Here is a 48069-nt window from a genome sequence, read left to right on the forward strand (position 1 = left end):
TCAGAGCGCGGCGTCGAGCGCAGGCATGACGTCGAAAAGGTCGCCAACGATCCCATAGTCGGCCACCTGGAATATGGGCGCATCCGGATCCTTGTTGATCGCCACAATCATCTTCGAGTCCTTCATGCCCGCCAGATGCTGGATGGCACCGGAGATCCCCACGGCGATATACAGATCAGGCGCCACCACCTTGCCGGTCTGACCCACCTGATAATCGTTGGGCACAAAGCCGGCGTCGACCGCAGCGCGGGATGCACCCACGGCCGCGCCCAGTTTGGCGGCAACCGCATCCAGCAGGGCAAAGTTCTCGCCGTTGCCCATGCCGCGGCCACCGGAAATCACGATGCGCGCCGTGGCCAGCTCAGGCCCTTCGGACTTGGCTTCGGTACGGCTGACAAATCGAGCCTGCGCCTGGGCGGACTGAGCATCGATCGCCAGACATTCGGCGCTGCCGCCGGTAACCGCTACTGCTTCGAACTTGGTGCTGCGTACCGTGATCACCTTGATGGCGTCATGGCTGCGCACGGTGGCCAGGGCGTTACCGGCATAGATCGGACGCTCAAAGGTGTTGGCATCAATCACGCCGCTGATATCGGAGATCTGCGGTACATCCAGCAGCGCAGCGACGCGGGGCAACAGGTTTTTGGCGAAGGTCGTGGTGGATCCCAGCACATGGGTGTAGCCTTCGGCACAGCGCTGCACAAGCGGCGCCATATCTTCAGCCAGGGGCTGAGCGAAGAGTTCACAATCGGCGCTCAGCACACGGCGCACACCAGGAATAGCGGCAGCCGCCTGAGTCACTGCCGCACAGTTGCCCCCCAGAACAAGAATATCGATGTCGCCACCGATCTGCGTGGCGGCGCCCAGAGTATTCAGGGTCGAGGATGCGATGCTGCTGTTGTCGTGATCTGCGATTACAAGAATGGTCATGGTGCGTCTCCTTAAGCGATCGCTGCGGCGTGTTTGAGTTTTTCCACCAGTTCGGCTGCGGTAGCCACAATGACGCCACCCGCGGCACGTACCGGGGGTTCAACGACCCCGACCAGTTCCAGCCGGGGTGCCAGGTCGACCCCCAGGGACTCGGCCGTGATGCTCTCCAGCGGCTTTTTCTTGGCCTTCATGATGGCCGGCAGGGAGGCGAAGCGCGGCTCGTTCAGACGCAGGTCAGCGGTAACTATCGCCGGCAGGTTCAGTGCCACTGTCTCCAGACCACCGTCCACTTCACGGGTGACTTCAATCTGTTCGCCAGTCACGCTCAGGCCCGAGGCAAAGGTACCCTGGGGCCACCCCAGCAGCGCTGCCAGCATCTGGCCGGTCTGGTTACAGTCATCATCAATGGCCTGCTTGCCCAGTATTACCAGACCTGCGTTCTCTTTCTCAGCCAGTGCCTTGAGCGTTTTTGCCACCGACAGAGGCTCGGTGGTACCGCCGTGCGGCACCAGGATGGCGCGATCAGCCCCCATTGCGAGCGCCTGGCGCAGGGTGTCCTGGGCCTTTTCCGGGCCTATGGACACCGCGATGACTTCCGTCGCCACACCTTCTTCCTTCAAGCGGACCGCTGCCTCGACAGCGATCTCGTCAAAGGGGTTGATGGCCATCTTGACGTTGTCCAGGTCAACGGCCGAGCCATCTGCCCGCACCCGGACCTTGACGTTGTGATCGAGTACGCGCTTAACACCCACAAGAATCTTCATGGAGTCACCTCTTATAATGTTCAGATCAATACTGTTGCGTTCAGGAAACTGCGCGGCACTTCGGTGCCGCAACTGCTATAGGTCGGCCTGTCAGCACTTGATGCGCTCGTTAGCCGGGTCGTAAAACGGGCGCAGCGATGGTTTGACGACATAACGCTCGCACTCGACTTCGATCTCGAAGGTCACACTGTCGAGCCAGTCCTTGTTGATGCCGGCATCGTGATGCACATAGCCCATGGCCACGGTGGCACCCAGGGTGTGGCAGAACATGCCTGCCGTGGTATGCCCCACCAGCTTTCCATCAGCGAAAATAGGTTCTTCGTGGTAGCACAAAGGCTCCGCATCCTCGAACAGGAAGGCAATGAAGCGCTTGCTCAGCAGGCCTTTCTCCTTCTGCGCCAACAAGGCTTCCTTGCCGATAAAGCCACCGTCCTTGTCGAAGTTGACCGCAAAGCCCAGGCCAGCCTCCAGCGGGGTGTCTTCATCGGTGATGTCGTGACCCCAGTGACGGTAGCCTTTTTCCATGCGCAGCGAGTTCATGCTGTGGTAGCCGTAGGGGCGAATGCCGAATTCCTTGCCCGCTTCAAACACCGCCTCGTATACACTGGGCGCATACTCGGTAGGGATATAGAGCTCCCAGCCCAGCTCGCCCACATAGGTAATGCGCGAAGCCCGTACCATGGCGTAGTGCATGTCGATCTCGCGGGAGGACGCAAACGGGAAAGCTTCGTGGGACAGATCCGCCTGGGTCAGCTTGCTCAGGGTTTCCCGCGAACGCGGCCCCATGACAGTGACAACGGCGTAGGCCGAGGTCATATCGGTAATCACCAGCTGGGCACCCGACTCACGGTTGCGACGCAGCCAGTCCAGGTCACGGTTCTGACAGGCAACGCCGGAAACCACCAGGAATTTATCCTCGCCCAGACGCGTCACAGTCACATCGGCTTCGATACCGCCGCGCTCATTGAGCCACTGGGTGTAGACCATGCTCCCTACACGCACATCCACATTGTTGGCGCAGATACGGTTGAGGTAGGCCAGCGCATCCTTGCCTTCAAGCTGGTACTTGGAGAAGGAGCTCTGATCGATCACGGCAACGCCGTTGCGCACGGCCGCGTGTTCCTGGGCATTGCACTCGAACCAGTTCTGTCGACCGAAGGAGTATTCGTACTCCGGCTTCATGTCATCGATGGCGAACCAGTTGGCACGCTCCCAGCCGTTCTCGACACCAAAGCAGGCGCCCTGGGCTTTCAGCTGCTCGTGCAGTACGGAGCGGCGCACGCCGCGGGCGGTCTTGAACTGCTTGAACGGATAGTGCGTTTCGTACAGCAGCCCCAGGGATTCAGTGGTGCGCTCGTACAGATAGGCCTGAGTGCCCTGGAACGGCATGTTGCGACGAATATCCACGTCCCACAGATCCCGCGGTGCATGGCCCTTGTGAATCCATTCGGCCAGCATCTTGCCGGCACCACCGGCGGACTGAATGCCCACCGAGTTGAAGCCAGCAGCCACAAAGTAGTTTTTCAGTTCCGGCGCCTCGCCCAGGTGGTAACGGTCGTCCGGGGTGAAGGACTCCGGGCCGTTAAAGAAGACCTGCAGCCCGGTGCGCTCCAGTATCGGCAGGCGGTGCATGGCCGATTCGAGGTAGGGTTCCAGGTGATCCAGATCCGGCGGCAGCTCATCGAAGCAGAAACCGTCCGGAATGCCTTCCATGCCCCAGGGCTTGGCACCGGGCTCAAAGGTACCGATCAGCAGCTTGCCGGCGTCCGGCTTGTAGTAGTTGAAGCCATCCATGTCACGCAGCACCGGCAGGCCGGCCTTGAGTTCCGGCATGCTTTCGGTAACAACGTAGTAGTGTTCTGCGGCATGCAAGGGCACATTGACGCCGGCCTTGCGGCCAAACTCCCGCGCCCACATGCCGGCGCAGTTAACGACATATTCGGCGTCTATATCACCCTTGTCGGTTACCACGCCTGTGGCGCGGCCGTCCCGGGTCTTGATATCCAGCACCTGGGTATTTTCGAAGATTCGGGCGCCGCCCAGACGCGCGCCCTTGGCCAGCGCCTGGGTGGTATCCACCGGGCTGGTCATGCCATCCATTGGCAGGTGAATGGCGCCGATCACATCATCGATATTAAGCAGCGGCCAGAGCTCACGCGCCTGCTCCGGATTGATGACATTGCAGGGAAATCCCGCCACCTTGGCCATGGAAGCGCCACGCTTGATCTCGGCCAGACGTTCCTTGTTGGTGGCGATGGTCAGGGAGCCATTGCGAACAAAACCGGTCGCCTGGCCCGTTTCGGCCTCCAAACGCTCATACAGGCTGGCACTGTAGTTCGCCAGCATGGACATGTTGTAGGTCGCACGCAGCGTCGGCACCAGACCCGCCGCATGCCAGGTCGTGCCGCAGGTCAGCGTCTTGCGCTCCAGCAGCACGACATCGCGCATGCCCAGCTGGGTCAGGTGATAGGCCAGGCTGCAGCCAATCACGCCACCACCTACGATGACCACCTGTGCTTGAGTCGGAAATGAGTTGTTCATCGATACTCTCTTTTTCTGAATGACCCGCGCCCCTGAAAGGCGAAGTGACACTGACTGTTCGTTTGGGTGGCATTGACCGCAGCAATCGGAACCATTCCGTAACCACTGTCAGGAAAGAGCACCCTTCCCATCAATCATCTTTTAAATGAGATTATCACAAGGGCAAATATACACAAATGAAATTTACATATTTATTTTCATTTTAGTGAACTTTCTGGATTTGTACGAAAAAGTCACCGAAACCGGACTTGTAGCAGATCCGAAAGCGGCACTGCCGCTGGACGCTGTGCAAAAAAGAGACCCGCCAGGACAGGGTGTCGCAGGCGGGCGCCGTCAAACCCGGGAGCTGCCGGGCAGGATCCAGGGATCCCGTTGAGGCGACAAAGGCACCTTGTTCAAACAGGGCCAGGGAGATACAAAAGGCCCGACAACAGGGTTGCCGGGCGTGAAAGGTTACTGACTAAGAATCAGTCCTCGTAGAAACCGCGCGGACGACGGTTTTTCGGGTCGAAAGCCGGCGCGTCAATCACTCGGGCCGCACAACGTTCACCCAGAATCAAAACCTCGAGCTCGGTACCAGGCACCGTCTGAGCTATCTTGAGATAGGCGAACGCCAGGCTCTTGCCAAGTGTATGGGCGTAGGCACCCGAACTCACCGCACCCACCACCTTGCCATCGGCCAGCACGGGCTCGAAAGTAAAGGCATCGGCATCCCTGGCATCGATTTCCAGGTACGCCAGGCGTACTCCGGTCCCCTCAATGCGCTGGCCCGCCAGGGCATCGCGACCGGTGAAACTGCGCCCTTCGGTCTTGACGAAGAACTCCAGCCCCGCCTCGATAGGCGTGTTTTCGCACGTCAGCTCATGGCCCCACATCGGGTAGGCCTTTTCGAGGCGCAGTGAATCCATGGCCCGCAGACCAAAGTTGCGGATGCCAAACTCACTGCCCGCCTCCATCAGCGCATCGTACAGACCCAGCTGGTACTCGATGGGGTGATGCAGTTCCCAGCCCCGCTCACCGACATAGTTCACCCGCAGCGCCCGCACTGGCGCGCCTGCCACCTCGATATCGCGGGCATTGAGCCACGGGAAGGCCTCGTTACCCAGGTCCGCCGAGGTCAGTTTTGCCAGCAGGTCCCGCGCCCTTGGACCTGCCAGCACCAGGGTGCCGTAGCGGGCAGTCTCATCCTTGAGAGTGACTGAGCCATCAGCCGGCAGGCGACGGCGCAACTCATCCCAGTCATGGGAATGGGCGCCGGCGGCGCTGACCAGATAGAAGCGATCTTCTGCCAGCCGGGTGATGGTGAACTCGGCACGGATACGGCCGGTGTTGGACACCATATAGGTCAGAGCAATGGCACCAACCTTGCCCGGAAGGCGATTGGTCGACAGTTGATCCAGGTAGGCTTCAGCCCCCGGGCCCGAGACTTCAAACTTGGCGAAAGCCGACAGGTCCAGCAGACCCACACTTTCACGTACCGCACGGCACTCCTGGCCCACGGTCTCGAACCAGTTGCCACGGCGGTAGCTCAGGGTATCGGCACCGGTTACGCCTTCAGGGGCAAACCAGTTGGCGCGTTCCCAGCCATAACGGGCGCCAAAGACACCGCCGTTTTCCTTCAGACGGGCATAGGCCGGCGTGGTCTTCGCCGGGCGGCCCGCCGAGCGGTTTTCATACTCGTAGGGGAAGCCATTGGCGTATTCGTGGGCATAGACTTCGCAGGCCTTGGCCACGCTGTAGCGGGCATTGGCGTAGTCGCCAAAGCGACGCGGGTCGAGTTCCCACAGATCAATCTCGGGATGGCCATCCAGAATCCACTGCGACATGAAGTGACCGGCACCACCACCCTGTACGATGCCGAAGTTGAATCCGGTGCATACAAAGTAGTTGTCAATGCCCGCTATCGGGCCGATCAGTGGATGACCATCGGGAGTGTAGGTGATGGGGCCGTTGATGACCGTTTGCACACCCGCCTTTTCGAGCAGCGGCATCTGTTCCATCGCCGTGGCGATAATGTCCTCAAGACGATCCAGCGAAGGCTCGAACAGCTCCTGTCCGAAGTCCGGCGGCACACCGTCGACCCAGCAGGGCAAACCATCGGGCTCGTAGGGCCCAAGGATGAATCCGTCACGCTCCTGACGCAGGTAGTAGGACACATCGGGGTCGCGCACCATGGGCAGTTCGCGACCACAGTCGGCGATTTCCTGCACGCCCTCGGTCACCAGGTACTGATGTTCCATCGAAGCCATCGGCAACTTGTGGCCGATCATCGCCGCCACTTCGTTGGCCCGGAAGCCCGCAGCGTTAACGATGATATCGGCGGTCAGGATGCCCTGGGGCGTTTCGACCTGCCAGACACCCTTGGCATCACGACTGATGGCACTGACCGGACTGTTACGGTGAATCTTTGCACCCAGCTCGCGCGCGCCTTTAGCCATGGCATTGGTCACGCTGGTCGGGTCAATATGACCATCGTCCGGATCCCAGAGACCGCCGACCAGATCGTGGGTCTGCAGGAAAGGATGATATTCCTGCAGCTCTTCAGGCTTGAGCAGCTTGAAGTCCAGGCCGCAGATATCGGCCATGCCGGCAACACGCTGGAACTCCTCAAAACGTTCCTGCGTATGGGCCAGACGCAGCGCGCCGGTTTTGTGATGCCCCACCGCCTGACCGGTTTCGGCCTCCAGCCGCTGATACAGATCGATACTGTACTGCTGCAACCGCATCACGTTAATACTGGTGCTGAAATGCGGCAGGTTGCCTGCAGCATGCCAGGTCGAGCCCGCGGTGAGCTCCGTTCTCTCCACCAGCGCAATGTCCGTACAGCCTCGTTTGGCCAGATGGTAAAGCGTGCTAACGCCTGCAATACCCCCACCTATTACCAGTACCTTTGAGTGCGTTGTCATCTTGATCTTCTCTCCGTCATTCCACTATCAGGTGAAACCGCGTTATTTATTCTGTGTAAGGGCTCAGCCCCTTCCTTTGCCTTTCCAGGGAATCAGCTTCTGTTCCAGCTTGCGCATGCACATATCAATCAGAAATCCGACGACGCCCATCAGAATCACGCCCATAAGCACTATGTCGGTGTTCAGATAACGGCTTGCATTCAATACCATCCAGCCCACGCCTGAGGTTGCCGCCACCATTTCCGCCGCCACCAGAGTGCCCCAGCAGACACCCATCGCTACCCGCATGCCGGTGAATATCTCCGGTAGCGCATTGACCAGGATGACATGACGCAGTACCTGCCAGCGGCTCGCACCGAGGGAATAGGCCGCATGAATTTTCTGGATAGCAACGCTGGCCACGCCTGCACGGGCACTGATGACGATGATCGAGAAAGTGGCCAGGAACAGCAGCAGCACCTTGCCGCCATCGCCAATTCCCATCCAGATAATCACCAGCGGCACATAGGCCAGAGGCGGCACCGGACGGTAAAATTCGATCAGCGGATCCATCCAGCCCTTGATGAACCTGTTCAGCCCCATCCCCAGGCCCACCGGAATGCCGAACAGGCAACCCAGACCAAAGCCCGCCATTACCCGGTACAGGCTGATCCCCAAATGCTCGAACAGATTGAAGCCCTTGTAGCCTTCGGTGGCGATCTGAATAAACTTGTCGAACACAGCCCCTGGGCTTGGCCAGAACAGCGGCGGCACTATCTGCGCCATAGCTACCAGTTGCCAGACGATACCCACGGTCAGCACCGACAGTACGCCGTAAATTGCACCCCCTTCTACCGCCGCCGGATCACCAAAGGTGACGGTCTTGCACTTCGCCAGCCCCTTGTCGGAACCGCGCCAGAACAGCAGCCAGGAACGTGTTTTTCGAACATTGGATTGTGACATCGTTATTTTCCCCGACCCTTAATGCTGTTCTTCCATCGACCAGATCATCTCGAGGATTTCCTCGCGCACGGCGATAAACTCTCGGCTCGACTTGATCTCCCGCGGATCAGCCGACAGACCCGCCGCCGCAAACGGCAGCCGGAACTCCTTCACCACATGGCCAGGCCGAGGCGCCATCACCAGCAGGCGTGAGCCCAGGAAAATGGCTTCCTCCACACTGTGGGTAATGAGGAAGACCATCTTTTGGGTTTCCTGCCACAGCTTGAGGACTAGCGTCTGCATCTTTTCCCGCGTCAGCGCATCAAGCGCACCGAGCGGTTCATCCATCAGGATCACATCAGGGTTATTGGCCAGGCAGCGCGCCAGAGCGACACGCTGCTGCATGCCACCGGAGAGGTTATAGATAGGCGTATCGCGGAACCCCGCCAGGCCCACCAGCTGCAGCAACTCATCTACCGATGCCAGCCGGCTGGTTGCATCAATACCCGCCATACGGGGCCCGAAACTGACGTTCTCGCCCACGGTCAGCCACTCAAACAGGGCACCGTGCTGAAACACCATGCCACGGTCAGGCCCAGGTCCTGCGATTTCGCGGTCATCGATAAACACCCGCCCGGACGTCGGATTCAGAAAGCCGGCAATAATATTGAGCAAGGTGCTCTTGCCGCAGCCCGAAGGCCCCAACACCGTGACGATATCGTCCTGGTTCATTGAAAAGTTGATGTTTTCAAGCGCCCTGACCGGCTGCCCGTCTGCACCCTCATAGGTCATGGTGACGCCTTGTACGCGCAATTCACTCACGAGGCATTCCTTATCTGTCTTTGTGGGTTGCCCGGGTGTTGTGCACTAAAACCACCACACCCAGGCAGATCAGCTATGTGCGTGCGATATCAGCGCACCGCACTCTTGGCGTAAAACTCAGGCTTGATGAAGGGAGCGTAGTCATCCAGCGCCTTGGGCAATTCGCCATTAGCCTGCATGACATCGGCGACACCCTTGATAAAGGTCTCAACATCGCGCCCCATCCAGGCATCGCTGAGTTGCTCGTCACGCAGAGGGAAGCCGAACTTGGACATGATCGAGCGGGTTTGTTCTTCGGAAATGCCCGCCTGGCGGCTGATGGTGCTATAGGACTCGTCGGGATTGGCGGTCACATAATCCGTAGACTTGTCGACCACACTCAGGAAGGCGGAAATTTTTTCTGGGTTCTCGGTGGCGTATTCGCGGTTCACCGCAATAATGTCGAACACCTTGAGGCCCCAGGATGCCTGCTCTTCAGCGCTGACCAGCAAGCTGCCATTTTCCAGCATGCGCGAGAGCGCAGGCTCCCAGCCGCACCCCAGATCAACATCACCCCGGATCATGGCGGCCGCGACATCAGGCGGCGCCATATCGACGACGCGCACAGAAGACAGGTCGACTTCGAGCTTCTCGAATGTTTTCAACATCTTGTAATGAGAAACCGTACCAAAAGGCACGCCTATGACCTTGCCTGCCAGATCCGCGGGCTTGTCGATGCCACTGCCATTACGCACGACACAGTTATCGTTTTCAGAATAGGTCACGGCGATCCCCACCAGATCCAGCGGTGCGCCCTGGGTCACCGCGATGGTGAAGGGAATCACGCCCATGGAGTACGCTATCTGTACATCGCCGGACAACATGGCCGCCGCCATCGCAGCGCCTGTATCAAACTCGCGGAAGTCCACTTCCATACCGAGTTCCTGCTCGAACCAGCCCTTGTCCTGCCCCAGCTGGTGGGTTGTCGGCCAGCCCGGGAAATACGCAACCGTCAGATCGGCGGCTACCGCCTGAGTACCCAGGATACCGACAGCGCCGGACAGCAACAGAGCACTGCCTAACCTGCGACCGATATTTCGCGAAATGCTAAAGCGACGGGTCATGGTGTTTTTCCTCGTTTAAGTATTTTTATCTCTGAGGGTGGGGCGGAAATGAGATCAATCAATAACCGCCACCCAAATGAGATTATCAGCACACAACATCAGTGTAAATGAAATTTACATGCCATATTTTCATCAGAGTAAGTTATATTTCACTATTTTTTACACAACCATATAAATCAGATACTTAGCGGTCAGCTGGGCTGGGCAGCAAAGGAAAAACAAGCTTTGAGAGAAAACAAAAACGCACCATTTCGGATCAAAAATTATCAAAACTGCACAAAAAGATGCGTAGGCAGGCAGCAGGAGTAGGTGTCAGGAGAAAGGTGCGAGGTGCGAGGTGCGAGGTGCGAGGTGCGAGGTGCGAGGATGAAGGGGCTAGGGGCTAGGGGCTAGGGGCTAGGAAAAAGGAGCAAGAAACGGGCATAACTGCGCCGCCTAGGCGAAGCCGGCCTGGTGATTGGTGATTTGGAGCTTGAAGCTGAGAGCTGAGAGCTGAGAGCTTGTCCCTAGCCTGGACGACCGGCTAGTAGTCCACGCCGGTCATCACCCAGAGGATACGGGCTTCGGTTTCGCCGGGATTATAGATCAGATGGGGTTCGTCGCCGGCAATGGAAAAGCTGTCACCGGCTTGCAACAAAAAGGTTCGTTCACCAATGCGCAGCTCCAGCGTGCCGGTTTCGACATAGCCGGCCTCCTCACCCTTGCGTTGCCGCGGCTCCTTGCCGCCACTGGCCTTGGGCGCCAGTCGCGTCATGATCAGCAGCAATTGCCCGCTCAGGCGCGGCGACAGCAACTCTTCCCGCACCCCCAGGCCCGAAAACGTCATAGAACGGCGATGATCACTGCGCACGACAAAATCGCGCTCGTCATCGGATATTTCATCGTTGGACTGGAAGAACCAGCTGACCCGCACACCCAGCACTTCGCTGATCTGCTGCAACACACCTATGGGTAACGAGGAGACACCGCGCTCGACCTGGCTGAGGTAGCCGACCGATTTGTTTACCTGCTCGGCAAGGCTTGTCAGCGTGATCCGCTTGGCCTTGCGCAGGTCGCGGATCTGGCGACCCACTCGCAGGTCATCGGGTTCGTTTTCGCTAACGCTAGAGGGGCTGTTCATGGTCAGTACTGATTCAATATGGCTGTAAACCCCTGAACTCTAACAGAGATCGCTGTCATATTGAAAAAAAATGACCCTTTTTCATTCAAACCCGCATTTTTTAACCACCGATGAAAAGAGTCCATAAAGTCGAACCCGCGGGATGCTGCCATGGACAGGCCCCAGGCCTGCCCTGGATTCAGCACTCGATCACATTCACCGCCAGACCGCCACGGGATGTTTCCTTGTACTTGTCGAGCATATCCCGCCCGGTATCGCGCATGGTTTTGATAACCTTGTCTAGCGACACGAAATGGTTGCCATCACCACGCAGCGCCATGGAAGCGGCATTGATCGCCTTCATGGCGCCCATGGCATTGCGTTCGATGCAGGGCACCTGCACCAGGCCGCCAACGGGATCGCAGGTCAGGCCCAGGTTGTGCTCCATGCCGATTTCAGCGGCGTTTTCCACCTGCTCCGGCGTTGCACCCACAGCTTCGGCAAGACCCGCTGCCGCCATGGCGCAGGCCGAACCCACCTCACCCTGACAGCCCACTTCAGCCCCGGATATGGAGGCATTGGCCTTGAACAGGAAGCCGATGGCGGACGCCGCCAGAAAGAAACGAATCACACCGTCTTCGTCGGCATTGGGGCAGAAATTCATGTAATAGTGCAGCACGGCAGGAATAATGCCCGCAGCGCCATTGGTCGGCGCAGTCACAATGCGCCCGCCCGCCGCGTTCTCCTCGTTCACCGCCAGCGCATAGAGGTTGACCCAGTCCATGGCTCCCAGCGATGGCGTGATCAGATCCATGCGATTACGATTTTTCAGATCGCGATGCCAGGAGGCTGCACGTCGGCGCACCTTCAGGCCGCCGGGCAGAATACCGTCGTTTTTGATACCCTCCCGCACCGTCTCCTGCATCACCCCCCAAAGAGAGAGTATGCCTGTACGAATCTCCGCCTCGGAGCGCCACTGCTTTTCGTTCTCCAGCGTCACCTCGGCAATAGACAGCCCGGTTTCAGCGCAGATCTCCAGCAACCGCTTGGCGGACTTGTAATCATGCAGCAGCGGCGTCGGATCGGCCTGTATCTGGCCCGACTCAACGGTTTCCTCGCCGGCGACAAAGCCGCCGCCCACCGAGTAATACAGCTTCTGGCAGATCGCCTGTCCGGCGGCATCAAAGGCGGTAAATGACATGCCATTGGGATGAAACGGCAGGGATTCATTGCGGTGAAAGATCAGATCCTGCTCCGGACTGAACGCAATACTCTTGCTGCCCAGCAACAGCAAGCACCCGGTCTCAGCGATTTCCTCGGCACGCGGCTTCACGATCAAGGGGTCGACCAGATCCGGCGCATGACCTTCAAGCCCCAGCAATACCGCCGGGCCACTGCCATGCCCCTTGCCAGTGGCGCCCAGGGATCCAAAGAGTTCAGACCGCACCCGGACCACCTGCCCCAGCAAACCGTCGTTGCTCAGCCGCTGCGCAAACATCTGCGCAGCACGCATGGGCCCAACCGTATGCGAGCTCGACGGGCCTATACCGACCTTGAACAGGTCGAACAGACTAATAGCCATAGTTTGATCCCATCTTGTTGTTTTCTTTATAGATATGGAGTTACGGCGCCCGCGAGGCGGCAGGCACCGTGCGGGCCAGGCAGGCCTTCAGCCGTAAACCGGATAGTTGCGGCACAGGCGGGCAACCTTGAAACGCACCTCGGCAATAAGCTCTTCGTTGTTGATATCACCGAGGATATCGCACATCCAGTGGGTCAGCTCACGGCATTGCTCTTCCTTGAAACCACGGGTTGTCACGGCGGGTGAGCCGATGCGCAGGCCCGAGGTCACGAAGGGCGACTGCGGGTCATTCGGCACGGCATTCTTGTTCACCGTAATGTGCGCACGCCCCAGGGCCGCATCCGCGTCCTTGCCCGTCAGACCCTGGCGGATCAGGCTTAACAGGAACAGATGATTGTCGGTACCCTTGGACACCACCTCGTAACCCCGCTCGATGAAGACCGACGCCATGGCACGGGCATTGGCCACAACCTGGCGCTGGTAGTCGGTAAACGACGGCTCCAGCGCTTCCTTGAAGGCCACGGCCTTGGCGGCAATCACATGCATCAGCGGCCCGCCCTGACCACCCGGGAATACCGCCGAGTTGAGTTTCTTCTCCAGCGCTGCGTTGGACCGGGCAAGGATCAAACCGCCACGGGGCCCGCGCAGTGTCTTGTGGGTCGTGGTGGTGACCACATCGGCATAGGGCAGCGGATTGGGATAGAGACCGGCTGCGACCAGACCCGCCACATGGGCCATGTCGACAAACAGCCAGGCGCCGACGCTGTCGGCGATATCGCGAAAGCGCTGCCAGTCCACCACACGGGAGTAGGCCGAGAAGCCGGCGATGATCATGCGCGGGCGGTGCTCATTGGCCTGGCGCTGCACTTCGGCATAGTCGATCTCGCCGGTGGCTTCATCCAGCCCGTATTGCACGGCGTTGTACAGTTTGCCGGAAAAGCTGACCTTGGCACCGTGGGTCAGGTGACCGCCGTGGGCCAGGCTCATGCCCAGAACCGTATCACCGGGTTCCAGCAGCGCCAGAAATACCGCGGCATTCGCCTGGGAGCCGGAATGGGGCTGCACGTTGGCATAATCAGCACCAAACAATTCGCAGGCACGCTCGATGGCCAGACGTTCGACCACATCCACATGCTCGCAGCCGCCGTAGTATCGTTTGCCCGGATAGCCTTCGGCATACTTGTTGGTCAGCTGTGATCCCTGGGCACGCATGACACGCGGGCTGGTGTAGTTCTCGGAAGCGATTAATTCGATATGGTCTTCCTGGCGCTGCGTTTCCGCGTTCATGGCCTGGAAGAGTTCGTCGTCGAACCCTTCGATCGCGTCTTGCATTCTAAACATCTTTTATTTTTCCTTTTTGTTCGAGGCAGACCGCAGCTGGCGGCCTGCCGGGCAACAGGTACACAAGGCCGGCAGCCTCAATAATTTTGCATCATCAGAAACGCATCAACGCCGGCCTGGGCCACGATTTCATCCTGATCCGGCGTGCCGGAACTGCAGCCGATCCCCCCCACGATCTGGTCGCCAACAAACAGCGGCAAGCCGCCTGCCACGATGGAAAACTTGCCCTGGTTGCTGGTGTTGATACCAAAGGCAGGTTTGCCCGGCACACTGATTTCGCCATAGGCCCGTGTCGACTTGCGCGCCGCCGAAGCGGTAAACGACTTGCCCATAGCAATATCAATACTGGTGATGCGCGCATTATCCATGCGCTTGAACAGAATCAGGTTGCCGCCATCATCGGTAATGGCGATATCCATATCGACACCAATTTCACCGGCCTTCTTGAAACAGGCCCGCATAATGCTGTCCGCATCCATCAAGGTTAACTTGGGTACCATGCGCATGCTGTAATCCCCCGCTAGCTGAAAAATTAAGAAGCTGATGCACAAAGCTCAACGACCGTGACGGCATCCAGAGCCTGCTTAAATGCGGCGACGGTGCGGTCGATATCCTGCAGCTTGTCCAGCCCGAACAGGCCTATCCGAAATGTCTTGAAGCCCGCAGGCTCATCACACTGCAGCGGCACACCGGCGGCGATCTGCATACCCTCGCCCGCAAAGGCTCGGCCCGTGTGGATTTCATCGTCATCGGTATAACAGACCACGACACCTGGAGCCTCGAAGCCAGGAGCTGCAACGCTGCGCATGCCACGTTCAGCCAGCACGCTGCGAATACGGTCACCCAGTTCCTGTTGCTGCCCGTGCACCTGCTCAAATCCCAGCGTGCGGGTTTCCAGCATGATGTCCCGGAAACGGTGCAACCCGTCCGTGGGCATGGTGGCGTGATAGGCATGACCACCATTTTCGTAAGCCTGCATGATCTGCAGCCATTTTTTCAGGTCGCAGGCAAAGCTGGAGCTCTGGGTATCGGCGATACGCTCCACCGCCAGGGCGCTGAGCATCACCAGCGCACAGCAGGGAGACGCGCTCCAGCCTTTCTGAGGCGCACTGATCAGTACATCAACGCCGCTCGCCTGCATATCAACCCAAAGGGCACCGGAGGCGATGCAATCGAGCACCAACACGCCACCGACTGAGTGCAGAGCGCGGGCCATGGCGGCGATATAGTCATCGGGCAGAATCATGCCCGAAGAGGTTTCAACATGGGGTGCAAACACAAGATCCGGTTTGGTAACGAGAATGGTCTGCACCACCTGATCAATGGGGGGCGGCGCAAAAGCGGCCTGGTCCGCGTCTTCCACCGGCCGTGCCTTCAGTACCTGCAGATGATCGGTGATGCGGCCTGTTTCCAGGATCTGCGACCAGCGGTAGCTGAACCAGCCATTGCGGATCACCAGGCACTTGCGATCGGTGGCAAACTGCCGCGCCACCGCCTCCATGCCGAAGGTCCCGCTGCCGGGCACAATCGCCACCGCCTCGGCCCGGTACAGTTCTTTCAGGGTGCGGGATATATCGGTCATCACCCCCTGAAACCGTTTGGACATGTGATTCAGGGAGCGGTCGGTATAGACCACCGAGTATTCGAGCAGGCCATCTGGATCTACTGAGTGTAAATTATTGGACATTTTTAATCTCTTATGAAAATATTGTTCTTTTTTTCATATACTGCATCAGAGATTCTCGACTGGCAAGCGGTCCATACGAAATATTTTTGCCCGGGTGGGGAACAGTTGACGGAGGAGTTGCGAGCGCAGAACGGTGCCTGGGCAGCTGGATTTCCAGGAGAATGCGGCCCTTTCAAGGCCGCGAGCGAAAAGCAGAGCCTCTGGAAACGGGGTTCAATACGCAGGTTAAGCGGCGAATACAGAAGGGTTGCAGCTACCGTTCCAATGGGCTGTGGCTCGAAAGCCCGCAGGCGAAAAGGCGGGCTTGTGTACTGCTTCGCCCCGGGAGAGGCGGGTTATCGTGGCGCGGCCGTGCTGCTGCGCACGACCAGCTCGGCTTCGAGTAACCGGGGCTCGATCGGAATGCCATGATCCAGCGCATCCAGAATGGCCAGGGCAATTTCCTGGCCCATCCTGCGCGTCGGCAAGTGAATGGTGGTCAAGGGCGGATTGGTGCAGTCTGCCCATTCCAGGTCATCGAAGCCGATCACCGAGATGTCCGCCGGTACCCTGATTCCGTGCTTGGGCAGCTCAAGCAGGGCGCCGAGCGCCAGAACATCACTGAGACAGAGCAGTGCCGTGGGCCTGTCCCCTGTCTGCGTTGCAATATCACGGCTCACACGGCAGGCATGGGAAATGGATAACGGCATCACGTGGTGGCTGATTTGGCTCTCGTCCAGGCCTCGTTCCCGCAGTGCGGCCATAGCGCCGCTCACGCGCAGCGCCGTACGGTCGTTGTTGGCAGTCTCACCGCTGAGCACGGCGATTTTTCGATGTCCCAGGTCCGTCAGGTACTGTGCCGCCAGATGCCCCAGACGGCTGTTGTCGTAGCCAATCGCAGGCTCGGTCTGGTCAGGGGAATAGATGCTGTTGAACACATAGGGCACGCCTCTTGCCTGTAACAGGTCAATCAGGCGGGCCTGGTGGCTGGCACCGGACAATACCAGCGCCTCGGCTCCCATTTTCAGCAAGCCATCGGCGCGCTGAGCCTCCAGCACCGGATCTCCGCCACAGGCCGCCACCACCATGCTGTACCCCTGGCTGGCCAGACGTTCTTCAAGACTCTGCAGAAAGCGGGCAAAGATGGAATGCTCCAGCGTGGGCACGATAACACCAACGGTAAAGGTCCGGCTGAGCGTCAGGGCCCGGGCCGCACTGTTGGGCACGTAGTTCAATTGCCGGGCGGCGGCGAGCACCTTGTCCCGGGCGCTTTCGGACACCCTTGGCGCCCCGTTGAACACCCGCGATACGGTGGCAACAGAAACACCGGCCAGCTGCGCAACCTGGCGCACGCCCGCATGGGGAGCATTGGAACTCTTCATTTGCCAACCAGTCCTGATATAAAAGTTTCATCGAAACAGGGCTCGATTATGCCACACCGAGCTTGCGCGACGAATAGTAACCGGTTACATTCGAAACAAGTGTAACCGGTTACACACGTTACATTCTTGTTGAAAGTCCCGCTATTGATCGACAAGGAAATCAGGACAATGACTGTTTTAGAAACCCCTGTATGGTCCCCCACCCGCGGCGGCCTGGGATCCCGAAACGCCCTGTACCCCGGATTCCCGGCCCCCTCAGGCAACCAGGCGAGCCGCCTAACACTTGGCGACAGCATTTGCCTCAGGTTACAGGCCGGCGACCTGGTGGCGCTGCGCCTGGAACATTGCAGCAGCCCGCTACTCATCAGCGGTCTGGATATGAACAACAACGCGTCCCTGCCCCAGTTTGCACACTCACTGGAGCCTGCAGAGTCCTCCTGCGGACAGTTCGACAGCCGTGAACTGGAAGATCAGCTCAACGCCATCGACATGCCCCTGCGGGCACTGCGCTTCGTTACGCTCAACCCCGCCGATGCCGGCCAGGCAACAGGACCACTGACCTTCAGAAGCGAACAGGATGTAATGCTGGTTCTGGCCTTGCCAGAAACACCCCACAGCATGGTGGATGGCAGCCGTCACGGCTTCATTGATATCGAGATTGTCGGTGACGCCGCCGCTGAGTTGCCGCTGCCCCCAGTGCTGGGCAGGGTACGGGAAGAGTTTCGTGTTGAACGCGCCAGCGCCCGGGCCTATACCGTCAAGAAGGGCGAATACATTCAGGTGATTGATGTACAAGGACGCCAGTGTTCCGACTTCATGGCCATGGACAGCCAGGCGCTCGCACAGGGTATTGAACGCCATATAGATTCCACCGTGACCCGCACGCTGGCCGCAGGCGCCTACCCGGCCCCCGGCCTGCACGACAAGTTCTTCGATCAGGACATGAACCCCCTGCTGGCGGTTGTGCAGGATACGGTTGGCCGCCACGATACCTTTGCCCTGGCCTGTACCGAATATGGCTATGCCGAGCGCGGGTATCCCGGCCACCTCAACTGCTCCGACAATATCAGTGCCGTCTACAGGGAGTACGGCATAGCACCGCGCAAGGCCTGGCCTGCCATCAACTTCTTTTTCAATTCCTGGATCAACGCACACGAGAACTCGCTCAGGTCCGATGAGGCCTGGTCCAGGCCCGGGGACTATGTCGTGATGCGAGCCCTGACCGACCTGACCTGCGTCACCACAGCCTGCCCCGACGATATCGATCCGATCAATGGCTGGAACCCGACCGATATTCATGTGCGTATCTATCACCCCGATGCCCCTATCCGGCGCGCCGTTGCCTACCGATCCACCGCAGAGGCCAAACCCTACATGAGCCGAGAAACTCCCTTTCATCCCCGCACCAGCCAGTTGACCCGACGCTTTCATTCGGCGCGCAATTACTGGATTCCGCAGGTGTTTGATGCCACCGGCGCCATCGAAGAATACTGGGCCTGTCGCAACGCCGTGACCATTCAGGACATGTCGAACCTGCGCAAGCTGGATATCTGTGGCCCGGATGCCGAGCGACTGCTGCAACTGGCCCTGACACGGGATGCCAGCCGTCTGGCGGTCAACCGCGGCTTCTATGCCCTGGTATGCTCCGCCCAGGGAACCGTCGAGGATGACGGTACCCTGTTTCGCCTGGCCCCCGACCTGTTTCGCTGGTGCTGCGGCTCGGACGAGTCCGCCCGCATACTGGAAGCCCTTGCCCGCGAGCACGACCTCAAGGTCTGGATACGCGACCTGACACTCAAGCTGTGCAACATTGCGGTGCAGGGGCCGAAAAGCCGCGACCTGCTGCGCAGTGTTGTATTTACGCAACCGGGCCAGCCTGAATTTGAAAACATCAAATGGTTTGGCTGTGCCATCGCCAGGCTAAACAATCGCGACGGCCTTCCCTTCATGCTGACCCGCAGCGGCTTCACCGGCGAGCTGGGTTACGAGCTGTTTTGCGACCAGCGCGATGCCGTTGCACTCTGGGATGCGATCATGCGCGCCGGCGAACCCCACGCGGTTACGCCCATGGGCGGCGAGGCCCTGGAAATGCTGCGCATAGAGGCTGGCCTGATGATCAATGGTGCTGAATTCGGTGATGGCTCGGACCCGGACGAAGCCGGTCTTGGCTTTGCGGTGGATATGCGCAACGAGGTATTTACCGGCCGCGCCGCCATTGTCCGCAACCAGCAGGCTCCGCGCAAAGTCCTGGTTGGCCTGGAACTGGACGGCCAGGAGATTCCGCTGCACGGCGAGCACCTTTATATCGACCGCCAGCCGGTGGGTGTCATCACCAGCGCGACCCGTTCCCCGGAGCTTGGCAAAGTTATTGCTTTAGCTAGGGTCGCAGTCGAACTTGGCACGCCCGGCCAGATACTTGAAGTTGGCCGCCTGGATGGCCACATGAAACGGCAACGGGCAACCGTCTGCGCACTACCCTTTATAGATCCCTCCCGAACCAAAGCTCGCGCCTGAAAGCATTCACATGAACTGCATAAGAAGAGGTGTTTCTGATGAACACGATCAAACCCCTGTTACTCGCCAGCCTGCTCAGCGCCGGCCTCATGGCGCCTGCCGCCCAGGCCAATGAAACGATCCGGGTGGGTGAACCCAGCTGGCCCGGCGCCAGAATCATTGCCAACGTCATTAAAGTCGTGATCACCGACAAGCTGGGGGTAGAAGCCGAGCTGGTGCCAGGTGCCAACGCGGCTCTCTACGCCGGTATGGACAAAGGCCGCGGCGACGTGGACGTACACCCCGATGTCTGGCTACCGAACCAGCAGAGCTTCACCGACAAATACGTCAACGAAAACGGCACCGTCGCCCTCAGCGAAGGCTCCTACGAAGGCGTCAGTGGTTTCTGCGTTCCGACCTATATGAAGACCGAGCACGGCATCAACTCCATCTACGATCTGGCAACTCCCAAGGCCCAGAGCCTGTTCGACAGTAATAATGACGGCAAGGGCGAGATCTGGGTCGGTGCGCCGGGTTGGGGCTCAACCAAGATCAATCAGGTTAAGGTGCGGGACTATGGTATCAGCGACTTCCTCGAAGCCACCACCGAAGATGAAGCCGTGTTTTACGCCAAGATTTCCACGGCAATTCAAAAAAATCAGGGCGCCGTTTTCTACTGTTATAACCCCCACTTCGTGCATGCGCTCTACGACGTAAGCATGTTGGAAGAACCTGAATTCAAGGCGGAAAACTATGTCATCGTGCAGCCGGATGAAGATGCCCAGTGGTTTGAAAAATCCAAAATAACCACCGGTGATCAGGTCAAAACCGTACGTGTCGCCTATTCAAACTCCCTGCTGCAACGCAGTCCTGAAGTCGCCGCCCTGCTGAAGCGAATCGACCTGGAAAACTCGGCCGTTAGCGCCATGACCTACGCCATCGTGATTGAAAACCGCGACCCGGCGGAAGTCGCCCAGGAGTGGGTCGACAACCATGGCGACATCGTTGATCAATGGCTGGGACTATAAAGCCTCTTACGACCTAATAAATCAGTAAATGACGGCTTCATCCGGAGCCGTCGGGAGGTAGTCACGGTGAATTTACCGAACAATCCGGCCACGGCGATCAAGGTCGAAAGTGTCTGGAAGGTCTTTGGCACTCGCTGGGAAGAAGCGCTGAACGCCATTCATCAGGAAAATCTGGGCAAGCAGGAAGTACTGGAGCGTTTTGACTGTGTCGTTGGCGTTGCCAATGCCAGCTTCGAAGTATTTGAAGGCGAAATTTTCTGCATCATGGGCCTGTCGGGCAGTGGCAAATCAACTCTGGTACGGCATATCAATCGCCTGCTAGAGCCCTCTTCGGGCCATATCAGCGTACACGGCGACGATGTCGTATCCCTGGACGAGCAGGCACTGCGTGAGTTTCGTAACAGGCGCGTGGCAATGGTGTTTCAGAACTTCGGTCTGATGCCCCACCGCACGGTGCGCGACAATGTCGCCATGCCGCTGGAAATCCGCGACATGCCCAAGAGCGAGCGCTGGCGCGAGGCCGATCGCGTCCTCAAGCTGGTTGATCTACAGGGCTGGGAAGACAAGTACGCCCACGAACTGTCCGGCGGCATGCAGCAACGCGTCGGCCTGGCCCGCGCCATTGCCGCCAACCCGGATATCCTGCTGATGGACGAACCCTTCAGCGCTCTGGATCCGCTGATCCGTCGCCAGCTGCAGGATCAGTTTATGGACCTGTCCCGGCTGATGAAAAAAACCACGCTGTTCATCACCCACGACCTGGATGAGGCCATTCGCATCGGCCACCGCATTGCCATCATGAAGGACGGCGAAATCATCCAGATCGGCACCCCGGACGAAATCGTCACCCAGCCGGCCGACGACTATGTAGCGGACTTCGTAGCCAGCATCTCGCGCCTCAAGTTCGTGCATGCCAAATCACTCATGACGCCGATCGAGACCCATATCGCCCACGCTGGAGAGCTGCCTGCCGAGGCGCCCAGTGTGTCGCCGGACGCCAGTCTGGACGAACTGATTTCGGTGGCGATCCACTGGGACGGCCCCATTGCCGTGGTCGATCAGGGCCAGCGGGTTGGCGCGGTCGACCGCGTCAGCATCATGCAAGGTATTCAGGGCCACGGGGGTGCCAAATGAACGCAGCTCAGGAAGTTCAGGACTATGACCGCGCAGTCGACAGGCTTGTCGATGAGTTCTCGGTTTCAAACTCGGCTTACTACCGAGCGCGCTTCAGCAAAATCAGTGCATCCAGCCGCTTTACACTGACCTTCAACCTTGCCAGTGCCCTGCTCGGCCCCGTGTGGTTTGCCGCCCGCGGCCTGTGGAACTGGTTCCTGGTGTTTGTTCTGCTCGAAGCCTTCGCCTTTATTCAAATAGCTCTGGGTCTGTTCAGTGACCTGGGCGCCGAACAGAAACTGCGCGCAGGCCGCATAGCCGGCACGCTGGAGGAACGCCGGGCCCAGCTCGAGGCCGCCATTGCCAGCCAGGCTGACAACGTTGAAGCCTTGCAGCGGCTGGTCGGCTCGCTGGAATCCGCCGTCGCCGGCGCCATGCAACAGGCGCAGTCCATGGAAAGCCAGCGCCTGGCCCTGCTGATGTTCGGTATCGGCCTGATGCTGATCGTCAAACTGCTCCAGGGTGCGATGGGTAACTGGGCGCTGGAACGCCAGTTTACCTACTGGCGCTCGAATCGCTCAATTGCTCGTGGTTTTTCGACGTTTCGCGCTACTACGGCCCTCATTCTGGTAGCCGTCATCTACGGGCTGGCGGCGGCGCAATTTGCGTTCCCGACCAGCTGGAGCCTGCTGCAGACCTTCCCGGCCAATGACAATATCCGCATCGATGTCAGCGATGGCCTCAAGGGATGGTTTGATTACGCCACCATCGCCGGGGCCGGTTTCTTCAACAATGTCACCGACGCCGTTCGCGTACTGCTCGACAGCCTGGAGACCGTTTTCGTCGGCACACCCTGGCCGGTCATCATGCTGTTTATCGCCCTGCTCGCCTGGCAGTGTGCCGGCCCCCGTGTCGCCATTCTGGCTGTTGCCGGCCTCATGTATCTGGGCTTGCTGGGATTCTGGGACAAGGCCATGGCCACGGTATCCCTGCTCGGTGCCGCCGCCTGCGTCAGTATTTCGCTGGGGATTCCCATCGGTATTCTCTGCGCCCGCAAACCCAGGGTCTTTGCCTTTGTCAGGCCCGTGCTGGACTTCATGCAGACCATGCCGTCCTTCGTCTACCTGATTCCCATTATCGCCTTCTTTGGCACTGGCAAACCGGCCGCCATTCTAGCGACCCTGGTCTTCGGCAGCCCGCCAGTTATCCGTATGACAGTGCTGGGGCTGCAAGGCGTGCCCGAGGCCGTGCGTGAAGCAGCACGCTCATTCGGCGCCTCTCCGGGATACCTGCTGTTCAAGGTCGACCTGCCCCTGGCGTCCCCTACCATCATGGCCGGCGTGAACCAGACCATCATGCTGAGCCTTGCAATGGTCGTTATCGCCTCACTGATTGGCGCCAAGGGATTGGGAGAAGATGTCTTGGAAGCCCTTCAATATGCTTCCACCGGAGAAGGAATACTGGCAGGCCTGGCGATTCTAGTGTGCTCAATGATTCTGGACCGGGTTATTCAGGGCCGACGCTAAGAGCGCGTTGGCGCACCGCGCCTGATTTGGGTCATAAGGCATAGCATCTTTGCTATACCTTATGACCCAGAACTGATGCTACGGCAAAGGGGGCCGGAGAAGGGCATAAGCACCAAACCTATCGCTGCTCAACGCGCGCTGATATTCATCAGTTTCAAAACGGTAAAAGGCTCCTTCGCTTTCGCAAGGGAACCTTTTGATACTGCGTGACGCGCCTCGGACAAACCCGCCCTGCTACGCCAAGAACCCGCAGGACCGGCCTGATACCAGCCCCTGACGCCTTATGGAAGTTCGACGTTGTGATAAACCTGCTGCACGTCATCCAGATCGTTCAGCATGGTCAGAAACCTCTCGAACAGGGCGACATCGTCACCGGTAACCGTGGTAAAGGCGTGGGGGATAAACTGGATTTCATCCACATCGAAGTCAAGCTCGCCACAGCGATCCAGCAAGGCGGTTTTGGCCTTGAAATAATCGGTATTGGGGGCGAATACCGTGATTTTGCCGTCTTCATTCTCGATGTCTGTTACATCGACGTCAGCTTCCATCAGGGCTTCGAGCACCGCCTCTTCATCGTCGTAGGCGAATACAAAGATGGCCGCGTGATCAAACATATGGCTAACACTGCCCGGCGTGCCGATCTTGCTCTTGGTCTTGGTAAAGGCCTGGCGCACATCACCGAAGGTACGGTTGGGGTTGTCGGTGAGGCAGTCAATAATGGCCATGCTGCCGCCGGGGCCATAGCCTTCGTAACGCGCCGCCGCGTAGTCCTCGCCCGCGCCACCTTTCGCCTTTTCGAGCGCCTTGTCGATAACATGACTTGGCACCTGGTCCTTCTTGGCACGCTCAATCAAGCCTCGCAAGGTCAGATTGCCGGCAGGGTCAGTCCCTCCCGACTTGGCGGAGACATAGATCTCACGACCATAGCGGCTATAAACCTTGGCCTTCATGTCAGACGTCTTGGCCATCGACTCTTTGCGGTTCTGATAGGCTCTGCCCATGCGGCTAATGCTCCGTAATGATCACAAAAACAGCGATTCTACTGGCAACCGAGGTATCTGAACAACGCAGAAATGCGAAAGATGGCGAACGTCAGTACGCGAAACCCGCCGCCGACGCCCGTAGCAAAAGCCCCGCCAGCGCAACTCCGCAGCGGCTTCAATCAGGGCTTCAAGCACTGGCTACTTGGGCGCGTGCTTCAGATCCTTGGTGTTTTCAGGTTTGGTCGCCGGCTTGCCAAGCTTTTTCAGCGCCTCGTAGTAGATCTGGGCCACGGGAGCTGGCACTCCGTCTTCTTTAAGCAGTTTTCTGAATAATTTGTCGGCCTTTTCCTTGTGTTCCTTGGCGCTAAGGGCCTTTTCACGCATCAGCTGATAAAGCGCGTCGTGCACCAGAGAGGCTCGCAGGTTGAAGGGGGTGTCGATCACCGGGCCAGAGGTGCCATCCCAGGCATAACCGGCCTTTACCTGCATGTTGCCCTGGCTATCGAGAGTAATAAACATCGAGTTGATATCCGCATCGGGCTTTATGGGAACCTTGATATCGTAATTTTCAGCCAGCTGATACTTGTAACCCGAACGATAGACTATGCCGTTATCTGCCATGGGATACTCCCTCTGCACTTGATGTCCTCCCCCGCCGTCACTGTGGACGACGCGGCCCTGTTCGAAGCTTTGGCGTTAATCGAAGCCCAGCAATAGCTGCGGATATCGCACTGGGCAATTCGAAATAGAAACTGTACCCAAACAAAGACACAACTTAATTCATTCGAAAATCAGGCCTGCCGTCATAAGCATTAATGCTGAGCAGACTCGCAGATTATCCGTCAATTTCAGCTTCAGATACTGCACACAGTATAGGTCAGGCATTGACCCCTGACCGTCACTTACCGGGAGTGTCGGCGCCGCCTCGGGAGCATTCAACCCTGTAAATGGTCATTGGAAAAGCTGAGCTGATACCCGGATAAGAACCTCACGAGCGGCACAGCTCCAATAGCTCTGCTACTTCTCGCTATCACTGGTGACACGGTTGAGAATGTCCGGCACGAAACGCTCACTGAAGCCGGCAATGAAACCCCAGACGATTGCCTTGGCATGATCCTGGGCATCCTTGGGACTCCAGGATGTGAGAAAATCCTGAAATTCGAAGCACCCGGATCCCTCCGGTTTGCAGGAGAAAGCGGGAAAAAACGGTCCCACAACAATTTCCGAGGCAAATAGCACATACAAAATAGTGGATGAGATCGCGCCCACCAGCGCCGGAATCGACGAATAGGCGATCAGGTAGGTACTGGTGCCATGCAGAAATACCGAATAGCTGGTGATTGGAAATATATCCCGGGTGGAATAAATTCGATTCAGCGCACTGACAAAACTCCCCAGCACCCCTGCCAGTATTACCACCGGCAGAATGGAGAGCAGCTTATCCCCCGTCCAGTCAGAATACAGCAGCGCACCACCCGCGAAGATTGTAATAATTAGTGTCGCAAAAAAAAGCCACAAAACGATAGAGCGGTGCACGCCAATTTCCGCATCTGATCGCCCCGCCCCCGCCTCCTGTTTTGATTCACGCTCCATTACATCTCCTTGCGGGTATCTGTTTCTATTACGGGCGCTTGCAGGCCAATATGCTCCCCCCCTGATACAACAGCATGGTTCAGCCCAGGCCAGGGCGCCACCCGGATTCAGCAGGGTCGGATTCGACTTGCCAAGAAAAGCACCTTTAGCCCTCGCGGAAAGCCCGGATGGCTGATTCATAAATCAGTCATGGATAGAGCAAAAATTCACCATTGAGTCGCCCATACGACTGAACTCAGATGTATAAATCCCGCTCCCCATTCATCCACTTTAAAAAAGCCTCCTTCAGCGTCCTCTGAAAACAGGGCATGCAGATCGGCACCGCGAAAAGGGACAGCTCCAGCCATGCTGAAGCCTCAGATCTCTCCCGCTTCGCCATATACATCAAATGTCAGCCAGGGCGCCCGCTGTACCAGCCCCTCAAATACCGGACCCTGCAGAATTCCACGGATTGCAGCGGCAACCTGCTGCGGAATGGAGCCCATTTCACCCTCGCGCGCCAACAGGTAGAGGGTGCGAGCATGGCGGCTGCGATCCAGCTCCATCAGCCGTACACCCTCTGTCAGATAGAGCACCTGGGCCAGGCAAAGCGCGCTGAGAATGGCCCAGCCGTGGCCATCGTGGACGAAGTTCATCAGCGTGTGGGTGTCGTCGGTTTCATAGCGCACATTGGCCTGCATACCCATGCGCCGCAGCACCACTTCACTGTAGGCACCTATATGGGTATGACGCCCGTACTTGATCATCGGCAGGGCTCTGGCCAGGGATTCAACCGACACAGGCTCTGGTAGCCCGCCGAGATCCCGCACCGACACGGCCAGCAGCATGGGGTCGCGGAACAGCTCAAAGCGCTCCAGTCCATCGACACCGGTCAGGGGATCATTGGATACCAGGATATCAATCTCGCGGTCGAGGAAGGCCTGCATCAGTGGCGGTGTCAGACCACTGCGCAGCGTCAGCTGTTCAATAAAGGGACTCAATCGAGCGATCAGCTTGCTGCCGAACACCTCGGAGCAGGACGTAATCAACCCGAGGCGGCAATGCACCAGCCCCTGGTCTGCCGCACCCCTTACCCGCGCGCTAAGGCGGCGCAGTTCGCCCAGAATGCCGTCAGCATTGCGCTTGAGGGCGTCGCCGGCTGCGGTCAGATGCAGCGGCCGGCTGCGCCTGACCACCAGCGCAGTACCCAGCTGTTCTTCAAGCTGCTTCAGGCACTGGGATACCGCCGACTGTGTCACGCCCAGGCGGCGGGCAGCATCGGTCAGGGAAGGCGATTCTGCAATCATCACAAAGGTGTAGAGCATATGGGTATCGAGCAGCCGGGGTTCGGACATGCGGCACCTAACTATTAGTTAAACTTATGAAGCGCATTATAGTTGATACTAAGGAGCCTTTTATGTAGTTACGCTAATAAAAATCCGAAATAATCGCTCACATATTCAGACACCGGGCTGCAACAGCCGCCCAGACGACAACGCTCAAGCACGATGGATACAGACAATGATTCTTCCCCAATATGACGGCAACTGTGGCTGGTACGAAATGCTCGGTACGGTCTCGGACTTCCCTGCACTGACGCAGGATATTCGTGTCGATGCTGCCGTCATTGGCGGGGGCTTTGTCGGCTGTGCCGCCGTGCGCCGTCTGGCGGAAAACCGCCCCGACGACAGCTTTGTACTGATAGAGGCGCTGAAGGTCGGCCAGGGCGCGTCCGGGCGCAACTCAGGCTTTGTTATCGACCAGCCGCACAAACGCGACCTGGAGCAGGGCGACAAGGAACTCAAGCGCAAGATGGTGCATTTGAATCGCACCGCCATCGATTATCTGGAAACCCAGATAAACAACTACAACATTGACTGCCAGTGGTCCAAAGCCGGCAAGTATCAGGGTGCCGTGGGCGCGCGGGGTGAAAAATTTCTCAATCACTATGAGCAGTTACTGAAAAACTTCGGCGAGACCTACGAGCGCCTCAGCCCGCAGAAAATGCAGGATATATTTGGTACTGACTATTACAGCGCCTGCATCTTCACGCCCGGCGGCACCCTGATGCAACCCGCGGCATTAATGCGTGGCCTGGCCGACAACATGCCAGCCAATGTGCGCATCGCAGAACATACACCAGTGCTGGAGATCACTCGCACCGCCAACGGCTTTGTACTTAATACCGGCAAGGCCCGTATTGAGTGCCGCCAGCTGATTCTGGGCACCAACATTTTCACCGCAGAGCTGGGTTTCCTGCGCGACCGCATCCTGCCGGTCATGACCTTTGCCAGCATGACGCGCCCGCTGACCGATACGGAAATGAAGCTCTATGGCGGTCAGCTCGACTGGGGCCTGACCCCGGCCGACCATGCTGGCACCACGCTGCGCATGACCCAGGATCGCCGGATCATTATCCGCAACTCCTACCGTTATGCCCACGACTACAACACTCCACAGGAACTACTGCCCGGCATTCGCCAGCGCCACCGCGAAGGCTTCGAGGCGCGCTACCCGGCGCTGAAAAATGTGGAATTCGACTACACCTGGGGCGGCGCCAGCAGCCTGTCGGGCAACTTCGAAACCTACTTCGGCGAGCTCGAAAAGGGCATTTTCGCCTCCGCCTGTGACCAGAGCGTGGGAGCCGCCCGCGGCACCATCTCCGGCATGATGCTGGCCGATATGGCATCGGGCAAGAAGACCGATCTGCTGAGCAACATGCTGGAGGTATCGGGTAACCCCTCGCGCCTGCCGCCCAAACCACTGCTGCACATAGGCGTACCGCTGCGCATGGCCATGGCGCGCTTCGCCAGCCGTTCGGAGCTGTAACCAGCGCCTGTGTGCACCGCCCCATAATACCGCGATAGCTCGGCAGGTCCTGTCTTCAGGGCCTGCCGAGCACCGTTTATTCCTTATCAAGTACGCCCGACCGAGAACGCCATGTCCGCCAAACTGATCCACGCCTCCAGCCTCAACTTTCAACATCGCGGTGGCCCGCCAGGCGCCGCCGCCGTCGCCCGTGCGGTCAGCACCGACATCAGTGCCACTATGGGTGCGGGAGTGGCAAAGTTCGATGCCTGTTCCATCGCCTGGACGGTGCTCTACGACGAAGTGGTTTATGTGGTCGACGGCGTGTTTCGCCTCGTCACCAAAGACGGCGTACTGGAAGGCCAGGCCGGTGACATCATCTGGATACCCGAAGGCACCGAGCTGAAATATGAAGGCGAGCAGGCCACCATCTTCTACGCCGTCTACCCCGGCAACTGGAAAGCACTCAACGGCCTGGAATAAAACCGCCTCTGGTGGCTGGGCCTCCCCAATTCGGCTCAGCCTTTAGCTACAGCCGCCTGAAACCAACAACCCGCACGCAATAACCCAGGTCGCGAATAGCGCTGCCTGCCCACGCACAGGCTTTGCTATACTGGTTGCCCGGTTTCTTGACGACCTGTTAGCGACCCAACCTATGACAAACCAGCACCGCCAGCGCACCTTCGACAGCCATTTCAAACGCAGCAACCAGGCGTACCTCAAGGAAAGCGAGACCAACTCAGCGCCAGCCATTCGTATCGGCTTCGTGCTGCGTGAACACTTTTCCATGATGGCGTTTACCGCCGCTGTGGATGCCATAGTTACCGCCAACCTGCTGAGCAGCACGCCGCTGTACAGTTTTCGCACTCTCAGCCTGGATGGGAGCGCCATCCGCAGCGATCTTGGCATCGAAATCTCGGTGGACGGCGCCCTGCAAACCCAGAGTTCGAGCGAACTGGACATTCTGTTTGTCTGTGGCGGCCTGCGTTGCAGCCTGCAGCCGGAAAAGGCACTGCAGGAGCAACTACGCAGTGCCGCCCAGCACGGCCTGTCTCTGGGCGGGCTCTGGAACGGCAGCTACCTGCTGGCCCAGGCCGGCTTGATGGATGGCTATGAATGCACCGTACACCCCGAAAGCCGCGACGGCCTGCAGGAAACCTGCCCAAAGGTGACTCTCTCAAGCCACCCCTATGTACTGGATCGAGAGCGGATTTCCTGTGCCGGTGCCAGCAGTGCCCTGAGCATGATGCTGGCGGTGATCGGTCAGCATTACGGCAACGAGGTGGTACGCGGTATCGAGGAAATCCTCAGTTGCGACAAGATTGGCGAAACACCCGAACGCCCCATGGCCTGCACCGCCATAGATCCGGCCCTGCCGGAACCGCTGCAGGCGGTACTGCAGCTTATGGAAGCCAACATTGAGGAGCCCCTTGGGATGGAAGAGCTGGCGGGACTGGTCAACCTGTCGCGCCGTCAGATTGAGCGCCTGTTTCATCGCTATATAGACAGCACCCCCTCCAAATATTATCTGGAACTGCGTATCACCCGCGCCCGGCGCCTGCTGCTGCAGACCAACGAAACCATCGCCGCCATTACCGTCGCCTGTGGCTTCGTCAGCACCACCCACTTTAGCCACTGCTATCGAGACTACTTCGGCCAGTCACCGAGCCAGGCACGGCAGAACCGCGGCCGCTGAGCCCCCCGTCACGTCGAGGTTATCCACAGGCTGCTATAGTGAGACAGACTCTCTCCTCAAGCTGCCGGAGCCTGACGATGCCGGATACTCAACCTGCCCAGGGCCACTGCCTCTGTGGCAAAACCTCGATCAGCGTAGGCCAGATGAGCCTGCATGTTGGTGCCTGCCACTGCGGGCAGTGCCGCCGCTGGACCGGAGGCCCGCTACTGGCCACCGACTGCGGTACCGACGTCACCCTTGCAGGCGACGACTATATAGGCGTATTCCGCTCCTCCGACTGGGCCGAACGCGGCTTTTGTACCGCCTGTGGCAGCCACCTGTTCTATCGCCTGATTGAAAGCCGGCAGTACTTTGTTCCCGTCGGCCTGTTTGAAGACGGCGCGAATCTGGTGCTGGATCATCAGGTGTTCATCGATGAAAAACCGGCCTTCTACGCCTTCGCCAATCCGACCCGAAACCTCACCGGCACCGAAGCCTTTGCGCAATTTGAAGCGGATGCTGATTCCGGCTAATGATAGCCGTTGCAAGGAAACCGATCATCACAGCCCTGCAGCCTGCAGAGGAGCCCTGTGATTATGCGTAGCACGGCTGCGCGAGTTTGCAGCCCGGCTCTGATTTGTTATTTTGGAAGCATTCACTGCAATGAATATTGCAGCTCGCTGCCAAAAAGGGACTTTCGCCATGCTCAACCGGCCAGCAACATTCACAGTCCCCAGCAAAGCTGTCAGGCGCACACGGCTGGGCGCATTAATAATGTCCTCCAGCCTTGGTGTGGTGCTGCTACTGGCACCGCCTGCGTTTGCCGCCGACTTCACCCCAAATTTCATGACCGGTTTCACTGCCTATGAAACCGGCGATTACTCCTTGGCGTTGGCCCATTTTACGCCGCTGGCCGAACGGGGTGAATCCGCCGCACAGTACAACCTTGGGCTTATCTATTCCGAAGGTCTGGGCGTAGCCAGAGATCCGGTGGCCGCCGCTCGCTGGTTCACACCGGTGGCAGAAAAAGGTAACAGCCGGGCTCAGTTTATCCTCGGCGGCATGTATGAACGCGGCGATGGCGTGGGGCAAAACCACGACACCGCCACGCGCTGGTATCAGAAGGCCGCCACACAGGGGCATATGTACGCCCAGTATCACCTGGCGGGCAAGTACTACGCAGGCCGCGGCATCGCCAAAAACCTGCCTGCTGCAGCCCAGTGGTACAGCCACGCAGCACAACTTGGGCACGTCAATGCACAGTTCAACCTGGGGCTTATGTACGAACAGGGTCTGGGGCTGACGAAAAACGAGCGCAGTGCCTTCAAGTGGTATCAGATCGCTGCCGAACAGGGGTTCGCCAGTGCACAGACCAACCTGGGACTGATGTACATGGACGGACGCGGGATTGCCCAGGACTATCTGCGTGCCTACAAATGGCTAAGCATCGCCAAGGCAAACGGTATCGACCATCCGGCGCTGGCAACTCTAGCCGACGAACTAAGCATTGATGAAATCGCCCAGGCGCAGGAGCAGGCCAGGGGCTGGCAGACAGAACACGGCCGGTAAGTGTACCGGGCACGGAGCAAAGGTGTGCAACAGATATTTGCAGGAGGGCCCCGAACCTGGCGTTTTGGGGGAGCTCTAAGAGCGGTTGCCAGGCCCGGGGTGAGAGTTGTATCAGATGACTGGAGCGCCGTTAGTCTGAAAAGACCACGGTGCGCTGACCCAGCACAAAGACACGTTTTTCGATGTGATAGCGGATTGCCCTGGACAGGGTTACACGCTCGATGTCCTGACCCTTTTCCACCAAATCTTCCGGATACTGGGCATGATCCACCGGCTGAATGCCCTGGGTAATGATCGGTCCCTCATCCAGATCGTTGTTCACGTAATGTGCCGTAGCACCCACTAGTTTGACGCCCTTGGCCCAGGCTTGGTGATAGGGCTTGGCGCCCTTGAAGCCCGGCAGCAGCGAGTGGTGAATATTGATAGCCCAGCCATCCAGCTTGCGACACAGCTCCGGTGACAGCACTTGCATGTAGCGCGCCAGTACCACCAGCTCGGTATCGTATTGCTGAATCAGTTCCCATACCTGAGCTTCCTGCTCCGCCTTGGTATCCGGCGTAATGGGCAGGTGGTGGTATGGAATACCGTGCCACTGGGCCAGCGGTTCCAGATCCGGATGATTGGAGATAATCACCGGGATTTCAATATTCAGCTGGCCGGTACGAAAGCGGTACAGCAAGTCGTTCAGGCAGTGATCGTATTTGGAGACCAGAATCGCCACGCGCGGCTTGTGTTCCGGCGTGCGTAGCTGCCATTGCATATCAAAGCCCGCAGCCCGCTCGGCAAAGGCGCCGTTGAAGGCCTCTTCGCTGAAATTGTCATCCTCCGGACGAAACTCGACGCGGATGCAGAAACGATTCAGCTCACGATCGTCAAAGGACTGCATTTCCAGCACATAGTTGCGGGTTTCGGCCATGAACCGGGTGACCACATCAACGGTACCCAGACGGCTCGGACAGTGTGCCGTGAAGATCCACGGTTTCAGTTTTGCTGTCATTTCAAGTCCTCGTTAGCCGCAGCCCGAACAAACAATGTGTCCGGCCTGCGATTTCAACTTCGGAGCATCGGGCTTGCGCCTTTCCCCTTTTACCTTGCCGCTAGTCTTTAACGACCAGACCAAACTCGGCACAGGCATCCTGCAGCCAGAGCCACAAGTAATCAGCAAAACTGCGTCGAATCACCAGTTCCCAGTTTTGCTCACCGGTGCGACGAATCACAGCCTGGCTCTTGGCAAAAACGGTGGTAACAACCTTGCCCACCGGGAAGTTGCGGTCGTGCACGTCGTAGGGCGTGGACTTTTTCAGTACCGCGCGGGCATCAGGGCCGGACAGTTCCAGTACGGTCTGGCCACCGCTGACATTGACGATGGCAACATGGCCGCTCATCGCCGCGCGCAGACGGTTTTCCAGCTCGAAGGCTTCCTTGCCTGGCATGATCACCAGCCACTCGTCGGGTGCGATCCAGCGCACCGACAGAGCGCCGTCCTCGGCCGCCGTCAGCGGCTGAGTTGGCAGATCAAACCCCAGCACAGCCCTGGCACCGGCCAGGAAACCTGCATTGTCCTGATTGCCACGGATCACCAGGTGACCCAGCAGCTTGTGTTCCTGCAGCGTAACGCCACCGGTTTTTGGTCCCTGCTTTGCCACTGTCGCGAGGTCCGCATGATAGAGCGGCGACTCGGCACGGATGTCGGCGCTGGGCAGCTGATCCATCAGGGCGACAGTTGCGACAGGGGCCGCCTCAACTGCGGCCGGTTTGGTTGGTGCAATGATGTCAGACATTTTGACGCTCCCCCTTGGGATCCAGGAACACCGGGTTGCAGATTTCGGCTTCGATCACGCGGCCATCGGCCAGCGGATAGAACACGGTTTCGCCCATGCGGTTGTGACCGTTACGAACAAAGCCCATGGCCACGGAATGACCGAGGTTGGCACTGTAGTAGCTCGAGGTCACATGACCCAGCATGGTCATGGGAATCGGCTGTTTGGGGTCATTGACCGCCTGGGCGCCTTCCGGAATCACTGTCTTGGGCTCGCGGGTTTTCAGGCCCACAAGATGCTTGCGATCGGTACGCACGCAATCTTCACGGGCCATGCCGCGCTTGCCGATGTAGCTGAACGGCTTGGCGTTGGACACACACCAGCTCATGCCAAGATCGATCGGGGTCACGGAACCATCGGTATCCTGACCTGCAATAATGAAGCCCTTCTCTGCACGCAGCACGTGCATGCTTTCAGTACCGTAAGGCGTCAGGTTGAACTTGGCGCCGTGCTCGAACAGTTTTTCCCAAACGTGCAGACCGTAGTTGGCCTGAACGTTGATTTCATAGGACAACTCACCGGTGAAGGAAATGCGGAATACCCGCGCCGGCACGCCGGCCACATCACCCTGGCGCAAGTCCATGAACTTGAAGGTATCACGGTCCAGATCGATATCGGTCAGCTCGCCCAGCAGTTTGCGGGCGTTAGGGCCAGAAATCGTCATGGTGGCCCAGTGATCGGTCACGCTGCTGAAGTAGACTTCCAGTTCCGGCCACTCGGTCTGATGATAGAGTTCCAGCCATTCCAGTACGCGCGGCGCACCGCCGGTCGTGGTGGTCATCAGGAAGTGATTATCGGCCAGGCAAGAGGTTACGCCATCGTCGAAGACCATGCCGTCTTCACCACACATCAGGCCGTAGCGGCACTTGCCGACCGGTAATTTGGCCCAGGCGTTGGTGTAGACACGGGCCAGGAATTCACGCGCATCCTTGCCCTGGATATCGATCTTGCCCAAGGTCGAGGCGTCGAGGATACCCACGCTTTCGCGGGTTGCCTTGCACTCGCGATCCAGTGCCTGCTGCATGGTTTCGCCGCCCTGGGGGAAGTACCAGGGACGCTTCCACTGGCCCACGTCCTCGAACAGCGCGCCGTTGGCGAGATGCCACTTGTGCATGGCACTGAAGCGGTTGACGTCGAACAGTGCACCGCAGTCACGACCGGCCACGGCACCAAAGGTCACCGGAGTATAGTTGGGACGGAAAATGGTGGTGCCGGTCTGGGGAATGGTCTGGTTCAGCGACTTGGCAGCCACCGCCATGCCGTTGATGTTGCCCAGTTTGCCCTGATCGGTACCAAAGCCCATGGCGGTGTAGCGCTTGACGTGCTCGATGGACTCAAAGCCCTCGCGCGTCGCCAGCTCAATACCGGCCGCGGTAACGTCGTTCTGGTAATCCACGAACTGTTTCGGCGCGCGCGACGTCGGTTTGGTGTGCGGAATATGGTATAGCGCCATGGCTTTGCCTTCGCGCACTTCCTCTGCCAGCGGCAGGGAAATACCCTTGGCGGCATCGCTAAAGCCCGCGGCTTCACAGGCAGCAGCGCCGGCACGGGCGCCCTCTTCCAGTACGGCCTTGAGACTGTAAGTACCATTGATGCCACCAGCACAGTGCTGTTTCTGCACGGTTTTGCCGGGTACAAAGCCAATAACATCGTCACGCCATTCTGGCCGGCTGCCGGTATGGCAGGACAGGTGAATAACGGGGCTCCAGCCACCGGAACTGGCAACAGTATCGCAGCCCAGACGCTCAACAGCTCCCGCCAGTGCATCGCCAGCCGCATTCAGCGGTGCTATGGACACGCCAGTCACACGCTTGCTGCCCTGTACTTCAATCACGCCGGAACCGGCAATGATATTCAGGCCACGGGATTTGGCGGCGTCGATGCGGTCGCCCTTGGGGTTCTGACGCGTATCAACAATAGCCACCACCTTGCGGCCGGCATCGTGCCAGTCCAGCGCCGTCTGGTAGGCATGGTCGTTGGTGGTCATGAGCACCAGCTCTTTACCTGGCACTACCGCGTAACGGTTGATATAGGTCGATACGCCTGCAGCCTGCATGCAGCCCGGCACGTCATTGTTGCCAAATACCAGCGGACGCTCGTGGGCGCCGGTGGCCAGCACAACCTGGTTGGCACGTACACGATGCATGCGCTGACGCACCTGACCTGCCGGTGCCTTGTCGCCCAGATGATCAGTGCAACGCTCGTGAATAGTGAGGAAGTTATGGTCGTGGTAACCGTTCACAGTGGAACGGGGCAGCAACAGTACTTCGGGGTGCTGTTTCAGCTCTTCAACCACAGTGGCAACCCACTCAGCGGCCGGACGGCCATTAAGGGTTTCACGGGTATCCAGCAGGCTGCCGCCAAATTCACTCTGCTCGTCCGCCAGAATCACGCGGGCACCGCTGCGTGCCGCAACCAGCGCCGCCGCAAGTCCTGCAGGACCGGCACCGACGATCATCAGATCGCAGTGATGGTTTACCTTGTCGTACATATCCGGATCACGTTCGGTGGACGAACGTCCCAGGCCTGCGGCCTTGCGGATAAACTTCTCGTAGGTTTCCCACAGCGACGGCGGGTACATGAAGGTCTTGTAGTAGAAACCCGGCGGCATCATGCGCCCGCCAACCTTGCCGACATAACCCATCAGGTCGAGGTCAGCATTGGGCCAGCCATTGGTGGCACTGCACACCAGGCCGTTGAACAGGCTCTGCTGGGTAGCACGCACGTTCGGTACCTGGGTAGCTTCAGTAGCGCCGACCTGCAGGACCGCGTTAGGCTCTTCTGCACCGGCGGCGATGATGCCGCGTGGACGGCTGTACTTGAAGCTGCGTCCGACGATATCCACGCCATTGGCCAACAGGGCCGAGGCGACTGTATCACCTTCAAAACCGGGGTATTGACGGCCGTTATAGCTGAAGTTCAGCGCTTTGGCACGGTCAACGCGTCCACCGGAGGCAAGACGATTTTTCTGGCTCATTATGTCCGCTCCTTAGCTGGCGGCGACCACGGTCGGCCGCTCCCCAACTTTGTAGACTTCTTTGATTTCGTAACTGACGGTGTCGCGGGTCATATTGAAGAACTTGCGACAGCCGGTAGCGTGTATCCAGAGTTCATGGTGCAGACCACGCGGGTTCTTGCGCATGTAGAGATACTCGCCCCACTCGTGGTCAGTACAGTTGTCCGGATCCAGCGGCCGAGCCAGGTGAGCCTGGCCCTTGGCGTGAAACTCTTCTTCTTCGCGGTGTTCGCCACAATGCGGGCAGTAAATATAGAACATCGTTATAACTCCCGTTAGTGTGCGACGCCGGCAGCGCCGTGTTCATCGATCAGCGAGCCGTTGTGGAAACGGAACATGGAGAACGGCTTGGCCAGCGGATGAGCTTCGCCCTTGGCCAGGGTCGCCGCAAAGACATTGCCAGAACCTGGCGTCGCCTTGAAGCCACCGGTACCCCAACCGCAGTTGAAGAACAGGTTCTCAACCGGCGTATCGGAGATGATCGGGCAGGCATCCGGGCAGGTATCCACAATGCCGCCCCACTGGCGGTTCATGCGCACACGACTGAACATCGGGAACAGCTCGATAATCGCCGCCACCGTATGCTCGATGGTGGGATAGGATCCGCGCTGGCCGTAGCCGTTGTAGCCATCGATACCGGCGCCTATAACCAGGTCGCCCTTGTCGGACTGGCTGATATAACCGTGTACGTGGTTGGACATGACCACAGTATCGAGGATCGGCTTGATCGGCTCGGATACCAGTGCCTGCAGCGGGTGACTTTCCAGCGGCAGGCTGAAACCGGCCATGCCGGCCAGCACGCTGGAGTTACCGGCCACAACACAGCCTACGCGATCAGCACTGATCACACCGTGACGGTTGGTGTTTACACCTGTGATGGCACCGTCTTCGATGACCATGTCGATCACTTCGGTCTGCTGAATCAGGTCGACACCCAGAGCGTCGGCGGCACGGGCAAAGCCCCAGGCCACGGCGTCATGACGTGCAACACCGGCGCGCGGCTGCCAGGAGGCGCCCATCACCGGATAGCGGGTATTGCCGGAGCAATCCATGATCGGCACAATTTCCTGCACGGACTTGGCGTCCAGTACTTCACCATCAATACCGTTCAGGCGGTTGGCATTTACACGGCGCTCGATATCACGCATGTCCTGCAGTGTATGACCCAGGTTAAGCACGCCGCGCTGGGAGAACATGACGTTGTAGTTCAGGTCCTGCGACAGGCCTTCCCACAGTTTCATGGCGTGCTCGTACAGGTGCGCCGCCTCGTCCCACAGGTAGTTGGAACGCACTATGGTGGTGTTACGGGCCGTGTTGCCGCCGCCCAGGTAACCCTTCTCGATTACAGCGACATTGGTGATGCCGTGTTCCTTGGCCAGGTAATAGGCTGTTGCCAACCCATGTCCGCCGCCGCCGACGATGATGACATCGTACTTTTTCTTCGGCGTTGGATTGCGCCATACGCGCTGCCAGTTTTCGTGAAAATTCAGGGCATGTTTCAACAGCCCGAAACCTGAATAATGCTGCATAGTGCCAGCTCCCCCTAGACTCCCGGTCAGACCGGGATAATTCATGCATGTGTGACGCTAAAGCCGGGCACCCGCAGGTGCCCGCGACGAATCAGGCTTAGCGGTACGCCGGAAAGTCCGCACAGAGGGCGTGGACCTTGTCTTTTACTGCAGCAATAGCGGCTTCAGCGTCGCCTGCCTGCATGGCATCCAGAATGTCGGCAATCCAGCCAGCCAGAGCTTCACACTGCGCTTCCTTGAATCCGCGCGTGGTGATAACCGGCGAGCCAAGGCGCAGACCAGAAGTCACAAAGGGTGACTGCGGGTCATTAGGCACGGCATTCTTGTTGACGGTGATGGATGCACGACCCAGAGCTGCGTCTGCGTCCTTGCCGGTCAGGCCCTGCTTGATCAGACTGAGCAGGAACAGGTGGTTCTCGGTACCGCCGGAAACGACATCGTAGCCGCGATCGATAAACACCTTGGCCAGTACCTTGGCGTTCTTGACCACCTGAGTCTGGTATTGCGTGAATTCAGGCTGCAGCGCTTCCTTGAAAGCCACGGCCTTGGCGGCGATGACATGCATCAGCGGGCCGCCCTGGCCGCCCGGGAATACGGCAGAGTTCAGCTTCTTCTCGATATCTGCATTGGCCTTGGCCAGAATCAGGCCGCCACGGGGCCCCCGCAGAGTCTTGTGGGTCGTAGTGGTAACGACATCGGCGAAAGGTACCGGGTTGGGGTACTGGCCCGCTGCGATCAGACCGGCGACGTGCGCCATGTCGACAAAGAGGTAAGCGCCCACAGCATCAGCGATTTCGCGGAAACGAGCCCAGTCAACGATCTGAGAGTAGGCGGAAAAACCGGCCACGATCATCTTCGGCTTGTGCTCACGGGCGAGGGCTTCAACCTGGTCGTAATCAATTTCGCCGTTTTCAGTCAGGCCGTACTGCACCGCGTTGTAAATCTTGCCGGAGAAGTTGACGTGGGAGCCGTGGGTCAGGTGACCACCGTGCGCCAGGCTCATGCCCAGTACGGTATCGCCCGGTGCGCACAGCGCCATGTAAACGGCGGCGTTAGCCTGGGAGCCGGAGTGCGGCTGCACGTTGGCGTAATCGGAACCAAAGAGCTCATTGGCACGATCAATGGCCAGCTGCTCAACCACGTCGACGTATTCACAGCCGCCGTAGTAACGCTTGCCAGGGTAGCCTTCGGCATACTTGTTGGTCAGCTGCGAGCCCTGTGCCTGCATTACCAGCGGGCTGGTGTAGTTTTCAGAGGCGATCAGTTCAATATGATCTTCCTGACGCTGTACCTCAGCGGTCATGGCCGCCCACAGGTCTGCATCGAAATTCTGAATCAGGTCGTTGTTATTAAACATCTAAAAATCTCCTCGCCAGGACATTCAGCCGGGAATTGAGTCAAAAAGTTTTAGTGGCGCGCAGCGCGCACCGGGATTCAGGTCAACAGATCCACCGCCACAGCGGTGAAAGTTGAGATCAGGACAGGCAGCTCCCCCACAGAACAACGCGTCATGGAACCGATAGTAGCCCTCAACCCCAAAGTGGAAGTGTTCACCGGCGCCCTGATGATATTCATTTACGACACGCGCCCCTGTCGCTGTCGCACGTAAGCAGACTTTCGCGGCAGACAGACAGGTCGGCGCTGCTGTGAGGTGCGAGGTGCGAGAGGGGTGCGAGGGGAAAGGGGCTAGGGGCTAGGGGCTAGGGGCTAGGGAAGAGCTGAAAGCAGCAACAAGCAGAAAGTTACAGAGCCTGTATCAAGGCCACAGGTCGGCGTGCCAGCACGCCGCTGACGAGCAACACGCCGGCCATAATCACGGTCACGCCTGCCAGGGTCGACGGCGCCAGCGCCTCCCCCAATACCGGGATAGCCGCCAGGGCCGCCAATGCCGGCGTGAAAGAACCAAGCGCCGCGGTCTTCTCGGCCCCGAGCTGACGAATCGCGACACCATAGCTAAAGCCGCCAACGATGCCGGCACCCAGCCCCTGGGTCAGCAGATAGGGCCAGAGCTCGGCCCAGCCAACCGATAGCAACTTCGATTCCACCAGCCCAAAGCCCATCAATACGAGCAACCCCAGGGAGGACAGACTACACAGCAGTGCCGTGGCCTGCAGGGCACCAATACCCAGCACCCGCAAACCCAGCGTATAAAAGGCCCACAACAGGCTGGCAGCAAGAAACGCCAGATGACCACGCCAGTAGCCTGTATGCATATCGAACAGGCTGGTGCCCAGCAACAACAACACACCGGCCAAGATAACGATCAATCCCAGCAGGCGCCGACGCGGCAAAGGCTCGGCAAATACGAGCACTGCGATGGCGGTTACAAAGAGCGGCGCCGTGCCCGGCACCAAAGCACCGGCGTGGGCAGCTGGCGCAAGTGCGCTGCCATAGGACATCAGATAGAAGAATGGCAGGCCACCGAGCAACAGCATCAGGCCATGACGCCTGCGGATCTGGCGAATACCCGAGTCACGCTTTAGCAGCCAGGGCACAAAGCACAGAGCCGGCAAACCGAAGCGCAGCAGCGCAAGATCGGTCGTCGTAAGCTGTGACTGGCTCTCGGCCCGCAGCGACAGCAGAAAGCCGACCCAGATCAACAGCGTTACGGCCATGGCCGCCAGTCCCTTTGCATTCACCAGGGGTTCGCCGCGATATTGCTCCATGATTTCAGCCTGTGCCGGATAATTTGAGGCCATATTATCGGGCAAAGACGAAAAACGAATCGTGCCGACTCGCTTGCAAAAACAGCTAATTTAGGTTGATTATTGCGCCTTATGTTTTATTTTTGGCAATAACGGTTAACAAAAGCCCCATGACTAAAAAAGCCGAACTGGACAGCATCGACCTGAAAATATTGCGAGCCCTGCAGCGTGATGGCCGCCTCAGCAATGCCGATATCGCCGATGCGGTTGCCCTGTCACCCTCCCCCTGCCTGCGGCGCCTGCGACGACTTGAAAGCGACGACGTTATTCAGGGCTACAGGGTCCAGCTCAACCGTCAGGCCATCGGTCTTGGCATGACCGTCTATGTCCAGGTCAAACTGCAGGACCATGGTATCGAATCTGTCGCGGGTTTTGAGCAGGCACTGCTCGGCATGCCCCAGGTCATCAACGCCCATACGGTGTCGGGCTCGGCCGACTACCTGCTCGAAGTTGTCGTCAGCGACCTTCCCGACTACGACCGCTGGGTGCGCCAGATACAGCTGTTGCGCATGGTGCGGGAAATCGAAAGCAACTTTGCGCTGCGCCAGGTGAAAGCCCAGGCGCCGCTACCGTTGTAATCGCCTAACCCGGGACTGCGGCCTGAAAAACGATGTAGAACGAACACAACATGGCACCACCAAAGGCCAGCGAACGCGGCCCCGATAGATTGGCGAGATAGAAAACGGCATGCGCTATGCGGCAGGCCAGAAAGATCAGTGCCGCCAGGTTCAGTGCTGTCAAATCAGCGCCGCCGGCGTAAGCAATCAGGCAGGTGGCACTGAATATCATCAGCGCCTCCCAGGCGTTGGCCTGAGCCGCATGGGCCCGACCACCAAGCCCCTCCAACTGAGCCTGCTGCTGGCGCGGGTTATGGTTGTCGAAACCCTTAAATTGCCTTGCACGGCAAACATTGGCCACACCGGCCAGCAAAATCGGCAGTAACAACACGATAAAAAGTACATACAGAATAACAGGCATGGCAGATCCCTCTTGGCGATACAGGGCCCCGCTGTCGGAGGCTTGTGCTATCTATACGCTCAGCGGCGACTTTTGTATCAGCCCGGCTGTAAATTCCCGCACAGCATCTGCTGCAACTCAGCAAGATCAGCCACTACTGGGATGCCCTCTGCAAACGGATTATCGCCCTTGACCACGCCCACAAAGGGCATGTGATTGTGCTCAGCGGCGATGTAATCAACCCGGCCATCGCCTACCATCAGGCAGCGTGATGCATCCAGGCGATGGCTATCGAGCAGCTCCGCAATATTGATCTCCTTGTCCGTCGGAGTGCCCCGCACCCCTATAAAGTAGTCCTTCATTCCGCGAGCCTTGACCACTTGTACCAGCTCGATTTCAGGCGTACCGGACACCACAAACATAGGCAGGCTTCTGGCCTGCAGCAAGCGTAACAGGGCATCGGCACCGGGCACCTCAGGCGAGTCGATCACGGCATTCACACTGCGCTCGGCGAACTGTTGGCACAGCGCCGCCAGAGCCTCTTCACTCAAGGGTTCCTGCAGCATTTCGCTATAGATATGGCGCAACTTGGTACCGCGCGACCGTCCCGTATTGCGCACGAAAAACTCCAGAATCTGCTGTCGCAATGCATCGCTACGTTCAGGAAAGAGCGACAGGAAGGTCGCGGCCTTGATATCCAGCGACTGGGCCAGCGCATCGTCGAAATCAAAAAATACCGCCTGCAGATCACCCAGTGCCGGTATCCCGCGCACAACGACAGCTCCATTTCGTTCTGTATCCACCATCTGCATCCCGCCCCCGTTTATCCGTTATCCAAGTGGACTCACTTTAGCACGCAGTCGTGGCGAAACAGTGATTCGGTTCGACCTGCTAACGCCCGAGCTACACCTCCCAGTAATCGCTATCCGAGCTGCCCCCGGGTCCCGAATTGCACGCACAAAAAAGGCTCCACCGGGGAGCCTTGAGCTTTTCAGTGAAACCGTATCAGAACTGCAGTTCTTCGGTTTCGCTGGCCTTGTCGTCAGCCGCGGCTTTGGGCGTGGGCTTGACTAGCAGTTTCTCGCGAATGGCATTTTCGATCTCGGTAGCGATTTCAAGGTGCTCTTCAAGATACTTGGCTGCATTCGCCTTGCCCTGGCCGATTTTGTCGCCCTTATAGGCATACCAGGCGCCAGACTTGTCCACCAGCCCCTGCTGTACACCCAGGTCAATCACTTCACCCATACGGTATATACCCTTACCGTAGAGAATCTGGAACTCGGCCTGACGGAATGGTGGTGCCACCTTGTTCTTCACAACCTTGACGCGGGTTTCATTACCGACAACTTCATCACCCTGCTTCACCGCACCAATACGACGGATATCCAGACGGACGGAGGCGTAAAACTTGAGCGCGTTACCACCGGTAGTGGTTTCCGGCGAACCGAACATGACACCGATTTTCATGCGAATCTGATTGATGAAGATCATCATGCAGTTGGTGTTCTTGACGTTACCGGTCAGCTTGCGCAGTGCCTGGGACATAAGGCGCGCCTGCAAACCGACGTGGGAGTCACCCATCTCGCCTTCGATTTCAGCCTTGGGCGTCAGTGCCGCCACTGAGTCAATGACGATCATATCGACAGCGGCGGAACGCACCAGCATGTCGGCAATTTCCAGCGCCTGCTCACCGGTATCCGGCTGAGACATCAGCAGATTGTCGACATCGACGCCCAGCTTTTCGGCATAGATGGGATCCAGCGCGTGCTCAGCGTCGATGAAGGCACAGGTCTTGCCTTGGCGCTGTGCTTCGGCAATCGCCTGCAGCGTAAGGGTGGTTTTACCCGAAGATTCAGGACCATAGATTTCAACGATGCGCCCATAGGGCAGGCCGCCAATGCCCAGCGCTATATCCAGACCCAGAGAACCGGTGGAGACCGACGGAATAGCTTCACGGGGCTGATCGCCCATGCGCATAACCGCGCCCTTACCGAACTGACGTTCAATTTGACCCAGTGCCGCGTCTAGCGCTTTCTTTCTGTTAGCGTCCATTTTCCACCCCTTGCGCTTAGTCGGATACAGCACTCTGGCGTCAAACCGGATACTGTATGTTTGGACAGTATTATTCCAGATCGCTTTCGGAATGCAACCTCTTTGAGTGCTTTTTATACTGCAGCCACCAATCCCTCCTTCAGGCCTTTCCGAGCTGCTTCAGCAGGCCACGCAAAGCGATTTCTACCGCTTGACGCCGCACCGCTGCACGATCCCCCGCCAGCAGGTGACATTGAGCCTCGGTGGGCGAGCCCTCGCAGGCCCAGCCGAACCAGACAGTCCCCACGGGTTTCAGCTCACTGCCACCGCCGGGCCCTGCTATACCACTGATGGATACCGCCAATTGCACCCCGCTCTGGCGCCGCGCGCCCTCTGCCATGGCGCGCACCACCGCCTCGCTCACGGCCCCCTGCTGCTCAATCAGCTCAGCCGGTACACCTAGCATGCGTACCTTGGCGGCATTGGAATAGGTCACGAAACCGCAATCGAGCCAGCCCGAGCTGCCAGCCAGGGCCGTCAGCTCCTGCGCCACCCAGCCGCCTGTGCAGGACTCCGCCGTTGCCAGCATCCAGTTACGGGCCAGCATCCGCTGCGCAATTTGTTCTACCCACTGTTGCATAGATAACCTCCAGTAAGGCTACTGATGATTGCGCACGGCTTACGACTCACCCAAGATGCCTGCCGAACGCCCGCAGCGCAACGACCAGGCTCGACTCAGATACACAGGAAGGGGCGAATGCGCTCCAGGGTTAGCCTGCCAATGCCGCGCACCTGCAACAGTGCATCCAGACTGCCGTGAGGACGATCCGTGATAATGGCGGCCGCAAGGCGTGGCGATATCCCCTTTATCAGCGCCAGCTCCCCGGCGCTGGCACTGTTAACCGATACAGGATCGGACGCCCGCTTAGCGCGGACAACGGCTTCAGGAGCAGCTGGTTTTTCAGTAACGGCCGCAGCGGCTGCCGGAGCCTCCGCCAGTTCGCATACTGGCATGTCGGCGCACAGGTCAACTGTCTCTACTACCGGTTGAGGCACCACCGGTGCCGCCACCAGTGGCATCTGCTCGGTAGCGGTCTGCATTGCAAGGACTTCAATTTCAATGGATGTGGCCGCCAGGCCTGTAGTCGGCACGACAGAAGACACAGCTTCAGCCGTTAGGTCAGCCGCCATCCGAGGTTCAGTCAGCCGCGATGGCAGGACCCGGAAATCGCGGGTTAGGAGGCCAGCTTCAGTCCATTCGCGCAACATCAGCACCAGGGAATCACCATTAAGCGGTATCTGGTTCAGGGCAATGTCCAAACGGTTGTGCAGCAATTCAAAGCCGCCACACAGCGTACCCAGTGCCGTGGATGCCAGCCGCGTGCCGCTGAAGGCCCCGCCCCGGTAGGACTCATTCAATGCCCAGAGCTCGAGACAGAGGGACCCTGATCTGTTGTGGGCCTGGCGAGGATTAAGAATTCGTTCAACGACCAGACCCGCATGATCCGCCCCTACATCACAATAGACCTCACCCAGTATCATCGGCTGGCTGAAGGCCTGACGGTTGGCGAAGTTGGCGTAATCGTGCAGTTGCACATCACCGCTCCCACCCACACCGACCAGCGCCAGCACCATGGCATAGTCGTCCTGACCCGCCGGTGGCAGCGCCAGTGTGGTCTCAAGAGCAACCACGACTGCCCTGTCCTGAGTATCAACCGGGCATTCTGCAATCTTGATACCCTGCAGCGCGCCGCCTTCATGGCGAGCAGGACAGGCCCAAAGCTGAAGCAGGCAACGGCGCTGACCGAAGGAATGCGGGTCTGTGATGGTAAAACCGGCACCCAGATGCGCGCGATCACCTTCAATCCGATAATGAATATCGCCGTTGAATTGGACGACCGGGTGATGAACGGGATTGTACGGGGTATCTTGGTTGTACATGGTAGCGACTCTGAGCACTGGGGCGGGGAAATGCGCAGTATTGTAAAGATTTGGGCGGCCAATTGAATGACCGACTGGCAGTATTTGACAATAAATTAAAGATCGCCGTAGATACCATCATTTAGACACCGACTCATGACACATTAGCACCATATTAGTGCGTTAAAAATCGCATCAACAGCCGGAGCGGCAATTCATTCCGCTACACCCAGAAGGCAAAAAGGGCGCTATGCGCCCTGATATCGAAAACCTGCAGATGTACCAGACGAGCAGGGATAAAAATCAGGTCTCGTAACCTGCAAAGAGTCGCTCGATCACCGCCTCAATCGCAGCCTTGTCGCCACCACAGGCCTTGTAGCTGCGCAGGCCCATCAATTGAATTTGCAGATAGCGCGCCAATTCCGCCACGGGAGTGCTCGCAATCAACACGCCTCGCTGACGGTCGTCGTCGAGCAAACGAATAAACAGCCGCTCCATTCGCTGCAGATGCAGCCCCGCATGCTCATAGAGCTCGTCATTCTTGCCATCCAGTTCCATGCGTGTTTTAACCAGCATGCAGGACTCTACACAGGCCGTCTGCGACGCAAACAGCACCCGACGCACAAACGCCTTGAAGCCCGCGACAAAGGAACCCTTGTCCTCGACCAGCGCCAGTAGTTCGCCCCCCATACCGTCGGCATAGGCGTCCAGCGCTTCGCGATAGAGCCCGGCCTTGTTGCCAAAAGCGGCATATATACTACCGGGATGCATCTTGAGCGCCTGCTGCAGATCCCGCGTCGAGGTTCCGCCAAACCCTCTCTGCCAGAAAAGCGCCATGGCACTTCTGACCACAGTATCACGATCAAACTTGGCGATATGAACCATTGGAGTAACCTGCTTTCGAATATGCAGCAAGTATATCTTGAGTGCTCCTGGCGCTGCAAAAATCCGCGTCTGCTGCAGTCCCAGCAGGCCGGCAGTCTCGCCCAGGACACCCTAATACACGGGCGTTTTATTGTTGAGTTATACGTATTTATTTCATATTTTTATATAAAGCTACACTTCTACTTGCGCGACATTTTCGATCACGGAAAGTAGCCTCCAGGAGCTAGGCTAACCACCGACCCCGCCGTCACACTGGAACAAAGACCTGCAACTCAAGTAGTGCGCGCGAGCCCTGCAACATCTGTGAAAGCAAGCCACTTGAAGGGGTACCGTCACTAAAAGCCTGCTTCAGGCTTGGAACCATCCTCGCGACAGAGATTGCGCTGTTCACCGCCATCATGAGCCTGATCCAGTCCGCCTTATGCCGTGCACGGCATAATCCGCCAAACTGAACGGGCATGAACCCTATGCCTATCTGAAAGATGTGCTGACCCGGCTACCGACCCAAAAGGCTAGTGCGATCGAGGAGTTACTTCCGCACAACTGGAAAGCGCCAGCTGACAAGGTGTGATCGCCGTTCGCTTACGCATAACTGGAACGCGCCGACTGACAAGGTGTGATCACCGGTCGGTTGTAAGCGGCCGGTAAACCCATCTTGAGGCAGCGGTCGAGACTGCCCGATAGTGTCCACCTATTTTCAAGTGGACACCTATGATGACTTCAATAAGCGTGACAGAAGCCCCGAATAAGCGTCGTCGTTATACTACCGCGTTCAAAGCCCGCATTATCGCAGCCTGCCAAGAGCCAAACGCCTCTGTCGCCCGGATCGCACTGGATCATGGACTTAACGCGAACCTGGTTCATAAATGGATCCGCGCAGCCCGGCAGCAACCAACCGCGACATCGCCTGCTTTTGTCGCGCTGGCGGTACCGGCTCAGTCAGACCAGCAGACTGCTCTTGGCTCTACCAACAGCATTCGCATCGAGATCCCGCGTCCGGCCGGCAACGTGGTCGTGAACGTGCCCGTGGCACAGGCCGATCGTTGTCTGCTCTGGTTACAGGAGCTGCTGCGATGATCCGCATTGATGAGATCTGGCTCGCCACCGAGCCGCTGGATATGCGGGCCGGTCCCGATACCGCCCTGGCGCGGGTCGTGGCGGTGTTCGGTGCGGCGAAGCCGCACTGCGCTTATCTCTTTGCCAGCCGTCGCGCCAATCGCATGAAGGTGCTGGTGCACGATGGGTTAGGCGTCTGGCTGGCAGCGCGTCGTCTGCATCAGGGCAAGTTCAAGTGGCCCGAGACCTGGCGCGGTGAGCGGCTGGAGCTGAACCCCGAGCAGTTTCAGGCGTTAGTACAGGGTCTGCCGTGGCAGCGCATGGGC

The 48069-nt window shown here is 58.5% G+C and carries 42 protein-coding genes and 1 pseudogene; 13 read left to right on the forward strand and 30 right to left on the reverse strand.

The annotated features are described in order from the left end of the window. The 13 genes from MPRO_RS00005 to MPRO_RS00070 all read right to left on the reverse strand — a co-directional run bounded on the left by MPRO_RS00005 (position 1) and on the right by MPRO_RS00070 (position 17057). Positions 1-930 carry an electron transfer flavoprotein subunit alpha/FixB family protein gene (locus tag MPRO_RS00005; RefSeq protein WP_067285643.1) on the reverse strand — a complete coding sequence of 310 codons (930 nt, stop codon included), beginning with the start codon at positions 928-930 and terminating at the stop codon, positions 1-3. An 11-nt stretch (positions 931-941) separates the two neighbouring features. After that, positions 942-1694: an electron transfer flavoprotein subunit beta/FixA family protein gene (locus MPRO_RS00010; protein WP_067285645.1), complete on the reverse strand. Its 753-nt coding sequence runs from the start codon at positions 1692-1694 to the stop codon at positions 942-944. Positions 1695-1784: 90 nt separating this feature from the next. After that, on the reverse strand, positions 1785-4235 hold the full coding sequence (locus tag MPRO_RS00015; RefSeq protein WP_067285647.1) for a GcvT family protein: 2451 nt from the start codon (positions 4233-4235) through the stop codon (positions 1785-1787). Positions 4236-4702: 467 nt separating this feature from the next. Next, positions 4703-7141, reverse strand: a complete 2439-nt coding sequence (locus tag MPRO_RS00025; RefSeq protein ID WP_067285651.1) for a GcvT family protein — start codon at positions 7139-7141, stop codon at positions 4703-4705. Positions 7142-7204: 63 nt separating this feature from the next. Beyond that, positions 7205-8083 carry an ABC transporter permease subunit gene (locus MPRO_RS00030; RefSeq protein WP_067285654.1) on the reverse strand — a complete coding sequence of 293 codons (879 nt, stop codon included), beginning with the start codon at positions 8081-8083 and terminating at the stop codon, positions 7205-7207. An 18-nt stretch (positions 8084-8101) separates the two neighbouring features. Next, positions 8102-8884, reverse strand: a complete 783-nt coding sequence (locus tag MPRO_RS00035; protein ID WP_173645485.1) for a taurine ABC transporter ATP-binding protein — start codon at positions 8882-8884, stop codon at positions 8102-8104. A gap of 89 nt (positions 8885-8973) precedes the next feature. Then, positions 8974-9987 carry a taurine ABC transporter substrate-binding protein gene (locus MPRO_RS00040; protein ID WP_067285658.1) on the reverse strand — a complete coding sequence of 338 codons (1014 nt, stop codon included), beginning with the start codon at positions 9985-9987 and terminating at the stop codon, positions 8974-8976. A gap of 523 nt (positions 9988-10510) precedes the next feature. Then, positions 10511-11107: a helix-turn-helix domain-containing protein gene (locus MPRO_RS00045; RefSeq protein WP_067285660.1), complete on the reverse strand. Its 597-nt coding sequence runs from the start codon at positions 11105-11107 to the stop codon at positions 10511-10513. A 178-nt stretch (positions 11108-11285) separates the two neighbouring features. Beyond that, a complete protein-coding gene (locus MPRO_RS00050; protein WP_067285662.1) occupies positions 11286-12668 on the reverse strand; it encodes an L-serine ammonia-lyase in 1383 nt (460 codons plus the stop codon). A gap of 87 nt (positions 12669-12755) precedes the next feature. Beyond that, positions 12756-14009 carry a serine hydroxymethyltransferase gene (glyA, locus tag MPRO_RS00055; protein ID WP_067285666.1) on the reverse strand — a complete coding sequence of 418 codons (1254 nt, stop codon included), beginning with the start codon at positions 14007-14009 and terminating at the stop codon, positions 12756-12758. Positions 14010-14086: 77 nt separating this feature from the next. Then, positions 14087-14515, reverse strand: a complete 429-nt coding sequence (locus MPRO_RS00060; protein WP_067285667.1) for a GlcG/HbpS family heme-binding protein — start codon at positions 14513-14515, stop codon at positions 14087-14089. Positions 14516-14541: 26 nt separating this feature from the next. Continuing rightward, positions 14542-15696, reverse strand: coding sequence for an aminotransferase class V-fold PLP-dependent enzyme (locus MPRO_RS00065; RefSeq protein WP_067285668.1), 1155 nt, complete (start codon positions 15694-15696; stop codon positions 14542-14544). Between the two features lie 335 nt (positions 15697-16031). Beyond that, positions 16032-17057 (reverse strand): LacI family DNA-binding transcriptional regulator, encoded by a 1026-nt coding sequence (locus MPRO_RS00070; RefSeq protein ID WP_067285670.1) that lies wholly within the window; start codon positions 17055-17057, stop codon positions 16032-16034. 168 nt (positions 17058-17225) lie between these two features. Here MPRO_RS00070 and MPRO_RS00075 point away from each other — a divergent pair, with 168 nt between their 5' ends. The 4 genes from MPRO_RS00075 (at position 17226) to MPRO_RS00090 (ending at position 23217) form a co-directional block, all read left to right on the forward strand. Next, on the forward strand, positions 17226-19571 hold the full coding sequence (locus tag MPRO_RS00075; RefSeq protein WP_067285672.1) for a DUF1989 domain-containing protein: 2346 nt from the start codon (positions 17226-17228) through the stop codon (positions 19569-19571). Between the two features lie 38 nt (positions 19572-19609). Then, a complete protein-coding gene (locus MPRO_RS00080) occupies positions 19610-20578 on the forward strand; it encodes an ABC transporter substrate-binding protein (protein WP_102136241.1) in 969 nt (322 codons plus the stop codon). A 66-nt stretch (positions 20579-20644) separates the two neighbouring features. Next, a complete protein-coding gene (locus MPRO_RS00085) occupies positions 20645-21712 on the forward strand; it encodes a quaternary amine ABC transporter ATP-binding protein (protein ID WP_067285673.1) in 1068 nt (355 codons plus the stop codon). Further along, on the forward strand, positions 21709-23217 hold the full coding sequence (locus MPRO_RS00090; protein ID WP_067285675.1) for an ABC transporter permease: 1509 nt from the start codon (positions 21709-21711) through the stop codon (positions 23215-23217). The genes MPRO_RS00085 and MPRO_RS00090 overlap by 4 nt, the downstream gene beginning before the upstream one ends. 281 nt (positions 23218-23498) lie before the next feature. Here the strand turns inward: MPRO_RS00090 and MPRO_RS00095 are convergent, their stop codons facing one another. From MPRO_RS00095 to MPRO_RS00110, 4 genes are all read right to left on the reverse strand, one after another. Then, positions 23499-24218 (reverse strand): YebC/PmpR family DNA-binding transcriptional regulator, encoded by a 720-nt coding sequence (locus tag MPRO_RS00095; protein WP_067285676.1) that lies wholly within the window; start codon positions 24216-24218, stop codon positions 23499-23501. 180 nt (positions 24219-24398) lie between these two features. After that, positions 24399-24821, reverse strand: a complete 423-nt coding sequence (locus tag MPRO_RS00100) for a DUF1353 domain-containing protein (RefSeq protein WP_067285677.1) — start codon at positions 24819-24821, stop codon at positions 24399-24401. Positions 24822-25217: 396 nt separating this feature from the next. Further along, a complete protein-coding gene (locus MPRO_RS00105) occupies positions 25218-25793 on the reverse strand; it encodes a hypothetical protein (protein ID WP_067285679.1) in 576 nt (191 codons plus the stop codon). A gap of 356 nt (positions 25794-26149) precedes the next feature. Then, positions 26150-27127, reverse strand: a complete 978-nt coding sequence (locus MPRO_RS00110) for a LysR family transcriptional regulator (RefSeq protein WP_067285681.1) — start codon at positions 27125-27127, stop codon at positions 26150-26152. A 166-nt stretch (positions 27128-27293) separates the two neighbouring features. On the opposite strand from MPRO_RS00110, the gene MPRO_RS00115 reads away from it, so the two are divergent. The 5 genes from MPRO_RS00115 (at position 27294) to MPRO_RS00135 (ending at position 31824) form a co-directional block, all read left to right on the forward strand. Continuing rightward, the gene (locus tag MPRO_RS00115; RefSeq protein WP_067285683.1) at positions 27294-28601 is read left to right on the forward strand and encodes an NAD(P)/FAD-dependent oxidoreductase; all 1308 of its coding nucleotides are present in this window, start codon (positions 27294-27296) and stop codon (positions 28599-28601) included. A 111-nt stretch (positions 28602-28712) separates the two neighbouring features. After that, positions 28713-29063 carry a EutQ-related cupin domain-containing protein gene (locus MPRO_RS00120; protein ID WP_067285684.1) on the forward strand — a complete coding sequence of 117 codons (351 nt, stop codon included), beginning with the start codon at positions 28713-28715 and terminating at the stop codon, positions 29061-29063. Positions 29064-29235: 172 nt separating this feature from the next. Beyond that, positions 29236-30276, forward strand: a complete 1041-nt coding sequence (locus MPRO_RS00125; RefSeq protein WP_067285686.1) for a GlxA family transcriptional regulator — start codon at positions 29236-29238, stop codon at positions 30274-30276. Between the two features lie 77 nt (positions 30277-30353). Continuing rightward, positions 30354-30788: a GFA family protein gene (locus MPRO_RS00130; RefSeq protein WP_067285688.1), complete on the forward strand. Its 435-nt coding sequence runs from the start codon at positions 30354-30356 to the stop codon at positions 30786-30788. Between the two features lie 241 nt (positions 30789-31029). Further along, positions 31030-31824 carry a tetratricopeptide repeat protein gene (locus tag MPRO_RS00135; RefSeq protein WP_067285689.1) on the forward strand — a complete coding sequence of 265 codons (795 nt, stop codon included), beginning with the start codon at positions 31030-31032 and terminating at the stop codon, positions 31822-31824. Between the two features lie 130 nt (positions 31825-31954). Here MPRO_RS00135 and purU read toward each other — a convergent pair whose 3' ends face one another. The 7 genes from purU to MPRO_RS00170 all read right to left on the reverse strand — a co-directional run bounded on the left by purU (position 31955) and on the right by MPRO_RS00170 (position 40855). Next, on the reverse strand, positions 31955-32821 hold the full coding sequence (gene purU, locus MPRO_RS00140) for a formyltetrahydrofolate deformylase (RefSeq protein WP_067285690.1): 867 nt from the start codon (positions 32819-32821) through the stop codon (positions 31955-31957). Positions 32822-32921: 100 nt separating this feature from the next. Then, positions 32922-33605 (reverse strand): sarcosine oxidase subunit gamma, encoded by a 684-nt coding sequence (locus MPRO_RS00145; protein ID WP_067285693.1) that lies wholly within the window; start codon positions 33603-33605, stop codon positions 32922-32924. Beyond that, positions 33598-36621: a sarcosine oxidase subunit alpha gene (locus MPRO_RS00150; protein WP_067285695.1), complete on the reverse strand. Its 3024-nt coding sequence runs from the start codon at positions 36619-36621 to the stop codon at positions 33598-33600. Before MPRO_RS00150 ends, MPRO_RS00145 begins: the two co-directional genes overlap by 8 nt. A gap of 12 nt (positions 36622-36633) precedes the next feature. Beyond that, a complete protein-coding gene (locus MPRO_RS00155; RefSeq protein ID WP_067285697.1) occupies positions 36634-36921 on the reverse strand; it encodes a sarcosine oxidase subunit delta in 288 nt (95 codons plus the stop codon). A 14-nt stretch (positions 36922-36935) separates the two neighbouring features. Then, positions 36936-38189, reverse strand: coding sequence for a sarcosine oxidase subunit beta family protein (locus tag MPRO_RS00160; protein ID WP_067285699.1), 1254 nt, complete (start codon positions 38187-38189; stop codon positions 36936-36938). A 97-nt stretch (positions 38190-38286) separates the two neighbouring features. After that, the gene (gene glyA / locus MPRO_RS00165) at positions 38287-39546 is read right to left on the reverse strand and encodes a serine hydroxymethyltransferase (RefSeq protein ID WP_067285701.1); all 1260 of its coding nucleotides are present in this window, start codon (positions 39544-39546) and stop codon (positions 38287-38289) included. Between the two features lie 385 nt (positions 39547-39931). Then, positions 39932-40855, reverse strand: a complete 924-nt coding sequence (locus MPRO_RS00170; protein ID WP_067285704.1) for a DMT family transporter — start codon at positions 40853-40855, stop codon at positions 39932-39934. A gap of 149 nt (positions 40856-41004) precedes the next feature. On the opposite strand from MPRO_RS00170, the gene MPRO_RS00175 reads away from it, so the two are divergent. Next, the gene (locus MPRO_RS00175; protein WP_067285705.1) at positions 41005-41472 is read left to right on the forward strand and encodes an Lrp/AsnC family transcriptional regulator; all 468 of its coding nucleotides are present in this window, start codon (positions 41005-41007) and stop codon (positions 41470-41472) included. A 4-nt stretch (positions 41473-41476) separates the two neighbouring features. Here the strand turns inward: MPRO_RS00175 and MPRO_RS00180 are convergent, their stop codons facing one another. The 6 genes from MPRO_RS00180 to MPRO_RS00205 form a co-directional block, all read right to left on the reverse strand. Then, positions 41477-41872 (reverse strand): MAPEG family protein, encoded by a 396-nt coding sequence (locus tag MPRO_RS00180; RefSeq protein WP_067285706.1) that lies wholly within the window; start codon positions 41870-41872, stop codon positions 41477-41479. Between the two features lie 77 nt (positions 41873-41949). Further along, positions 41950-42654: an HAD family hydrolase gene (locus MPRO_RS00185; protein ID WP_158651692.1), complete on the reverse strand. Its 705-nt coding sequence runs from the start codon at positions 42652-42654 to the stop codon at positions 41950-41952. Between the two features lie 202 nt (positions 42655-42856). After that, on the reverse strand, positions 42857-43903 hold the full coding sequence (recA, locus tag MPRO_RS00190) for a recombinase RecA (protein ID WP_067285709.1): 1047 nt from the start codon (positions 43901-43903) through the stop codon (positions 42857-42859). A gap of 139 nt (positions 43904-44042) precedes the next feature. Further along, positions 44043-44522, reverse strand: coding sequence for a CinA family protein (locus MPRO_RS00195; protein WP_067285711.1), 480 nt, complete (start codon positions 44520-44522; stop codon positions 44043-44045). A gap of 95 nt (positions 44523-44617) precedes the next feature. After that, on the reverse strand, positions 44618-45823 hold the full coding sequence (locus MPRO_RS26120) for a ComEA family DNA-binding protein (RefSeq protein WP_216821205.1): 1206 nt from the start codon (positions 45821-45823) through the stop codon (positions 44618-44620). A gap of 282 nt (positions 45824-46105) precedes the next feature. Then, entirely contained in the window at positions 46106-46687 is a 582-nt protein-coding gene (locus tag MPRO_RS00205) for a TetR/AcrR family transcriptional regulator (RefSeq protein WP_067285712.1), read from the reverse strand. 439 nt (positions 46688-47126) lie between these two features. Here MPRO_RS00205 and MPRO_RS24910 point away from each other — a divergent pair. The 3 genes and pseudogenes from MPRO_RS24910 to tnpB form a co-directional block, all read left to right on the forward strand. After that, a pseudogene (locus tag MPRO_RS24910) lies at positions 47127-47258 on the forward strand (transposase domain-containing protein); the annotation flags it as partial. Between the two features lie 140 nt (positions 47259-47398). Continuing rightward, positions 47399-47764, forward strand: a complete 366-nt coding sequence (tnpA, locus tag MPRO_RS00215; protein WP_216821206.1) for an IS66-like element accessory protein TnpA — start codon at positions 47399-47401, stop codon at positions 47762-47764. Beyond that, on the forward strand, positions 47761-48069 hold a 309-nt coding region (gene tnpB / locus MPRO_RS00220; protein WP_067285716.1), incomplete at its 3' end, for an IS66 family insertion sequence element accessory protein TnpB. The genes tnpA and tnpB, both read left to right, overlap by 4 nt.

Origin of the sequence: Marinobacterium profundum (genome assembly GCF_001528745.1) — a bacterium.
Lineage (GTDB): Bacteria > Pseudomonadota > Gammaproteobacteria > Pseudomonadales > Balneatricaceae > Marinobacterium_A > Marinobacterium_A profundum.

Excerpts from the sequence above, each read along its gene's own strand:
- purU (WP_067285690.1), bottom strand. The coding sequence starts at position 32,821 with ATGACAGCAAAACTGAAACCGTGGATCTTCACGGCACACTGTCCGAGC.
- MPRO_RS00130 (WP_067285688.1), top strand. The coding sequence starts at position 30,354 with ATGCCGGATACTCAACCTGCCCAGGGCCACTGCCTCTGTGGCAAAACC.
- MPRO_RS00195 (WP_067285711.1), bottom strand. The coding sequence starts at position 44,522 with ATGCAACAGTGGGTAGAACAAATTGCGCAGCGGATGCTGGCCCGTAAC.
- glyA (WP_067285666.1), bottom strand. The coding sequence starts at position 14,009 with ATGTTTAGAATGCAAGACGCGATCGAAGGGTTCGACGACGAACTCTTC.
- MPRO_RS00030 (WP_067285654.1), bottom strand. The coding sequence starts at position 8,083 with ATGTCACAATCCAATGTTCGAAAAACACGTTCCTGGCTGCTGTTCTGG.
- MPRO_RS26120 (WP_216821205.1), bottom strand. The coding sequence starts at position 45,823 with ATGTACAACCAAGATACCCCGTACAATCCCGTTCATCACCCGGTCGTC.
- MPRO_RS00205 (WP_067285712.1), bottom strand. The coding sequence starts at position 46,687 with ATGGTTCATATCGCCAAGTTTGATCGTGATACTGTGGTCAGAAGTGCC.
- MPRO_RS00060 (WP_067285667.1), bottom strand. The coding sequence starts at position 14,515 with ATGCGCATGGTACCCAAGTTAACCTTGATGGATGCGGACAGCATTATG.
- MPRO_RS00040 (WP_067285658.1), bottom strand. The coding sequence starts at position 9,987 with ATGACCCGTCGCTTTAGCATTTCGCGAAATATCGGTCGCAGGTTAGGC.
- MPRO_RS00065 (WP_067285668.1), bottom strand. The coding sequence starts at position 15,696 with ATGTCCAATAATTTACACTCAGTAGATCCAGATGGCCTGCTCGAATAC.
- MPRO_RS00070 (WP_067285670.1), bottom strand. The coding sequence starts at position 17,057 with ATGAAGAGTTCCAATGCTCCCCATGCGGGCGTGCGCCAGGTTGCGCAG.
- MPRO_RS00145 (WP_067285693.1), bottom strand. The coding sequence starts at position 33,605 with ATGTCTGACATCATTGCACCAACCAAACCGGCCGCAGTTGAGGCGGCC.
- MPRO_RS00125 (WP_067285686.1), top strand. The coding sequence starts at position 29,236 with ATGACAAACCAGCACCGCCAGCGCACCTTCGACAGCCATTTCAAACGC.
- MPRO_RS00010 (WP_067285645.1), bottom strand. The coding sequence starts at position 1,694 with ATGAAGATTCTTGTGGGTGTTAAGCGCGTACTCGATCACAACGTCAAG.
- MPRO_RS00005 (WP_067285643.1), bottom strand. The coding sequence starts at position 930 with ATGACCATTCTTGTAATCGCAGATCACGACAACAGCAGCATCGCATCC.
- MPRO_RS00155 (WP_067285697.1), bottom strand. The coding sequence starts at position 36,921 with ATGTTCTATATTTACTGCCCGCATTGTGGCGAACACCGCGAAGAAGAA.
- tnpA (WP_216821206.1), top strand. The coding sequence starts at position 47,399 with ATGATGACTTCAATAAGCGTGACAGAAGCCCCGAATAAGCGTCGTCGT.
- MPRO_RS00045 (WP_067285660.1), bottom strand. The coding sequence starts at position 11,107 with ATGAACAGCCCCTCTAGCGTTAGCGAAAACGAACCCGATGACCTGCGA.
- MPRO_RS00175 (WP_067285705.1), top strand. The coding sequence starts at position 41,005 with ATGACTAAAAAAGCCGAACTGGACAGCATCGACCTGAAAATATTGCGA.
- MPRO_RS00015 (WP_067285647.1), bottom strand. The coding sequence starts at position 4,235 with ATGAACAACTCATTTCCGACTCAAGCACAGGTGGTCATCGTAGGTGGT.
- MPRO_RS00180 (WP_067285706.1), bottom strand. The coding sequence starts at position 41,872 with ATGCCTGTTATTCTGTATGTACTTTTTATCGTGTTGTTACTGCCGATT.
- MPRO_RS00170 (WP_067285704.1), bottom strand. The coding sequence starts at position 40,855 with ATGGAGCAATATCGCGGCGAACCCCTGGTGAATGCAAAGGGACTGGCG.
- MPRO_RS00095 (WP_067285676.1), bottom strand. The coding sequence starts at position 24,218 with ATGGGCAGAGCCTATCAGAACCGCAAAGAGTCGATGGCCAAGACGTCT.
- MPRO_RS00080 (WP_102136241.1), top strand. The coding sequence starts at position 19,610 with ATGAACACGATCAAACCCCTGTTACTCGCCAGCCTGCTCAGCGCCGGC.
- MPRO_RS00050 (WP_067285662.1), bottom strand. The coding sequence starts at position 12,668 with ATGGCTATTAGTCTGTTCGACCTGTTCAAGGTCGGTATAGGCCCGTCG.
- MPRO_RS00150 (WP_067285695.1), bottom strand. The coding sequence starts at position 36,621 with ATGAGCCAGAAAAATCGTCTTGCCTCCGGTGGACGCGTTGACCGTGCC.
- recA (WP_067285709.1), bottom strand. The coding sequence starts at position 43,903 with ATGGACGCTAACAGAAAGAAAGCGCTAGACGCGGCACTGGGTCAAATT.
- glyA (WP_067285701.1), bottom strand. The coding sequence starts at position 39,546 with ATGTTTAATAACAACGACCTGATTCAGAATTTCGATGCAGACCTGTGG.
- MPRO_RS00120 (WP_067285684.1), top strand. The coding sequence starts at position 28,713 with ATGTCCGCCAAACTGATCCACGCCTCCAGCCTCAACTTTCAACATCGC.
- MPRO_RS00075 (WP_067285672.1), top strand. The coding sequence starts at position 17,226 with ATGACTGTTTTAGAAACCCCTGTATGGTCCCCCACCCGCGGCGGCCTG.
- MPRO_RS00100 (WP_067285677.1), bottom strand. The coding sequence starts at position 24,821 with ATGGCAGATAACGGCATAGTCTATCGTTCGGGTTACAAGTATCAGCTG.
- MPRO_RS00160 (WP_067285699.1), bottom strand. The coding sequence starts at position 38,189 with ATGCAGCATTATTCAGGTTTCGGGCTGTTGAAACATGCCCTGAATTTT.
- MPRO_RS00090 (WP_067285675.1), top strand. The coding sequence starts at position 21,709 with ATGAACGCAGCTCAGGAAGTTCAGGACTATGACCGCGCAGTCGACAGG.
- MPRO_RS00025 (WP_067285651.1), bottom strand. The coding sequence starts at position 7,141 with ATGACAACGCACTCAAAGGTACTGGTAATAGGTGGGGGTATTGCAGGC.
- MPRO_RS00105 (WP_067285679.1), bottom strand. The coding sequence starts at position 25,793 with ATGGAGCGTGAATCAAAACAGGAGGCGGGGGCGGGGCGATCAGATGCG.
- MPRO_RS00135 (WP_067285689.1), top strand. The coding sequence starts at position 31,030 with ATGTCCTCCAGCCTTGGTGTGGTGCTGCTACTGGCACCGCCTGCGTTT.
- MPRO_RS00115 (WP_067285683.1), top strand. The coding sequence starts at position 27,294 with ATGATTCTTCCCCAATATGACGGCAACTGTGGCTGGTACGAAATGCTC.
- MPRO_RS00110 (WP_067285681.1), bottom strand. The coding sequence starts at position 27,127 with ATGTCCGAACCCCGGCTGCTCGATACCCATATGCTCTACACCTTTGTG.